60 protein-coding genes, 1 riboswitch and 1 other annotated feature (2 of these 62 cut by a window edge) are annotated in these 56,961 nt (G+C 54.6%); of the genes, 25 read left to right on the top strand and 35 right to left on the bottom strand.

The features are described from left to right. Together NFU03_RS10205 and NFU03_RS10200 are read right to left on the bottom strand one after the other, a co-directional pair. Positions 1-543, bottom strand: partial view of a pseudouridine synthase gene (locus tag NFU03_RS10205; protein ID WP_251638395.1) — the 5' portion only. 177 nt of this gene lie to the left of the window's left edge; the window shows 543 of its 720 coding nt (coding positions 1-543); it begins with the start codon at positions 541-543; its stop codon lies off the left edge, out of view. After that, positions 544-2,163: a putative polysaccharide biosynthesis protein gene (locus NFU03_RS10200; RefSeq protein WP_251638394.1), complete on the bottom strand. Its 1,620-nt coding sequence runs from the start codon at positions 2,161-2,163 to the stop codon at positions 544-546. Between the two features lie 118 nt (positions 2,164-2,281). On the opposite strand from NFU03_RS10200, the gene NFU03_RS10195 reads away from it, so the two are divergent. Then, positions 2,282-3,550, top strand: coding sequence for a BaiN/RdsA family NAD(P)/FAD-dependent oxidoreductase (locus tag NFU03_RS10195; RefSeq protein ID WP_251638393.1), 1,269 nt, complete (start codon positions 2,282-2,284; stop codon positions 3,548-3,550). Positions 3,551-3,656: 106 nt separating this feature from the next. Here the strand turns inward: NFU03_RS10195 and leuS are convergent, their stop codons facing one another. The 4 genes from leuS to NFU03_RS10175 form a co-directional block, all read right to left on the bottom strand. Further along, positions 3,657-6,074, bottom strand: a complete 2,418-nt coding sequence (gene leuS, locus NFU03_RS10190) for a leucine--tRNA ligase (RefSeq protein ID WP_251638392.1) — start codon at positions 6,072-6,074, stop codon at positions 3,657-3,659. 48 nt (positions 6,075-6,122) lie between these two features. Next, positions 6,123-6,336: a binding site (T-box leader), on the bottom strand. A gap of 59 nt (positions 6,337-6,395) precedes the next feature. After that, the gene (locus NFU03_RS10185) at positions 6,396-7,043 is read right to left on the bottom strand and encodes a 3-oxoacid CoA-transferase subunit B (RefSeq protein ID WP_251638391.1); all 648 of its coding nucleotides are present in this window, start codon (positions 7,041-7,043) and stop codon (positions 6,396-6,398) included. 18 nt (positions 7,044-7,061) lie between these two features. Continuing rightward, on the bottom strand, positions 7,062-7,748 hold the full coding sequence (locus NFU03_RS10180; RefSeq protein ID WP_251638390.1) for a CoA transferase subunit A: 687 nt from the start codon (positions 7,746-7,748) through the stop codon (positions 7,062-7,064). Between the two features lie 103 nt (positions 7,749-7,851). Continuing rightward, positions 7,852-9,036: an MDR family MFS transporter gene (locus NFU03_RS10175; protein ID WP_251638389.1), complete on the bottom strand. Its 1,185-nt coding sequence runs from the start codon at positions 9,034-9,036 to the stop codon at positions 7,852-7,854. A 144-nt stretch (positions 9,037-9,180) separates the two neighbouring features. On the opposite strand from NFU03_RS10175, the gene mnmL reads away from it, so the two are divergent. Then, positions 9,181-10,140, top strand: a complete 960-nt coding sequence (mnmL, locus tag NFU03_RS10170; protein ID WP_251638388.1) for a tRNA modification radical SAM protein MnmL/YtqA — start codon at positions 9,181-9,183, stop codon at positions 10,138-10,140. After that, on the top strand, positions 10,137-10,715 hold the full coding sequence (gene mnmM / locus NFU03_RS10165; RefSeq protein ID WP_251638386.1) for a tRNA 5-(aminomethyl)-2-thiouridylate-methyltransferase MnmM: 579 nt from the start codon (positions 10,137-10,139) through the stop codon (positions 10,713-10,715). The genes mnmL and mnmM overlap by 4 nt, the downstream gene beginning before the upstream one ends. A gap of 63 nt (positions 10,716-10,778) precedes the next feature. Here the strand turns inward: mnmM and NFU03_RS10160 are convergent, their stop codons facing one another. Next, entirely contained in the window at positions 10,779-11,495 is a 717-nt protein-coding gene (locus NFU03_RS10160) for an SDR family NAD(P)-dependent oxidoreductase (protein WP_251638384.1), read from the bottom strand. A 97-nt stretch (positions 11,496-11,592) separates the two neighbouring features. Then, positions 11,593-12,168: a 3D domain-containing protein gene (locus NFU03_RS10155; RefSeq protein WP_251638382.1), complete on the bottom strand. Its 576-nt coding sequence runs from the start codon at positions 12,166-12,168 to the stop codon at positions 11,593-11,595. A 196-nt stretch (positions 12,169-12,364) separates the two neighbouring features. Between NFU03_RS10155 and NFU03_RS10150 the strand changes: the two genes are divergently transcribed. The 3 genes from NFU03_RS10150 to NFU03_RS10140 all read left to right on the top strand — a co-directional run bounded on the left by NFU03_RS10150 (position 12,365) and on the right by NFU03_RS10140 (position 15,299). Continuing rightward, positions 12,365-13,024, top strand: a complete 660-nt coding sequence (locus tag NFU03_RS10150) for a GntR family transcriptional regulator (RefSeq protein ID WP_251638380.1) — start codon at positions 12,365-12,367, stop codon at positions 13,022-13,024. A gap of 163 nt (positions 13,025-13,187) precedes the next feature. Then, positions 13,188-13,517 carry an ArsR/SmtB family transcription factor gene (locus NFU03_RS10145; RefSeq protein ID WP_398290205.1) on the top strand — a complete coding sequence of 110 codons (330 nt, stop codon included), beginning with the start codon at positions 13,188-13,190 and terminating at the stop codon, positions 13,515-13,517. Between the two features lie 54 nt (positions 13,518-13,571). Beyond that, complete coding sequence (locus tag NFU03_RS10140) at positions 13,572-15,299, top strand: SulP family inorganic anion transporter (protein WP_251638377.1); 1,728 nt, start codon at positions 13,572-13,574, stop codon at positions 15,297-15,299. Positions 15,300-15,359: 60 nt separating this feature from the next. On the opposite strand, the gene brnQ is transcribed toward NFU03_RS10140, so the two are convergent. From brnQ to NFU03_RS10125, 3 genes are all read right to left on the bottom strand, one after another. Next, the gene (gene brnQ / locus NFU03_RS10135; RefSeq protein WP_251638376.1) at positions 15,360-16,745 is read right to left on the bottom strand and encodes a branched-chain amino acid transport system II carrier protein; all 1,386 of its coding nucleotides are present in this window, start codon (positions 16,743-16,745) and stop codon (positions 15,360-15,362) included. Positions 16,746-16,850: 105 nt separating this feature from the next. Next, positions 16,851-19,928 carry an AAA family ATPase gene (locus NFU03_RS10130; protein ID WP_251638375.1) on the bottom strand — a complete coding sequence of 1,026 codons (3,078 nt, stop codon included), beginning with the start codon at positions 19,926-19,928 and terminating at the stop codon, positions 16,851-16,853. Beyond that, the gene (locus tag NFU03_RS10125) at positions 19,925-21,085 is read right to left on the bottom strand and encodes an exonuclease SbcCD subunit D (RefSeq protein WP_251638374.1); all 1,161 of its coding nucleotides are present in this window, start codon (positions 21,083-21,085) and stop codon (positions 19,925-19,927) included. The genes NFU03_RS10130 and NFU03_RS10125 overlap by 4 nt, the downstream gene beginning before the upstream one ends. A gap of 350 nt (positions 21,086-21,435) precedes the next feature. Here NFU03_RS10125 and NFU03_RS10120 point away from each other — a divergent pair, with 350 nt between their 5' ends. The 5 genes from NFU03_RS10120 to NFU03_RS10100 all read left to right on the top strand — a co-directional run bounded on the left by NFU03_RS10120 (position 21,436) and on the right by NFU03_RS10100 (position 25,571). Further along, positions 21,436-22,179: a metal ABC transporter ATP-binding protein gene (locus tag NFU03_RS10120; protein WP_251638373.1), complete on the top strand. Its 744-nt coding sequence runs from the start codon at positions 21,436-21,438 to the stop codon at positions 22,177-22,179. Beyond that, positions 22,179-23,039, top strand: a complete 861-nt coding sequence (locus tag NFU03_RS10115) for a metal ABC transporter permease (RefSeq protein ID WP_251638372.1) — start codon at positions 22,179-22,181, stop codon at positions 23,037-23,039. The genes NFU03_RS10120 and NFU03_RS10115 overlap by 1 nt, the downstream gene beginning before the upstream one ends. 27 nt (positions 23,040-23,066) lie before the next feature. Then, on the top strand, positions 23,067-24,017 hold the full coding sequence (locus tag NFU03_RS10110; protein WP_251638370.1) for a metal ABC transporter solute-binding protein, Zn/Mn family: 951 nt from the start codon (positions 23,067-23,069) through the stop codon (positions 24,015-24,017). An 86-nt stretch (positions 24,018-24,103) separates the two neighbouring features. Then, complete coding sequence (locus tag NFU03_RS10105) at positions 24,104-24,745, top strand: DUF3298 and DUF4163 domain-containing protein (protein ID WP_251638368.1); 642 nt, start codon at positions 24,104-24,106, stop codon at positions 24,743-24,745. A 91-nt stretch (positions 24,746-24,836) separates the two neighbouring features. Beyond that, on the top strand, positions 24,837-25,571 hold the full coding sequence (locus NFU03_RS10100; RefSeq protein WP_251638532.1) for a metallophosphoesterase family protein: 735 nt from the start codon (positions 24,837-24,839) through the stop codon (positions 25,569-25,571). Positions 25,572-25,616: 45 nt separating this feature from the next. On the opposite strand, the gene NFU03_RS10095 is transcribed toward NFU03_RS10100, so the two are convergent. Then, positions 25,617-27,191, bottom strand: a complete 1,575-nt coding sequence (locus tag NFU03_RS10095; protein ID WP_251638366.1) for a BCCT family transporter — start codon at positions 27,189-27,191, stop codon at positions 25,617-25,619. A gap of 149 nt (positions 27,192-27,340) precedes the next feature. On the opposite strand from NFU03_RS10095, the gene NFU03_RS10090 reads away from it, so the two are divergent. Beyond that, positions 27,341-27,706: a hypothetical protein gene (locus tag NFU03_RS10090; RefSeq protein ID WP_251638364.1), complete on the top strand. Its 366-nt coding sequence runs from the start codon at positions 27,341-27,343 to the stop codon at positions 27,704-27,706. Here NFU03_RS10090 and NFU03_RS10085 read toward each other — a convergent pair. From NFU03_RS10085 to NFU03_RS10070, 4 genes are all read right to left on the bottom strand, one after another. Next, positions 27,703-28,308: a YitT family protein gene (locus NFU03_RS10085; protein ID WP_251638362.1), complete on the bottom strand. Its 606-nt coding sequence runs from the start codon at positions 28,306-28,308 to the stop codon at positions 27,703-27,705. The two genes, NFU03_RS10090 and NFU03_RS10085, sit on opposite strands and share 4 nt — an antisense overlap. A 142-nt stretch (positions 28,309-28,450) precedes the next feature. Continuing rightward, complete coding sequence (locus NFU03_RS10080) at positions 28,451-29,671, bottom strand: dicarboxylate/amino acid:cation symporter (RefSeq protein ID WP_251638530.1); 1,221 nt, start codon at positions 29,669-29,671, stop codon at positions 28,451-28,453. Between the two features lie 146 nt (positions 29,672-29,817). Next, a complete protein-coding gene (locus NFU03_RS10075) occupies positions 29,818-30,123 on the bottom strand; it encodes a DUF4870 domain-containing protein (RefSeq protein ID WP_251638359.1) in 306 nt (101 codons plus the stop codon). 65 nt (positions 30,124-30,188) lie between these two features. After that, positions 30,189-30,671 (bottom strand): PaaI family thioesterase, encoded by a 483-nt coding sequence (locus tag NFU03_RS10070; RefSeq protein ID WP_251638358.1) that lies wholly within the window; start codon positions 30,669-30,671, stop codon positions 30,189-30,191. A 156-nt stretch (positions 30,672-30,827) separates the two neighbouring features. On the opposite strand from NFU03_RS10070, the gene NFU03_RS10065 reads away from it, so the two are divergent. Both NFU03_RS10065 and pepF read left to right on the top strand, forming a co-directional pair. Beyond that, positions 30,828-31,277, top strand: a complete 450-nt coding sequence (locus tag NFU03_RS10065) for a hypothetical protein (protein ID WP_251638356.1) — start codon at positions 30,828-30,830, stop codon at positions 31,275-31,277. A 90-nt stretch (positions 31,278-31,367) separates the two neighbouring features. Next, the gene (pepF, locus tag NFU03_RS10060; protein ID WP_251638354.1) at positions 31,368-33,191 is read left to right on the top strand and encodes an oligoendopeptidase F; all 1,824 of its coding nucleotides are present in this window, start codon (positions 31,368-31,370) and stop codon (positions 33,189-33,191) included. Positions 33,192-34,267: 1,076 nt separating this feature from the next. Here the strand turns inward: pepF and NFU03_RS10055 are convergent. The 3 genes from NFU03_RS10055 to NFU03_RS10045 all read right to left on the bottom strand — a co-directional run bounded on the left by NFU03_RS10055 (position 34,268) and on the right by NFU03_RS10045 (position 35,892). After that, positions 34,268-34,708 (bottom strand): DUF2269 family protein, encoded by a 441-nt coding sequence (locus tag NFU03_RS10055; protein WP_251638353.1) that lies wholly within the window; start codon positions 34,706-34,708, stop codon positions 34,268-34,270. Positions 34,709-34,718: 10 nt separating this feature from the next. Continuing rightward, on the bottom strand, positions 34,719-35,048 hold the full coding sequence (locus tag NFU03_RS10050; RefSeq protein WP_251638352.1) for an ASCH domain-containing protein: 330 nt from the start codon (positions 35,046-35,048) through the stop codon (positions 34,719-34,721). A gap of 70 nt (positions 35,049-35,118) precedes the next feature. After that, on the bottom strand, positions 35,119-35,892 hold the full coding sequence (locus NFU03_RS10045; protein ID WP_251638351.1) for a FixH family protein: 774 nt from the start codon (positions 35,890-35,892) through the stop codon (positions 35,119-35,121). Between the two features lie 174 nt (positions 35,893-36,066). Between NFU03_RS10045 and NFU03_RS10040 the strand changes: the two genes are divergently transcribed. The 6 genes from NFU03_RS10040 to NFU03_RS10015 all read left to right on the top strand — a co-directional run bounded on the left by NFU03_RS10040 (position 36,067) and on the right by NFU03_RS10015 (position 39,952). Next, complete coding sequence (locus NFU03_RS10040) at positions 36,067-36,738, top strand: response regulator transcription factor (protein WP_251638350.1); 672 nt, start codon at positions 36,067-36,069, stop codon at positions 36,736-36,738. 10 nt (positions 36,739-36,748) lie between these two features. Then, positions 36,749-38,146 carry a sensor histidine kinase gene (locus tag NFU03_RS10035; RefSeq protein WP_251638349.1) on the top strand — a complete coding sequence of 466 codons (1,398 nt, stop codon included), beginning with the start codon at positions 36,749-36,751 and terminating at the stop codon, positions 38,144-38,146. Further along, positions 38,143-38,712 carry an SCO family protein gene (locus NFU03_RS10030; RefSeq protein WP_251638348.1) on the top strand — a complete coding sequence of 190 codons (570 nt, stop codon included), beginning with the start codon at positions 38,143-38,145 and terminating at the stop codon, positions 38,710-38,712. The genes NFU03_RS10035 and NFU03_RS10030 overlap by 4 nt, the downstream gene beginning before the upstream one ends. Before the next feature lie 28 nt (positions 38,713-38,740). Continuing rightward, positions 38,741-39,037, top strand: a complete 297-nt coding sequence (locus NFU03_RS10025) for a hypothetical protein (protein WP_251638347.1) — start codon at positions 38,741-38,743, stop codon at positions 39,035-39,037. Between the two features lie 121 nt (positions 39,038-39,158). Next, positions 39,159-39,482, top strand: coding sequence for a YflT domain-containing protein (locus NFU03_RS10020; protein ID WP_251638345.1), 324 nt, complete (start codon positions 39,159-39,161; stop codon positions 39,480-39,482). Between the two features lie 104 nt (positions 39,483-39,586). After that, positions 39,587-39,952 (top strand): hypothetical protein, encoded by a 366-nt coding sequence (locus NFU03_RS10015; RefSeq protein WP_251638343.1) that lies wholly within the window; start codon positions 39,587-39,589, stop codon positions 39,950-39,952. Between the two features lie 40 nt (positions 39,953-39,992). Here NFU03_RS10015 and rlmN read toward each other — a convergent pair whose 3' ends face one another. From rlmN to NFU03_RS09985, 6 genes are all read right to left on the bottom strand, one after another. After that, positions 39,993-41,057 (bottom strand): dual-specificity RNA methyltransferase RlmN, encoded by a 1,065-nt coding sequence (gene rlmN, locus NFU03_RS10010; protein WP_251638341.1) that lies wholly within the window; start codon positions 41,055-41,057, stop codon positions 39,993-39,995. 113 nt (positions 41,058-41,170) lie between these two features. Continuing rightward, complete coding sequence (locus NFU03_RS10005; RefSeq protein ID WP_251638339.1) at positions 41,171-41,365, bottom strand: hypothetical protein; 195 nt, start codon at positions 41,363-41,365, stop codon at positions 41,171-41,173. A 2-nt stretch (positions 41,366-41,367) separates the two neighbouring features. Then, on the bottom strand, positions 41,368-41,706 hold the full coding sequence (locus NFU03_RS10000) for a zinc ribbon domain-containing protein YjdM (protein WP_251638338.1): 339 nt from the start codon (positions 41,704-41,706) through the stop codon (positions 41,368-41,370). A gap of 355 nt (positions 41,707-42,061) precedes the next feature. Then, entirely contained in the window at positions 42,062-43,270 is a 1,209-nt protein-coding gene (locus NFU03_RS09995) for an argininosuccinate synthase (protein WP_251638337.1), read from the bottom strand. A gap of 149 nt (positions 43,271-43,419) precedes the next feature. Further along, positions 43,420-44,802, bottom strand: coding sequence for an NADP-specific glutamate dehydrogenase (gene gdhA / locus NFU03_RS09990; protein ID WP_251638336.1), 1,383 nt, complete (start codon positions 44,800-44,802; stop codon positions 43,420-43,422). 97 nt (positions 44,803-44,899) lie between these two features. Next, entirely contained in the window at positions 44,900-46,186 is a 1,287-nt protein-coding gene (locus NFU03_RS09985) for a glycoside hydrolase family 18 protein (protein ID WP_251638335.1), read from the bottom strand. A gap of 153 nt (positions 46,187-46,339) precedes the next feature. Here NFU03_RS09985 and NFU03_RS09980 point away from each other — a divergent pair, with 153 nt between their 5' ends. After that, complete coding sequence (locus NFU03_RS09980; protein WP_398290159.1) at positions 46,340-46,972, top strand: spore coat protein; 633 nt, start codon at positions 46,340-46,342, stop codon at positions 46,970-46,972. A gap of 35 nt (positions 46,973-47,007) precedes the next feature. Here the strand turns inward: NFU03_RS09980 and NFU03_RS09975 are convergent, their stop codons facing one another. The 6 genes from NFU03_RS09975 to NFU03_RS09950 form a co-directional block, all read right to left on the bottom strand. Then, positions 47,008-47,904 carry an RluA family pseudouridine synthase gene (locus NFU03_RS09975; protein ID WP_251638334.1) on the bottom strand — a complete coding sequence of 299 codons (897 nt, stop codon included), beginning with the start codon at positions 47,902-47,904 and terminating at the stop codon, positions 47,008-47,010. Between the two features lie 58 nt (positions 47,905-47,962). Beyond that, a complete protein-coding gene (locus NFU03_RS09970; protein WP_251638333.1) occupies positions 47,963-48,277 on the bottom strand; it encodes a DMT family transporter in 315 nt (104 codons plus the stop codon). Between the two features lies 1 nt (position 48,278). Further along, entirely contained in the window at positions 48,279-48,626 is a 348-nt protein-coding gene (locus tag NFU03_RS09965; protein WP_251638332.1) for a DMT family transporter, read from the bottom strand. A gap of 108 nt (positions 48,627-48,734) precedes the next feature. Beyond that, positions 48,735-49,313: a TetR/AcrR family transcriptional regulator gene (locus tag NFU03_RS09960; RefSeq protein WP_251638330.1), complete on the bottom strand. Its 579-nt coding sequence runs from the start codon at positions 49,311-49,313 to the stop codon at positions 48,735-48,737. Between the two features lie 99 nt (positions 49,314-49,412). Further along, on the bottom strand, positions 49,413-50,321 hold the full coding sequence (gene metA / locus NFU03_RS09955) for a homoserine O-acetyltransferase MetA (RefSeq protein ID WP_251638328.1): 909 nt from the start codon (positions 50,319-50,321) through the stop codon (positions 49,413-49,415). Positions 50,322-50,403: 82 nt separating this feature from the next. After that, positions 50,404-50,509, bottom strand: a riboswitch (SAM riboswitch). A gap of 72 nt (positions 50,510-50,581) precedes the next feature. Then, positions 50,582-51,442, bottom strand: coding sequence for a YitT family protein (locus NFU03_RS09950; protein WP_251638326.1), 861 nt, complete (start codon positions 51,440-51,442; stop codon positions 50,582-50,584). 206 nt (positions 51,443-51,648) lie between these two features. On the opposite strand from NFU03_RS09950, the gene NFU03_RS09945 reads away from it, so the two are divergent. Continuing rightward, positions 51,649-51,918 (top strand): AbrB/MazE/SpoVT family DNA-binding domain-containing protein, encoded by a 270-nt coding sequence (locus tag NFU03_RS09945; RefSeq protein WP_251638324.1) that lies wholly within the window; start codon positions 51,649-51,651, stop codon positions 51,916-51,918. A 55-nt stretch (positions 51,919-51,973) separates the two neighbouring features. Here NFU03_RS09945 and NFU03_RS09940 read toward each other — a convergent pair whose 3' ends face one another. Continuing rightward, complete coding sequence (locus NFU03_RS09940; RefSeq protein ID WP_251638321.1) at positions 51,974-52,291, bottom strand: thioredoxin family protein; 318 nt, start codon at positions 52,289-52,291, stop codon at positions 51,974-51,976. Positions 52,292-52,436: 145 nt separating this feature from the next. Further along, positions 52,437-52,955: a DUF3231 family protein gene (locus NFU03_RS09935; protein WP_251638318.1), complete on the bottom strand. Its 519-nt coding sequence runs from the start codon at positions 52,953-52,955 to the stop codon at positions 52,437-52,439. Between the two features lie 153 nt (positions 52,956-53,108). Between NFU03_RS09935 and thpR the strand changes: the two genes are divergently transcribed. Together thpR and NFU03_RS09925 are read left to right on the top strand one after the other, a co-directional pair. After that, entirely contained in the window at positions 53,109-53,657 is a 549-nt protein-coding gene (gene thpR / locus NFU03_RS09930) for an RNA 2',3'-cyclic phosphodiesterase (RefSeq protein ID WP_251638316.1), read from the top strand. A 67-nt stretch (positions 53,658-53,724) separates the two neighbouring features. Further along, positions 53,725-53,883: a hypothetical protein gene (locus tag NFU03_RS09925; RefSeq protein WP_251638314.1), complete on the top strand. Its 159-nt coding sequence runs from the start codon at positions 53,725-53,727 to the stop codon at positions 53,881-53,883. 69 nt (positions 53,884-53,952) lie between these two features. On the opposite strand, the gene NFU03_RS09920 is transcribed toward NFU03_RS09925, so the two are convergent. Both NFU03_RS09920 and NFU03_RS09915 read right to left on the bottom strand, forming a co-directional pair. After that, positions 53,953-54,630 carry an N-acetyltransferase gene (locus tag NFU03_RS09920; RefSeq protein WP_251638312.1) on the bottom strand — a complete coding sequence of 226 codons (678 nt, stop codon included), beginning with the start codon at positions 54,628-54,630 and terminating at the stop codon, positions 53,953-53,955. Beyond that, the gene (locus NFU03_RS09915) at positions 54,627-55,742 is read right to left on the bottom strand and encodes a mandelate racemase/muconate lactonizing enzyme family protein (protein WP_251638310.1); all 1,116 of its coding nucleotides are present in this window, start codon (positions 55,740-55,742) and stop codon (positions 54,627-54,629) included. The genes NFU03_RS09920 and NFU03_RS09915 overlap by 4 nt, the downstream gene beginning before the upstream one ends. A gap of 88 nt (positions 55,743-55,830) precedes the next feature. Between NFU03_RS09915 and NFU03_RS09910 the strand changes: the two genes are divergently transcribed. Continuing rightward, positions 55,831-56,961 carry the 5' portion of an HTH domain-containing protein gene (locus NFU03_RS09910; RefSeq protein WP_251638307.1) on the top strand. It continues 111 nt past the right edge of the window, so 1,131 of the gene's 1,242 nt are visible here — the first part of the coding sequence; the start codon lies at positions 55,831-55,833; its stop codon lies beyond the right edge, outside the window.

Genomic DNA, 56,961 nt, shown 5'->3' with positions numbered 1-56,961 from the left:
GATCGTGAGCTCGATTTCAGACTGATCCCCCGCTGCCAGTATGCGCAGGATACCGGGCTTCGTTTCGAACCCATCATCCAATATGACACCTTCAGCAAATGCCGACACATCCGATTCGGTCACTTCCTGATCGATGACTGCATAATACGTTTTCGGCACATCCTTTTTAGGAGACAGCAGCTCATGTGCGAGCTTGCCGTCGTTCGTCAGCACGAGCAGCCCTTCCGTATCTTTGTCAAGACGGCCGACCGGGAAGGGCTCGAACCGCTGTTCTTCCTCCGTCAGCAAGTCGATGACCGTACGTTCCCGGCTGTCTTCCGTCGCGGAAATGACGCCTTGCGGCTTGTTCATCATCAGATAGATGAATTCCTGATGGATGACCGGCTCGCCGAGCAGGGTTACCTCATCCGCAGCAGGGTCGATATGCGCGCCCGGATCTTTTTCCAACGTGCCGTTCACTTTGACAGTCCCTTTGCGGATGAGCTGTTTGACTTCTTTGCGGGTGCCGAACCCGTTGTTGCCGAGTAATTTGTCGAGTCTCATTTACGATCTTCCTATCTTCAATTTGTTGGTGATCCGCGTAATCCGGTCACCGAGCAGTTTCTGTGCAAGGCCGCTGCGGAGCGACAGGAAGCCGTAGACGACAGCTCCGACACCGCTGCAGATGAGGACGTAGAGAAGCGCCTGCAGTTTGCCCGCCGGTACGTGGATCGCATACAATCCATTACGGACAAGAAGGACAGCCGCCAGCATGACCGCATTGAACACGAGAATCAGGATAATGCGGCGCACGACGATCTGCGAATGGTAGTTCAGTTCTTTCCGGATGACGAGCAGGTTGACGCCGACTGCGACGGAATAACCGATGATCGTCGCGGCGATCGCCCCGTTCACTTCGAAAAGTTTGATGAGCGGGATGTTCAGGACGAGTTTGAACAGCAGTCCGAGCAGCGACGTGAAGACGATCCATTTGTGGCGGTCGATCCCCTGCATGATCGCAGCGGTCACCGTGTACATGCCGAACAGGATGGCAGCCGGTGCGTAGCTGCGTAGGACAGCCGCCCCGACACTGTTCCGGTCATACAGGAGCTGGTACGTATCCGCAGACAGCGCCATGAGTCCTACGACCATCGGTATCGTCACAAACAGCATGATCTGGTACGTCTGATCGAGCGACCGGGTGATCCCCCGCTGATCCCCTTTTGAATAATAGTTGGTGATGACCGGGATGATCGCCATCGAGAAGCCCGTAGCGACCATGACAGGGATCATGACAATCTTATGTGTCAGGAAATTGAGCATCGTCAAGTACGTATCGGTCACTTTTGCAAGCCCGATCGATGCCATCGTCCCGTTGAACGTGATCATATCGACAAACTGATAAAGCGGATTGATCACTCCGACGAGGACGAACGGCAGGATGTACGTGATGATTTCCTTGTAGATCGTTGAAACGGGCAGTTCTCCGGCGGGCGGGCTGTTCTCAAGAAGATGGTTCATCTCCGGTTTGTATTTGCGCCAGTACAGTGCAAGAACGCCGAGACTGGCGATCGCACCGACGAATGCTGCGAATACGGCGAACTTGACCGCTGTTTTCGGTGAGCCGCCGAAGATGTTGACGACGACGAACGAGCCGATGAGCACAACCGCAATCCGGACGATCTGTTCGATCAGCTGAGATACGGATGTCGGTTCGAATTTCTGGTACCCCTGCAGGAAGCCGCGGACGACACTCATGATCGGCACGGCCAGCAGTGCATAGCTTACCCAGCGGATGACAGATGCAATGTCTTCGATTGTGAAAACCTGCTCATCGTCTTTAATGACCATATGGGCAAGCGGTTCTGCCATGAAATACAGCGCGAGAAATGACAGGACACCAGTCAGCGCCATGATGCCCATGCTCGATTTCAGCAGTTTCCGGCCGGTCGCGTAATCGCCGAGCGCATTGTATTTGGAGACGAATTTCGAGATGGCGAGCGGTGCGCCGGATATCGCGATGGACAGCGCAATGTTGTACGGTATGTAGGCATATTGGTAGAGGGCGATGTTCTTGTCCCCGACGATGCTGTAGAACGGTATGACGTAGATCAGTCCGAGCGCTTTGGACAGGAACAGTCCGATCGTGAGGATGGCCGTGCCTTTCAGAAGATTGGATCCCATGTGTTTTTTCCTTCCATTCGTTAAGCTATTATACAGTGTACTCCAGAGGGGACGTTTTTCACAATGTTTTCTGCCCGTTGTGTTGTATACTGGAGAAAAAGTGAAAGTGTGATCAGATATGTATGATGTAATTATTATTGGCGGCGGACCGTCCGGACTGATGGCGTCCATCGCGGCAGCGGAATCGGGAAATCGTGTGCTTCTTCTCGACAAAGGGAAGAAACTCGGCAATAAGCTGGCCATTTCTGGCGGCGGCCGGTGCAACGTGACGAACCGGCTTGCCGTGGAAGAGATCGTCAAGCACATCCCCGGCAACGGACGATTCCTGTATGGCCCGTTCTCGGTCTTCAACAACGAAGACATCATCGCATTCTTCGAAGGACTCGGCGTGCCATTGAAAGAGGAAGACCACGGCCGGATGTTCCCCGTGTCCAACAAAGCGAAAGACGTCGTCAATGCGCTGCTCACTGAAATGGAGCGTCTCGGTGTCGACATCAGGACGGAAACGAAAGTGAAAAAGTTGCTGATGGATGAAACGTCGATTCTCGGCGTGCGCCTCATGGACGGCGAAGAGATCCGTTCGAAATCTGTCGTGGTCGCAGTCGGCGGGAAAGCCGTGCCCCATACAGGCAGCACCGGAGACGGCTATCCGTGGGCGGAACAGGCGGGCCATACCGTGACGGAACTGTATCCGACAGAAGTGCCGCTGCTGTCGAGTGAGCCGTTCATCCGCTCAAAGGAACTTCAGGGGCTTGCACTGCGCGATGCAGCAGTATCCGTGCTGAATGCGAAAGGCAAGACGCTCGTGACCCACCGGATGGACATGCTGTTCACTCATTTTGGATTGAGCGGTCCGGCGATTCTCCGCTGCAGCCAGTACGTCGTCAAGGAACGGATGAAAAACGGCAGTCAGCCCGTCACCGTCAAGATCGACGTGCTGCCGGAAGTCAATGAAGAGCAGGTGTTCCAGCAGCTGACGGCCGCTCTGAAAGACGATCCGAAGAAAGCGCTGAAAAACGCCCTGAAAGGTATTGCACCCGAGCGCTGGTTGCTATTCCTTTTCGAACAGCTGGAGATGGATTCGAACGAACCAGCGAACACATTCGCTGTGGAGAAAGTCCGCAAACTCGCGTCCCAGCTGAAAGCGTTCCAGATGACCGTCAATGGCACTCAGCCGATTGAAAAAGCGTTTGTTACAGGCGGCGGTGTTTCCGTCAAGGAAATCGAGCCGAAAACGATGGCGTCGCGCAAGAAGGAAGGCTTGTACTTCTGCGGAGAAATCCTCGACATTCACGGCTATACAGGCGGGTATAATATTACATCTGCCCTTGTAACCGGCCGACTCGCCGGCAAGAATGCAAGCCTTCATGCAACTGAGCAGCCTTGAAAATAGAAATTTGCTCGTCAGTCTCGTCTAGGAGACTGACGGGTTTTTTCGTTGAATCCAAAAGAAAGAACCGGCGGAATGCTCCACCAGTCCTTCAGATTTGCGATCAGTCGACCGCTACAATATTGACCAGACGCCCAGGAATTGCAATGACTTTCTTCAATTCCTTGCCATCCGTCCATTTGCGGACTTCTTCATTGGCCAATGCTTCTTTTTCAAGCTCTTCCTTCGTGATGTCTTTGGCGACCATGATCTTCGCACGCACTTTGCCGTTGATCTGCACAGCGATTTCCACTGTGTCATCGACAAGTTTGTCTTCATCGTATTCCGGCCACTGAACGTACGTGATCGAGCCGTTATGACCGAGTTTCGACCAAAGCTCTTCCGCGAAGTGCGGAGCGATCGGCGACAGCAGCAGGACGAATCCTTCTGCATACGCAGTCGGCACGCGATCCGCTTTGTAGCATTCATTGATGAAGACCATGAGCTGCGAAATCGCCGTGTTGTTGTGCATATGCTCGAAGTCATCCGTCACTTTCTTGACGGTCTGGTTGTACACTTTCTCAAGCGCACCGCCAGCTTCCCCGCCGATCTTACTGCCGAGCGTGCCGTCTTCGTTGACGAAAAGGCGCCAGATCCGGTCAAGGAACTTGCGGGCGCCGTCCAAGCCGTTCGTCGACCATTCTTTCGACGCATCAAGCGGCCCCATGAACATTTCGTAGACGCGCAGCGTATCAGCACCGTGCGAGTGTACAATGTCGTCCGGGTTGATGACGTTGCCGAGAGACTTCGACATTTTCACATTGCCTTCGCCGAGAATCATCCCTTGGTTGAACAGTTTCTGGAACGGTTCTTTTGTCTGAACAACACCGATATCATACAGCACTTTGTGCCAGAAACGTGCGTACAGCAAGTGGAGGACGGCGTGTTCCGCACCTCCGACGTAGATGTCGACCGGCAGCCAGCGTTCCGCAAGTTTCGGGTCGATGAGCGTCTCGCTGTTGTTCGGATCGATGTAGCGCAAGTAGTACCAGCAGCTGCCCGCCCATTGCGGCATCGTGTTCGTCTCCCGGCGCCCTTTCATGCCGGTTTCAGGATCCGTGACGTTGACCCACTCGTCGATGTTCGCAAGCGGTGATTCACCGGTGCCGCTCGGACGGATATTCGTCGTTTTCGGCAGTTCAAGCGGCAGTTCGGACTCGTCGACCGGTGTCATCGTGCCGTCTTCCCAGTGGATGATCGGAATCGGCTCGCCCCAGTAGCGCTGGCGGGAGAACAGCCAGTCACGGAGACGGTATGTCACTTTCTTCTCGCCCTTGCCGGCACTCTCTAGCCACTCGATCGATTTCGTGATCGCTTCGTCTTTTTCAAGGCCATCCAGGAAACCGGAATTCACATGTTTCCCGTCGCCCGTGTAGGCTTCTTCATCGACATTGCCGCCTGCCACCACTTCGCGGATCGGCAGATTGAATTCTTTAGCGAATTCATAATCCCGTTCGTCATGCGCCGGAACCGCCATGATGGCACCCGTGCCGTACGAAACGAGAACGTAATCCGCAATCCAGATCGGCATCTTTTCGCCGCTCGCCGGATTCACGGCGTAGGAACCGGTGAACACACCCGTCTTCTCTTTCGCGAGATCCGTCCGTTCCAGGTCGCTCTTCAGCTTCACTTTGTCCAGATACGCAGCGACTGCTTCTTGCTGATCAGCTGTCGTGATTTTTTCGACAAGCTTGTGCTCAGGCGCAAGCACTGCGTATGTCGCACCGAAGATCGTGTCTGGACGCGTCGTGAACACATCGAATGACTGATCGCTTCCGTCTAAGCTGAACGTCAATTGCGCCCCTTCAGAACGGCCGATCCAGTTACGCTGCATATCCTTCAGGCTGTCCGGCCAGTCGAGATCGTCGAGGTCCTCGAGCAGACGGTCCGCATATTCCGTGATGCGGAGCACCCATTGGCGCATCGGCCGGCGCTCCACTGGGTGTCCGCCGCGTTCCGATTTCCCGTCGATGACTTCCTCGTTCGCAAGGACCGTACCGAGCGCGGGACACCAGTTGACTGCGACTTCGTCGATGTATGCAAGTCCGCGTTTATACAATTGGATGAAGATCCACTGGGTCCACTTGTAATACTGGGGATCCGTCGTGTTGATCTCCCGGCTCCAGTCGTAGGAGAAGCCGAGCTCGTTCATCTGCCGCTTGAACGTCGCGATATTTTTCGCTGTGAACTCAGCCGGGTCGTTCCCGGTGTCAAGCGCATATTGCTCCGCCGGCAGACCGAACGCATCCCACCCCATCGGATGGAGTACATTATACCCTTGTTTTCGTTTGAACTGGCTCAGGATATCCGTCGCGATGTAGCCGAGCGGATGGCCGACGTGAAGTCCGGCACCTGACGGATACGGAAACATGTCAAGTGCATAGAATTTCGGTTTTGACGGATCATCCGTCATCTTGTATGTTTCGTTTTCGTTCCAATACTGCTGCCATTTCTTTTCGATTTCCTGATGGTTATAGCTCATAATCCAATTCCTCCCATTTAAAACTAAAAAACTCCCGTCCCCACTTATAATAGGGACGAGAGTGAAGACAGGTTCCCGCGGTACCACCCAAATTGACGGCATGTGCCGCCCAACTTGACTCCTTAACGCGGATTATACGGCACAATTCGTTCGGTTGTGCAGACTCGGAAGTGAGTTCAGCGGTTCTTCCTGCTGACTCGCACTGCCCGTCAGCTCTCTGAAAAGAAGATGTGCGCCTACTGTTCTCCGTCAGCGTCTTTCATATTGACACTCATTTTACTGGAATGAAGGCCGCTTGACAAGCTGTACTTGAGCAAGCGCTCACTCTCTCACATCGATCGTCAAGTCCGCATCCGTCGCATCCAGTATATCCTGCACAGTATACCCTTCGAACACTTCTTTCAATACAAGTCCTTGAGGCGTCACTTCAATGAGCCCGCGCTCGGTGATGATCTTATCGACCACCCCTTTGCCGGTGAGCGGCAGATCGCATGTTTTCTTGATCTTCGGCTCCCCTTTTTTCGAAACGTGGTCCATGATGACGATGATCTTCTTCGCGCCGTGCACAAGGTCCATTGCGCCGCCCATACCTTTGATCACTTTGCCGGGGATCATCCAGTTGGCGAGATCCCCTTTCTCGGAAACTTCCATACCGCCGAGTATCGCCACGTCGATGTGGCCGCCGCGGATCATCGCGAAAGATTCGGCACTGTTGAAATAAGCAGCGCCCGTGCTTGCGGTGACCGTCTCTTTACCAGCGTTGATCAGATCAGGGTCGACTTCGTCTTCAGTCGGATAAGGTCCGATGCCGAGCAGACCGTTTTCCGATTGGAGGACGACCGTCTTCTCCGGTGAAATGTAGTTCGCGACTAGTGTCGGCATGCCGATTCCGAGATTCACATAGTCGCCGTCCGCGATTTCCTTCTCTGCCCGCCGTGCGATCAGTTCACGTGAGTTTGCTGTTGCCATGCTGTACCGTCCCCTTCCTTATCGTGTCGTCAGCCGTTCGATCCGTTTTTCCTGTTCCGCCTGCAGCAGCCCCTGCACATAGATGCTCGGCGTATGGATGCAGGCAGGGTCGAGTTCTCCCGCTTCCACAATCTCCTCAGCTTCTCCGATCGTGACCTTTCCTGCTGCCGCCATCATCGGGTTGAAGTTCATGGCGGTCTTGTTGTAGATGAGATTGCCGAATGTATCCGCTTTCAGCGCGCGGACGAGTGAAAAGTCGGCCGTCAGCGATTCTTCGAGCACGTATTCCTTGCCGTTGAATTCACGGATCTCCTTGCCTTCCGCAATTTGCGTGCCGACGCCTGCCGGTGTGAAGAACGCAGGGATCCCCGCGCCGCCAGCCCGGATTTTCTCAGCCAGTGTCCCTTGCGGTGTCAATTCGACTTCCAGTTCCCCGGACAGTGCCTGGCGTTCGAATTCCTTATTTTCACCTACGTAGGATGCGATCATCTTCTTGATCTGCTTTTCTTTCAGCAGCAGGCCGAGGCCCCACTCGTCGATTCCGCAGTTGTTCGAAATGATTGTCAGATCTTTGACGCCTTTTTCCACGAGCGCGAGTATCAGCTGTTCCGGAATCCCGACGAGGCCGAAACCGCCGACCATGAGCGTCATGCCATCTTCGATCGGCGCCACGGCTTCCCGTGCGGATGAATAGATTGTTTTCATCGGACTAACCTCCAATATGTTGCCATAATGACGTTCTCTCTCAATCTTAATTTAATCAGACTGTTTCGTATTTTGCAATGAAACGAAAAGAAAACCGAAAAGCTTAATAGCTTTTCGGTTTGTAGTCCGTGCGTTTGAGCCGGATATCGTAGAACAGCGTCGGGAAGACGGACAGGCTCATGAGCCCCGTCAGCACCCACAGGGCAATCTGGACGCCGTAGATGTCGGCGAGGATGCCGCCCGCCATCGGTCCGATCATCTTGCCGATCGTTCCGGCCGAGTTGACGATCCCCTGGTAGAACCCTTCCTTCCCGCGCGGTGCCAGCTGGTCGGCGAGCGCCGGGAATGCCGGCCAGGCGATCATCTCCCCGAACGTCAGGATGACCATCGCAATGACGAATACGTTGAAGACATTGGCGAAACTGACGACGATGAAGGATATGAGCATGATGCCGAGACCTAAGAGGATCTGCAACTTCACTTGGTTTTCGATCCGCTTGATGAGCGGCTTGATGAGCGGCTGACCGAGGACGATGAGCAGTCCGTTGATCGTCCAGATCAGGCTATACTGTTTCAATGTGACACCGACGGATGTTGCATGTGTTGAGATTGTCGTCGACCACTGTGAATAGACGAGCTGTGTCAGGAGGTACCCGATCAGGACGACGAGCAGGGCGATGAACGGCACTTTTTTCTTAATGCCGGTATTTTCCTTCAGTATCGTCGTATGGACTTCCGGTGCGATGCTCATCTGCTTATAGAAGAAGAAGGCGATGAAGAAGAACAGGACGTAAAACGCCAGGTTGGCGGCGAAGATGTAGTTGATGTTGACTGCTGCCACGAATCCGGCAAGCGCCGGCCCGATCGCTACCCCGACGTTTTGCGAAAGATAGATCGAATTGAACGACCGCCGTCCGCCTTCAGGCCAGACCGTGCCGACCATCGCATAGAAACTCGGAAAAATGATACCGCCGCTGAAACCGAGCACCGTCAGAAAAACGACATACGGCCCCCATGAGTGGTTGATGACGAGGACAATCAGCGCGCCGACCGAGATGAGGATCCCCATCATCATCGACTTGTAACCGCCGATTTTGTCAAAGAAAAAACCGCCAAGTAAATTACCGACAACGCCTGCTCCCGCATTCGCCATCAGCACTAAACCCGCAACGGATAAGGACTTCCCTAAATAATCATGCATATAAATTGTATTTAACGGCCACAAAAATGAGTTGCCGATAACGTTCACGAACATTCCGATGATCAGTAGCCAGACTTTTTTAGGCAATGGTTCCTGCCTCCCCTCCAAGAAGTACAGTATATGATTCTATGCCTTTTTTCCCTAATTGACAAGGAGAAAACGATTATTTGGTGACAATCGGATTGTTCCTCCGATAAAGATGGTACACTGTCTTTTTAAGGAGTGGTTTCAATGGAAAACAACAACTATCCGTTCCCATCTGACGGGACACGCTATCATACTTGGTCACGCCATCTGAAAGACCGGTTCGGTTTCAAAGTATTCAAGGTCGCGCTTGACGCGGGCTTCGACTGTCCGAACCGTGACGGTACCGTCGCTTTCGGCGGCTGTACGTTCTGCAGTGCTGCCGGCTCGGGTGATTTCGCAGGCGACCGGGTCGACCCGATCGATGTGCAATTTGCCGAGATCAGGGACCGGATGCATAAGAAATGGAAAAGCGGCAAGTACATGGCGTACTTCCAGGCGTATACGAACACGCACGCACCGCTTGAGAAACTGAAGGAGAAATTTGAAGCGGCACTCGCCCAGGAAGGCGTCGTCGCCCTGTCGATCGCGACACGACCGGACTGTCTGCCGGATGACGTCGTCGAGTATCTGGCGGAGCTGAACGAACGGACATACTTATGGGTGGAACTCGGGCTGCAGACGGTCCATGAAAAAACGGCGAAGCTCGTCAACCGGGCACACGATTTCGCGCTCTATAAGGAAGGCGTCCAGAAGCTGCGCAATCATGGGATCCGTGTCTGCACGCATATCATCAACGGCCTGCCGGGCGAAGACCTCGATATGATGAAGGAAACCGCACGTGAAGTCGCAAAACTCGACGTCCAGGGCATTAAGATCCACCTGCTCCATCTTCTGAAAGGGACGCCGATGGTGAAGCAGTATGAAAAAGGGCTGCTTGAATTCCTGGATCAGGAAACGTACGTCAATCTCGTCGTAGACCAGCTCGAAATGCTGCCGCCTGACATGATCGTCCACCGCATCACTGGCGACGGACCGATCGATCTGCTCATCGGACCGATGTGGAGCGTGACGAAATGGGATGTGCTGAACGATATTTCACGCGAACTGGAACGGCGGGACAGCTGGCAGGGTAAAACATATGAGAAAGCGGCAGCCTTGCAGTGAAAACACCGAAGTTCCAGCTGCAGCGCATCCTTCCGTTTGCAAAACAAGTGCTGAGCAGCCTTCTTGAAGAAGGTGACACGGCAGTCGATGCGACGATGGGGAACGGTCACGATACGGAATTTCTCGCGAAGGCAGTCGGCAGGACCGGCCTAGTCTATGCGTTCGACATCCAGCAAGCTGCACTCGAGGCGACGCGGAACCGTCTCGGTCCCCTCGTCAGCCGGACCGAACTGATCCTCGGCAGCCATGCAAATATGGCGGAACGTGTGCCTGCGGGTGTCACGGCCGTCATGTTCAATCTCGGCTTCCTGCCTAGTGCGGAGGAAGCTTTCGTCATCACGACCGGGGAGACGACGATACCGGCGATCCGCGCAGCGCTTAGTTTGCTGAAGCCGGGCGGCATCATTTCAATCGCCGTCTATGACGGTCATCCCGGAGGGGCAGCCGAACGGGATGCGGTCCTCGGGTTTGTGCAGCAATTGGACGCAAAGGACTATCAAGTCATCCGCTACGGAACGATGAACAGCCTCAGTTCCCCGCCTTTTCTGCTCCTGATTGAAAAATCCTCCTGGTGAGCAGCAAGTTCAGGCTGCAAAAAAGAATCGGACCCGGCACTCAAGCCGGATCCGATCCTTTTTTCAATTCAGCCTGCTGATCACGTCCGCCTTCGTCAGATCCTCCCGGCCGATCCATGACAGGAGGCGCGATGCCGTTTCTTCCGGGCTGCTCAGCTGTCCGGTCTCCTTGTATTCGATGAACTTCCCGAGCGCCGGGAACCCGTCTTCCCCGCTCGACCGGATCGTCTCCTGCATCCCTGTGTCGATGATCCCAGGTGCTATCGATACGATGCCGACCGGTAATTCCTCACGCTGCTGTTCCAGTCGGACAACTTCCGAAAATCGGTCGAGCGCTGCTTTCGTCGCACAATAGACTCCCCAGCCTTCCAGTGCATTCCTGCCGGCGCCGGATGAAATATTGACGATCTGCTTCTTTACGTCCATTCCCGCAAGGCACTCGATGAATTGATTGGCCAGTTCCAGCGGTGCCGTCAAGTTGAGTTCGACTGCGAGCCGGGTTTCCTCAGCAGACAGCATCCCTGTCTTGCCGACGGGTTCCACGGTCCCTGCATTGTTGATAAGCGTGAACGTGCTTCCCTTGTCCTTGAATGGTGCGAGCAGCCGGGCAATCACTCCCTTCCGGCTGTCGCGGTCAGTCAGATCCAGCTCCTCGAACAATTCCCGGTTGTCCGGGTTGCTGCGTGCAATGCCGATCGCCGTCTTCCCCTGCTTCTCTAGTGCTTGCAGACAGGCAGCGCCGATCCCTTTCGATGCGCCGCTAATGATGTAGACTTCCATACAATCCCTCCCCATAATGATTACTAGTGTACCGTTTCGGGTAAAAAAAGACCAACCGCAATTTAAGTTCGCGGCTGGTCTTTTCGATTTGTACTGATCAGTCTAACACTTTTACACGTACACTTTTGCGTCCCCATTGGATCGCCTGGCCGTGTGAAGCCATGAATACGTCAATCCGGTTCCCTTTGATCGCTCCGCCGATATCTCCGGCAACGGCATAGCCGTATCCTTCAACGTGTACTTTCGAGCCGAGAGGAATCACATTCGGGTCAACCGCGATCACTTTAAGTGATGGGTTCTTCTTCAAGTTGAGGCCTGTTTTCGTAATACCCGAGCATCCTTTGCAAGACGCGGTGTAAGCCGATGCATTTGCAATGAATTCCTTCGTGACAGTTTCGTTATCCGAACGGGATGGCGTCTTCGCAGGTTTCTTCGCTGCCGCTGCAGTCGTTCCTCCGTTCACTAACTTCAAGTTCTGGTTCGGGTAGATGACGGACGATTTAAGTCCATTCCATTTCATAAGGTTGTTGACTGATACGTTGTAAGTGCGTGAGATCTTATATAGAGTATCTCCTTTTTTCACTTTGTACGCCGACGTCGCCGCCGAACTCTCATGTGAACCGCTGACCATTAGTGCCGTAGCTAAGATGAATGTAACAATTAGTTTCTTCAAAAGCTCCGCTCCCTTTTTTAAGTCTGGATATAGAATAACAGCCCAATATTACAAAGATGTTACACGTAACCTCCATTCCCGTTACAAAATAAAATGGAATATTACAGCGTTCAGAAAGATTCCGCAGAACTGGTTCAAACTGGCGAAAAAGTACGGTATACTAAGAAAAGAAAGTCAAATCAGGACGGTGAATGTTATGCCTATACCTCAAAACCATCAAAAACCCGCCAGACAGACTGCAAAAGAAAGCGCATTCAATCAGCTGCAGCAATGGATCATCGACGGAACCCTTAAGCCGGGTGAACGGCTGGCAGACAGTGAACTTGCACAGGCGCTCGGTGTCAGCCGGACGCCGATCCGCGAGTCGCTGCAGCTTCTCGAAGTCCAGGGGTTCGTCAAAATGTATCCGGGGAAAGCGACACAAGTTACGGAAGTGGAAAAGGATTCGATCAACGAGCTCCTTCCTCCCCTGGCCGCCCTGCAGGCACTTGCTGCCGAGCTCGCCGCTCCCCGGATTTCCAAAGAGTTGATCGGTGAGCTGAAACAGCTGAATGATGACTTTGCCGACGCTGTCAGAAAGAAAGACTATTTCACAGCGCTGAAGATCGACGAAGACTTCCACCAGCTCATCGTTGATGCGGCAGCCAACTCCTATATTTCGTCGATCACTGAATCGCTGCAGGCACATGTCCGCCGGCTGTTCTTCCATAACTCGATCATCCTGACCGAAAAGTCGATCGAAGAGCATGAAGAGATCATCTCCATGCTTAAGGAAGACCGTGCCGATCAGGCATCCGCCGCCATGCGCGGCAACTGGCTCCGGGCCATCCACGAATTCCAATCGCTTAAACAATGAACATACAGCCTTCCGGCATACGGAAGGCTGTTTTCTATTTAGCTTCCCGCTTTTATCCAGCAGTCTCTTGTTCCTCCGCAGCTTATCCGCTATACTATAGTTACATATATTCAACTATTTGAATATGTTGAAGTGAAGAGGAAGAAGGGATGATATGCAGACTATGCAGCAGTTCAAGGCGGATTTCTTTAAAGCGCTCGCCCATCCGCTGCGCATACGGATACTGGAACTTCTGGCGGATGGCGAAAAAAGCGTGACGGAGCTGCAGCAACTCGTCAATAGCGAAGGGTCAGCGGTATCCCAGCAGCTGAGCATTCTTCGTGCCAAAAATATCGTCATCGGCACAAAAAAGGGAAAGAGCGTCATCTATTCTTTGCGCGACCCTTCGATCTCCCGTCTGTTGGAAGCAGCACGTGATTTGTTCAACAACCATCTGATCGATACACTTTCCATGCTTGAAGAAATGGAAGAACAAGATTCCTTCAAATCGTGAGCATGGAGTACTGCCAAGCAACGTCAATGGAAATATAAAAAAAGAAGGGGTAGCATGCACCGTTTTCTGACTGGCAGATTTTCGAATTACAGCGCAGCGAAATTTCAAAAAGACCTGCTTTCCGGCATCATCGTCGGCGTCATCGCCATTCCCCTTGCCATAGCCTTTGCCATCGCTTCCGGTGTCAAGCCGGAATACGGTATTTACACTGCCTGTATCGCCGGGATCCTGATCTCCCTGTTCGGCGGGTCGAAATTCCAGATCGGCGGGCCGACAGGTGCGTTTGTGCCGATCCTTTTTGGCATCGTCCTTACGTACGGTTATACTGACCTGCTTCTCGCAGGGTTCCTCGCAGGCATCCTGCTGCTGGTGATGGGGATTTTGAAACTCGGCTCTTTCATCACCTTCATCCCACGGCCGGTGACAGTCGGTTTCACAGCCGGAATCGCTGTCATCATCTTCACAGGGCAGATCGAGAATTTCTTCGGTCTGACGGGCCTTGAGAAACATGAAGAATTCCTAAGCAATATGAAAGAGATTGCAGTCCACTTCCATACAGTGAACTTCTGGAGTGTCTTCACTGCCCTCATCTGCCTGACAATCCTGCTCCTGACACCGAAGCTGTTTCCGAAAGTTCCCGGCTCCCTCGTCGGTCTGGCGGCAGCGACGATGATCGCATCGATTTTCCTCGCAGGACAGGTCGAGACGATCGGATCGGCATTCGGGGCCATCCCGAGCGGCCTCCCCGAGTTCCATCTGCTCGACATTTCGTGGGAACGGGTGGAGCGGCTGCTCGTCCCGGCGTTCGTCATTGCCGCGCTCGGCGGGATCGAGTCGCTGCTGTCAGCAGTCGTGGCGGACGGCATGACAAATACGAAGCATGACAGCAACCGTGAACTGATCGGTCAGGGAATCGCCAATATGGTGACTCCGCTGTTCGGTGGGATCCCGGCTACGGGGGCCATCGCCCGGACAGCCACGAACATCAAATCGGGCGCCGTCTCACCGGTTTCAGGAATCGTGCACGGCGTGTTCGTCCTGCTGACCGTCGTCGTCCTTGCCCCTTACGCGTCGATGATCCCCCTGGCAAGCATGGCGCCGGTCCTCATGCTCGTCGCCTGGAATATGAGCGAACGGCGGCAGTTCGCCGCAATCCTGAAGATGCGGAACGGGGATTCCCTCGTGCTTGCAGCGACCTTTCTGCTCACAGTCTTCACGAGCATCACTACTGCGGTTCTGGTCGGACTGGTCCTTGCCGTTTTCCTGTTCGCCAAGCGGATGAGCGGGCTGCTTGTCGTCTCGAAAGTGCTGCCCGACCATACGAAGGACGGCCGGACGGTACAGCCTGACATCATCAGTACCACGCACGACTGTCCGCAGATCAGTATGTATACGATCGAAGGCCCGCTGTTCTTCGGGGCGGCCCACCTATTCGAGGAACGGATCATGGACTCCCTTCATCTGGAGTCGCGTGTGCTCATTCTGAGGATGGGGCAAGTGCCGTTCATCGATTCGACAGGCGAAGCGAATCTGCGCTCGATCGTGTCCCACTTCCAGAAACGCGGCGGCCTGATCCTCGTGTCCGGCATCCAGCCTGACGCCGAGCGGACACTCCGCACGTCCGGTCAGTACGAACAGATCGGCAGCGCACATTTCTTCGCTCATACCGGCGAAGCGATCACTTACGCTCTCCAGCACATCAGCCATCCCGCCTGCATCGGCTGCCGGCACTTCGCCTTCAAGGAATGCAGCGAACTGTCATCGGCCGGCCGTCTTCCGTAACGAAAACTGAACATAACAACAGCCTCCCTTCCTGACTCAGGAATGGGAGGCTGTTCTCTATCATCTGGTTGTATCCGTCTTCGCTTGTTTCATGGAAGCGGATGTGAGTCCGGCAGCTTTCGCGATCAGCGTGAAGACAGCGATCACGAGCAGTACAGGCAGCAGCCAGCCGAGTCCATCCTCATACAGCGGCAGGACATTACTATAGAAATCCGCGACAGGACCGACGAGTTTCTCCAAATACCCACCCGGCAGCGCGTCAGCCAGCGCAGAGAGTCCATCGACCGTGCTGATGAGCATCGCGGCTGCAGTGGCAGCCACATAGACGATCCGCGCATGGCCGAACAGCGGTGACAGGAATGTCAGCAGCATCAGCGTGATGGCGAGCGGATACAGGAACATGAGGACCGGTACAGAATAGGAGATGATATTCGTCAGGCCGATATTGGAAACGATGAAACAGAACCCGGTGAACACGACGACGATGGTCTTATAGGACACCTTCGGAATCAGCATATGGAAATATTCTCCGCAGGCGGTCATCAGTCCGATACTTGTCGTCAGGCACGCCAGCAGGATCACCACCGCCAGGAGGATCAGGCCTGCATCGCCGAAATAATGCACGGCAACTGCTGTCAGGACAGCCCCGCCGGTATCCATGACGCCAAGCTTCGCAACGCTGCTGGCTCCGAGATACGCAATTCCTACGTACAGGATGCCGAGGAAAGCGGCCGCGACGAAACCTGTCTTGAATGTCGCACCGACGATCCCCTTCTTCGATTCCACACCCATGGAACGGACGATTGTAATGACGATGATGCCGAACACGAGAGATGCGAGGGTGTCCATCGTATTATAGCCTTCAGTGAAGCCTGTACCGAAAGCTCCCGCCATATAGGAAGCGGCCGGTGATTGGAAACTGCCCATCGGCTTAATGAGTGCAGCCGCCAGCAGCCCGAGAAGCAGGACAATGATTGCAGGTGACAGGATTTTCCCGACGCGGTCTGCGATCTTCTGCGGGTTCAAGGAAAGCCAGACGGTGATCCCGAAAAAGACTGCCGTGAAAATCAGACGTGGCACGAACGGATCCGTACCTCCGAGGAACGGGACGACCCCGATGTCGAAGGCGACCGCCCCTGTACGGGGAGCGGCGAAAAACGGTCCGATCGTCAAGTAGAGTGCTGACGTGAACAGGACTGCATAGACCGGGTGGATGCGGCTGGCCAGTTCCTGCAGATTGGCACTTCCTGAAAAACCGATGGCAAGGATGCCGAGGAACGGCAGGCCGACGCCTGTGATCAGGAAGCCGATCACCGCCGGCCAGAAGTTGGTTCCGGCAGCCTGTCCGAGCTGTGCAGGGAAAATCAGGTTCCCCGCCCCGAAAAAGAGGGCGAATAACATTGTTCCAATGACGATAAGTGATGACAGCGGCAATTTCCGATCCATGATGAGGCCCCTCCTAAGATGACTGACTAAGATATACGATATATCAGTGAATTACATCATAAACCGCGGCCTGCAAAAAAACAAGCCGCGGTCTGAAATTATTTATCATTGTATAACGATTTCCGTGTAACTGTCCCCTTCTTTCGTCTTCTCGACACGCAGAATAGCCGGAAATGCCTCTTTCAATTCAGCTACATGGGAAATCACACCGATCATCCTGCCGTCACGCTGGAGGCCGATGAGTGTATCGACGGCTTTCTGCAGCGACTCCTCATCCAGGGAACCGAACCCTTCGTCGATGAACATCGTCTCGATGGAGATCGAGCCTTGGAAACTTTGGATGACGTCCGCCATGCCGAGCGCGAGACTCAGAGAAGCATTGAACTTTTCCCCGCCCGACAGCGTCTTGACGTCCCGGTTCTGCCCTGTGTATTCGTCATAGACGTCGATGCCAAGCCCACTCTGGCGGCCTCTGCTTTCCTGGCGGTCGCTCCGCTGAAGCTGGAACTGCCCATTCGACAGACCGGTCAGCCGGCCATTTGCCGCCTGCAGGATGCGTTCCAAGTATTCCGTCTGCAAATACCGTTCGAATGACAGCTTCCGCTCATTATTCCCGCGCACCAGATCATACAGTTCGGCGACCTTGCCGTGACGGTGGTCCAGCCCTCCCTGTTCTTCCAACAGTGCCAGCAGTCTGTCGGCACCTTCAGATGCGGTCCGTTCCAGACGATGCGCCTCCCGTGAGTTTTCATAAGCGTGTTCGTAACGCTGTTTATGGAGCCGGACCTGTTCCTCCAGCTGTTCCGTGTCTGCGCGCTGTTTCCCGGCCAGTCTGTCTTCCAGTTCGGCGATCGAACGGCCCGCTGTCCGGCAGGCTATTTCATAGTCCTGGATGGAAGCTGCGAGTTTCGCCCGCTCTTCTTCCGAACGTTTGCTTCCCATATAATCCGCTTCATCGGTGAAGACCGAGGTACTGAGCGATTCCGCGAATCTCTGCGCAGCCTGCTGTTTTCCGGCCAGCGCTTCTTCGGATGCCTGCTGCGTAAACTCGCGGGCGGCTTTTGACCTCAACAGTTTTTCGGCAGTCGACTGCCGTTCTGCCTGCGCCTTCTCCGAGGCCTGCATGAGCTTGCCTTTCAGTTTTTCCGCAATCCGGATCTCCTTCTTAAGCACATCGAGACTCCGAAAACAGCCCGGCACGTCCCGCACTGTCGCTTCCAGGACGGATTTAGCTTCTTTCAGTTCCGCCGTAAGGGCTGCTGTACGTTTTTCCGTTTCAGCCAAAGTCCCCTGCAGCGCTGTCAGTGCTTCCTGTTCCTGACCGAACTGCTCTTTCATCCGTTTCAGCCGGATGCGGGACTCTTTCATCTGATCCAGCCGGGCTGCAAGTACTGCGACCTGCTGTCCGGAAACAGCGGCCGTGCTGTCATCCGGTCCGCTGCCGAGCTGCTGTTCGAGATCCGCCATTTCCGAGCGGACGTGCTGCAGTCTGAGATCGGCCGACTGGAACTGTTCTGCAGCTTTTGCGGTCTCCTGCCGCAGACGTTCCAGCTGTTCCCGCGTCACATCGCCTTCCGCGTCAGCCGTACGGACAGCAGGATGATGGAGGCTTCCGCAGACCGGGCACGGCGCCCCGTCTTCAAGCGCAGCTGCGACGAGTGCTGCCTGATCGGACAGCCAGATCGATTCCGCATGCTGCAGGTGCTCTTTTTTGACATGCAGCTGTTCTTCGGCTGCCGTGCGTTCATCCGTCAGGGCTCCCTCTTTCTTTGCAAGTTTCAAGTATTGGGTGATGAGCCGGTTTTTTTCACGCGCTTCACCGAGCGTCTCGAGCAGTTCCTCGTATCCTTCCGCCGACTCTTCCAGTTCTTTCAGATGATCCTGCAGCGTGCTGATCTTTTCCGCAGCGGTCAGCAGCTGAGCCTGCAGCTGCTCCGTCTGCTCCTGGCCGTCTGCGGCTTGAGCGCTCAGCCGGCTGATCCGCTGTTCGCCCTCTTCGATTTCGGTCACGCGGGGGACGTACGATTGCAGTGTGAGAATGCGGTTCGCGGCTTCCTCCCTTTCCGGATTCTTCAGCTGCTCCTGCTGCCATCGTTCATCCGCTGCCGCAGCCTCTATTTTTGCAGCGGCCAGTTTCCGCTCCGCCTGCCGATATTCCTCCTGCCTCCTGTCCGCATCACGTGCGGTTTCAGCAGCCCGCTGTTCCAAGCTGTCCAGTAAGACAGCCTGCTCGGCTTTTTGCAGTTGGAGACGGCCCTTCTCCATGTCATCCTCTTTGGTAAGCAGCTGTCTTAGCGTTTCCTTCCGTGCTGTAAGATCGTCGAACTGGCGATTCAGCCCTGCCGCCTCGGCGAAGGCCTGCTGTGCTTTCCCGTGGGCTGCGTATTCGGTTTTATAGATGCTGTCGTATCGCTGAGCCTCTGATCCGTAATGGGCGGCCTCTTCCTTCAGCGATTCGGCGAGACGTCCGTAATGGATCGATTCCCCATTGAGTTCAGCAGACAAAGCCGATTCCCGCTCCGGGAGACTGCCGGCCAGCTGAGCTGTCAGCTGCTCCGCTGCAAAGCGTGCCGCACTCAGCTCGCTGAACAGAGCATCTTTCTTCCGTTTCAGGCTGTCCGTCAGTTCACGGTAATGTTCGGTCTTGAAGATTTTCCGGAGGATGGTCTCTTTGTTCTCCGTATCGGACGTCAGGAATTTGCGGAACTCCCCTTGCGGCAGCATGACGATCTGGCTGAACTGGGCCAGTGTGAACCCGATGAGCTCCTCGATCTTCCGGTTCACTTCCGTGACGATCTGCCGGTCCACCGCAGGTACTTCGCCTGCAGGAGTCACTTCGAAGAACTCGACCCGGCCGCCCGTTTCACTTTTGTTCCCCTTTTTCGTGTAGGGCACCTGCCGGAAAACCCGGAACAGCCGACCCTGTATCGCAAATTCCAGTTCCACGGCCGTCTGGAGATCGTTCCTTGCAAAGTCACTGCGGAGCGCGCGGATATCCGTCCGGTCTTCGCCGCTCGCCTGTCCGTAGAGTGCAAAGCAGATTGCGTCGAAGATGGTCGTCTTCCCGGCACCGGTCGCACCGGAAACGGCAAATAATCCATGGTCCTTCAGTTTGGCGAAGTCGATCGTCTCGGTTTCCCGATACGGACCGAACGCCGTCATCGTCAGTTCCGTCGGTCTCATCGGCTTCCCTCCTTTCCAATCAGCAGCTCCTGCAGCGCTTCATCCATGATCGATTCCGTCTCCTTGTCGGGTTCATTCCCTGTCATCTCTTCGTAAAATGCCCGGAACAGCGCCCGGTCATCGAGCTGCTCGAGATCGGGGACGCGGTTATCACCGCTGCCGGCAGGTCCCCTGCTGACAACCCGCTCGACATGCATGGCATTCGGGAACACGGACCGGACTTTTTCCATCGGAGACAGAACGGGCGTCTGATCGAGCAGCCTGACGAATACGTAATCGTCGCTTCGCTCCATCTTCAGCAGATCCTCCATCAATGCTTCGACCGTCCGGATATCACGTTTCTGCTGCAGCGGCCGTTTATCGACCGTGACAGACCCTTCCGCATCGAGCTCCACGACGAGGAATCCTTTCTTATGGCTCTCTTCCGAAATGGAGTATTTCATCGGGGATCCCGCATACCGGATCGTTTCGGTACCTATGGGATGGGCCTGATGCAAGTGGCCGAGAGCCGTGTAACTGAAGCGGCCGAACAATTCAGCCGCCACGTATTCCGTTCCGCCGATCGACAGCGGCCGCTCGGAGTCACTCGTATTTTCTTCAGGGTCGCCGTGCGGGGTCACGAAAGCATGGGCGACGGCGATGTGACGTGCTGATGCGTCCCAGAAGCCGATTTTGCGGATCACCGCTTCCATCGCCTGTTGATGGCTGGCAACCGCTTCGTCTTGCAGCGCGTTCCGGACAATCGAAGGATCGGCGAACGGGATCAGATGGAATACGACCGGCCCATGTTCATCCATCAATTCCACTTCGGTGCAGCTGCCGTCTCCGCCGAGTCTTCCAGCAATATGCAGACCTGTCGACTGCATGAGCCGGCTGCCGAACTGCAGCCTTGCCGGACTATCGTGGTTCCCTGATATCGCAAGTACCGGGGTACTGCAGTCTACGGTAAGTGTCCAGAGCACCTCATCGAGCAGGCTCACCGCGTCAGCCGGCGGCACGGAGCGGTCATACAGATCACCGGCGATGATGACGGCATCCGGCTTCTCGGTCCGTACCGCTGCGATAAACTGCTCGAGCACGAATCGCTGCTCATCGATCAGTGAAACGCCCTGCAGCACTTTTCCGAGATGCCAATCCGCTGTATGGAAAATCTTCATATGTATACGTCCTCTTTTCTTAGTCAGTCTCCTTCCAGTTTACAGGATTCCACCTTTCCCCTCCAATATGAATACACTGTCTCCGTTTTCCAGCTTGATAATCTTCGAAAAACTCTAGTTTTTCGCTTTACACGGACGCCGGAGTATCTTATACTAATAAAAAAGTTGCATGAAGGAAACTTAAAGTTGCACGAAGGAAAGTTTATAGCAGTCTGCTGGAACGATTTACGCGCAGCATGCATACAGTGAAAGAAAATCGAATACCCCGTTCTCCAGCTTTTCAGCGGATGACGTTCTGCGTAAAAAGTTGTACACGGGAAACTTAATTGACAAATCCAGGAGGGATTATAATGACCGAACCGATAACTGCAAACCATATTTCCGTGTCCTATTCCGGGAAGCAAGTCGTCACGGACGTGTCGTTTGCATTCAAGCCGGGAAGCCTCATCGGCATACTCGGTCCGAACGGCGCCGGCAAATCGACACTCATGAAAGCGATGCTCGGCCTCATCAGGAAAGACTGCGGCACCGTCCAGATCGGCAATGACCCGATAAGCCGCTTCCGCAAAACGATCGCCTACGTACCGCAGCGGTCCAATATCGACTGGAACTTCCCGATCATCGTGAAAGACACCGTCCTTCTCGGCACGTACCCGAAACTCGGGCTCTTCCGCCGTCCAAGCGGGAAGGATAAGGAGCTGGCACTCGACTGCCTGAAGCAGGTCGGCATGGAAGAGTTCGCCGACCGCCAAATCGGCGAGCTGTCGGGCGGCCAGCAGCAGCGCGTCTTCCTGGCGCGGGCACTCGCCCAGAAAGCCGACTACTTCTTTTTGGATGAACCGTTCGTCGGTATCGACGTCTCAAGCGAAGAAGTGATCATCAGCATCCTGCGGCAGCTGAAGCAGGAAGGCAAGACGGTCTTCGTCGTCCATCATGACCTGTCCAAAGTGAAAAGCTACTTCGATGATCTGATCCTCATGAACAAGGAACTGATCGACGCTGGGCCTGTCGAACAAGTCTTCCAGGAAAAGAACATGGCACGTGCCTACAATCGGCCGATGGCGATATTCGGTGACCCGGGGGTGCAGCTGTAATGGAATTCCTGAGTGACCTGATGAATTATGCGTTCCTCCAAAAAGCTTTCGTCACTTCCGTCATGGTCGGCATCATCTGCGGGGTGATCGGCAGCTTCATCGTCCTTAGAGGGATGGCGCTGATGGGTGACGCGATCTCACATGCGGTGCTTCCGGGCGTCGCCATCTCCTACATGCTGAGCATCAATTACTTCTACGGCGCGGTGCTGACCGGTGTCCTGACTGCATTCGGAATCGGGGCGATCAGCCAGAACAGCCGCATCAAGAGCGACTCCGCGATCGGCATCGTATTTTCGGCCTTCTTCGCACTCGGGATCATCCTGATCACGAAAGCGAAGAGCGCAACGGACCTGACACAGATCCTGTTCGGCAATGTGCTGTCCGTCCGTGATTCGGACATGTGGATCACCCTCGTCATCGGCGCGGTCGTCATCGGGACGGTGGTCCTGTTCTTCAAGGAACTGCTCATTTCGAGCTTCGATGAAACGATGGCTGCAGCTTATGGGCTCAACACGCGGTTCATCCACTATGCGATCATGTTCCTGCTGACGCTCGTCACTGTGGCGTCCCTGCAGACCGTCGGCGTCATCCTCGTCGTCTCCATGCTCATCACACCTGCGTCGGCTGCCTACTTGCTGACGAACCGGCTGTCGACGATGGTCGTGCTCGCTTCCTTCTTCGGTGCATTTTCAGCAGTCGCCGGCCTGTACTTCAGTTTCCTGTACAACATGCCGTCCGGCCCGGTCATTGCGCTTGCGACAACGTCGATCTTCATCCTGGCGTTCCTGTTCGCCCCGAAGCAGGGTCTGATCACCAAGCAGCTCTCAGCACGTAAAAAGTCCGGAGTACCGACCCATTAAACGAGATAAAAGGAGAGAATTATTCAAATGAAGAAATTGGCAAAATGGCTCGGCCTTCCCCTGCTGGCCGTGTTCCTGCTCGCAGCATGCGGCACCGGCAAAGAATCGCCGGATAACAGCGGCAGCGGGGATAAACTGAAAGTCGTCACATCGTTCACCATCATCGCAGACATGGTCCGCCAGATCGGCGGCGACTACGTCGAGGTGCATAACCTCGTTCCTTCCGGGACGGACCCGCACGAATACGAACCGCTCCCGAATGACATCAAAGCTGCAACCGATGCGGATGTCCTGTTCTACAACGGACTCAACCTGGAAGGCGGGGACAAAGGCTGGTTCAAGAAACTGACCGACTCCGTCCACCAGAAAGACGGAAACATCTTCAACCTGACGGAACACGTCAAGCCGATGTACTTGGCTGGTGAAGACGGGCGCGACGAAGAGATGAATCCGCATGCTTTCATCGACCCCGGTGTCGGCATCAAGATGGCCGAGGATATCACGGCTGTCCTGAAAGAGAAGCATCCGACGGACAGCGACAAGATTGCAGCAAAAGGTGAGGAGTATATCAACCGCCTGAAGGAGCTCGACAAGGAATACGAAGAACGCATCCAGGACATTCCTGAAGAGAACCGCACGCTCGTGACAAGTGAGCGCGCATTCCAGTACATGGCGTCCCATTACGGGCTGAAGGAAGCGTTCATCTGGGAGATTGACACCGAAGAAAACGGCTCCCCGAAACAGATAAAAGACCTCGTCGGGTTCATCAAAGACCACGACGTCCCTGTCCTGTTCGTCGAGTCGAACGTCGATACACGCCCGATGGAGACCGTATCGAAAGAGACCGGTGTCCCAATCGCCGAAAAACCGATCTATTCCGATGAAATCGGAGATCCCGGCGCTGCCATCGATACGTATATCAAATACTTGAACTACAATATCGATCTTATCCATGAGGAGCTCAGCAAACAGCGCTGACCAAAAAAAAGAGAGAGAGGACCCGCCGATATTTGCGGAGCCTCTCTCTTTTTGCGGACGTATCGGGCGGCGGACGGCGGCATAGGATGGAACATCGCAGAAAGGATGATGTCTTGAAGAACACGCCGGTCCTCGTGACGACCCGCACACTGCCGAACCCCTCCCCTTCCGTGTCCATTGTCTATCCGGAAGTCCATCTGCCCCACCTGCCCGTCGTCCAGCACAGCCTCAACACACAGATCCGGAACGCACTGAATAAGCTGCTGCTCGATCAGAACTACTATGATCCGAACCTGGTCGAACTGGTCGTCTATTTCGAGGTGAAGACGAATGAACGTAATATGCTCAGCCTGACGCTCATCGCCTACTCTTTCACAGGCGGTGCACACGGCATGACAGTGGTCGTCCCGCTCACCTTCGACACGCAGACCGGAAAAAAGTACACACTTTACGATTTGCTTGGCAGCAAGGAATTCGAAAAGCCGATTTCAGATCTGATCCGCAAAAAGATCGAACAGTGGAATGTCGAACTGCTGGACCCGCCGTTCACGGAAATCAGGCGGGACCAGGACTTCTATCTCGCTGATACTTCCATCGTATTCTTCTTCCAGCTGTATGAGATCACTCCGTATGTCTGGGGCTTCCCGTATTTCCCGATCGCCCTGAAGGACCTGGAACCGCTCATCCCGGAAACGAGCCCTCTGCAGCGTTTTCTCCCGTTCCTGTGACCGGCCGCAGCTGACGGCGCCGTCATGCATCGGTTGCAGTACCGCTTTCCATCCTGATATCCTTGCATAAGAGAAGGAGAGGATGAGGAAGATGAAACGGACACTCGTCGTAAGTGATATCCACGGAGAACTTGAAATGCTCGATGCGCTGCTCGAAAAAGCGGCGTATGATCCGGCGGAAGACCGGCTCTATCTGCTTGGCGACTATATCGACCGGGGACCCGACTCGAAAGCGGTCGTCGACCGGGTGATGGAACTGGTCAGGGGCGGTGCTGTCGCCCTCCAGGGGAACCACGAAGATATGATGATCCGGTCCCTCATCGACGGCAACGAAAAGACATGGCGCAATTGGACAGGACGGAACGGAGGCGAGGCCACGCTGAAAAGCTATGGTTTCGAGCCGGAGTCCTTCCTGTTCGCGGAAGACGAGGACTTCGTGAAGCCTTACCTGCACTCGGATATCCTCACCCGCCACCTGGACTTTATCCGCAGTCTCCCTTACTACTCAGAAGCGGACGGTTTCCTTTTCGTCCATGCCGGCGTCAAGCCGGGCATACCTCCTGAAGAGACGGACCCGTATGACCTCGTCTGGATACGCGACGTCTTTCATACGGGCTATGCGGGTGAGGAGACGGTCGTATTCGGACATACACCGACGATGGGGCTGCATGGGGACAAGGACAATCATCATATCTACTTCGGTGCGAACCGGATCATCGGCATCGACGGCGGAGCGGTTTTCGGCGGACAGCTCAACTGCCTGGTCCTGCCGGAAAAGGAGGAACTGTCCGTAACCGCGGCCAGCAAAAAGTGTCCCGGCGCCTGATTGGCCGGGACACTTTTCTTATGGACAGCAGCTGCAGCCGTCCCGTTATTTCACGTTTTTATCACGTTTCCGTTTCTGGTGTTTCTTGTATTCCGCCTCGATCTTTTCAAACCGCCTGATATCGCGAGGCCGGACGGTGATCGGCTCTTTCTTCAGCACTTTCACTAGGGCGAACAGCATGATGATCAGGAACAGGCAGAACGGCAGCGCAGAGACGAGCGAAGCGGACTGCAGCGCTTCAAGACCGCCGGCATACAGCAGCACGGCCGCAATGGCGGACATGAGGATCCCCCAGATCATCTTGACGGCCATCGGCGGCAGCAGGCTGCCCCGGGTCGTCATGCTCGCGAGGATATACGTCGCGGAGTCCGCGGAAGTGATGAGGAACGTGAATATGAGGATGATCGCAAGGACCGTCATCAGGCCTGTGAACGGCATATGCTGGAACGTCTCAAACAGCGCCGCAGTGACGTCCTGGTCCACCGCCTCCCCGATCTTCGTCCCGTTCTTCAGATCACTGTAGAGGGCTGTCCCGCCGAGCGTCGCAATCCACATGCACGCAAACACGGGCGGGATCACCATCACGCCGATGATGAACTCACGGATCGTGCGCCCTTTCGATACGCGCGCAACGAATGCGCCGACGAACGGCGACCACGCGATCGTCCACGCCCAGTAGAAGATTGTCCACTTCTGGACCCATGTGCCTTCACCATATGGCTGCAGGCGAAGACTGTACTGGATGAAATTCGTAATGTAATCCCCGATTGCAAGCGTGAATGTGTCGAGGATGAACACCTTCGGACCGACGATGAAGAAGAAGACGAGCATCGCGATGGCCAGTGCCAGATTGAAGTTGCCCAAATAGCGGATCCCTTTGTTGAGTCCGGTCGAAGCGGACAGCAGATACGCCGCGCAGACGACTGCGATGATCGCAAACTGGACGAAGAACGTGTTTTTGACGTCGAACGCATACTCAAGCCCTCCGCTCATCTGCAGGACACCGAGACCGATCGATGTCGCAATCCCCATCACTGTCGCGATGACAGCGAATGAGTCGATGCCGCCTTTCAGATACCGGTTCGACCCGACGATCGGCTCGAGCGCCGTCGAGATGAGCCCGTCCTTCTTCTTACGGAACTGCAAGAATGCGATGACCAGACCGACGAGTCCGAAAATAGCCCATTGGGAAATGCCCCAATGGAAGAACGAATAGCCCATCGCCAGGCGCGCCGCCTCTTCACTGCTCGGCTGCACACCTGAAACCGGGGCGCTTATGTAATGGCTCATCGGCTCCGCTACACCGTAAAAGACGAGTCCGACCCCGAAACCGGCCGAGAACAGCATACCGATCCATGTGAAGAAGGGATAATCCGGACGCTCTTCGTCTCCCCCGAGACGGATCGCGCCGTACTTACTGATTGCAAGACCGATCAGGAAAACGATGAGTGCAAAGACGACCAGCAGATAGAACCAGCCGAAACTTCTGGTCGTGAACGCGTACATACGGTCCGCAACAGCGCCGAACCTAACTGGCATCACGGCGCCGAGCACGACCAATACACCAATGACTGCAGCTGAAATACCAAAAACTGGATTCTTCCAAAACTTTTTCTCCAACAACAACGACTCCCATTTTTAAATAGATACTTCTTTTTTACCCTTAATTCCTGCTAAGTAACCTGCTTTCTGATTGTTCTTCGATTGTGAGGTTTCCATGACTAAGAACGTCCGCTTTCGTCAACAATTTGCTTGAAGGATGTGATTGGATGACCGAAGCGGATGAAATCGCCCTCTCTTTCTATGTTCCCCTGCTGCTGATACTGGCTGTGGTCGACATGACCGTCAGCGCCTACCGATCCGCCGACGGGAAACACCCGGGAGTATACGCCATCTTCAATCTGCTGCTGAACATGAGCTGGACATGCGCGCTGTTCCCCCTCCTCCTCGATCTGGATCTTCTGTCACGCAGTATGGAAGCGATCTACGAAGGGTCGCGACGCGAGGTCCATCCATTCAGTGAACGGGGACTGTTCTGGTTTTCCGCCCTGCTCATCACCTTGTTCACGATTGTGACTACGGTCGATGTCCACCAGGGATTCGACTCCGCAAAACATGCGGACCCTTCCGACTAAGCCCGATCCGCCCCTGCCGGACGCCTGCTCCGGCTGAAGGCGGAAGTTCCGGAGGTGATGAGGCTTATCGTTCCGCCTACACAGAGGACGGTTGCCGCGGACAGCAGCAGGGAAATACCGGGGATCAGTAAGCTTCCCATACTAACAATGATCAGGTCAAAAATCAAAATGACGAGGCCTGCGTTCACGTTCAGCTGCTTTGCGAGCAGCTGGGCCAGCAGATCTGTTCCGCCTATACTGATGCCCGACCGGAGCAGGACCCCCGTTCCGATACCGATGAGAATGCCGCCGCACAATGCAGCTGAAAGAGGGTCTGCCGGAAAGGCACCTGCCGTTTTCTGCAGAGGGGCAAGGAGATCGATGATGAGGGCGGAGGCAAGCATGCCGTGGATGCCGTTGTAGAAAAACGGCCGATGCCACAGCCAGGCCATCAGGAAGATCGGCAGGCTGATCGTCAGAAACGTCAGCCCGACTTTGAAGCCTGATGTATAGTGGACGATCAGGCTGATGCCGAGCGCTCCGCCTTCCATCAGTCCGGCCGGGACGAGAAATCCATTGAGTCCGCAGGCGATCAGGAAACTTCCGGCTGAGAGTACTGTCAAACGCCGTACCGATTGAATAGTGTCACCGCCTCTAGTTTAGTAATACAGCCAGTATATGGTTCAGGACGGCCGGACTTGCCCGAATGCGCCAAAGAAAACAGACGCCCCTTCCCTTTTCCAGGGAGGGGGCGTCTGTTCCGTATTACTGTACAGCTTCTGCCTGCGTGCCGGTCTCCCGTTCGGAGCCTGCCACGATCACTGCGGCGGACGCATCCCCGACGATGTTGACGGACGTCCTCATCATATCGAGCACCCGGTCGATCCCGGCGATCAGGGCGATCCCTTCAAGCGGCATATTGACGGAATTCAGCACCATCGCAAGCATGATCATCCCCGCCCCCGGTACACCGGCCGTGCCGATCGAAGCGAGCACCGTTGTCAGCACAACTGTCAGCAGCTGCAGGAATGTGAGTTCCAGATTGAAGAACTGTGCGATGAACACGACGGCCACTCCCTGGTAGATCGCGGTGCCGTCCATGTTGATCGTCGCACCGAGCGGCAGCACGAAGCTCGCAATCCGTTTCGGAACACCTAGATTTTCCGTCGTGTTCTTCATCGTCACCGGCAGTGTTCCTGCGCTGCTCGCCGTACTGTACGCAACGAGCGCCGCCGGGAAGATCCCTTTGAAGAACGTCACCGGACTCATTTTGCCCATCGTTTTCACAGCCAGCGAATAGACGACGAGCGCATGGACGACACAGGCGATGTAGACAGCAGCAATCACTTTCAGCAGCGGCAGCAGCACCGACAGGCCATATTGCCCGACGACAGGAGCCATGAGTCCGAGAATACCGATCGGCGCCACGCGCATGATGATGCCGGTGATTTTGTACATGATTTCAGCGAACCCTTCAAAAAACCGCAGGACGGGCGTCGCCTTCTCTCCGATCATCGTGATTGCAATCCCGAGGAACAGCGCAAAGAAGATGATCTGCAGAATGTTGCCGGTCGCCAGCGCTTCGAACGGATTCACCGGGACGATATTCAGCAGTGTGTCAACTGCGCTCTGCGGTTCGGCTGCGGCGGCTTCAGGCACTGCGGCATTCTCTGCCGGCAGGTCGACCCCTTTCCCCGGATTCAGCAGGAACGCAACTCCGAGCCCGATGATGATGGCGACAGCGGTGGTCGCCAAGTAGTAGACGATCGTCTTCACCCCGATGCGGCCGAGCTGTTTCGGGTCGGACATGCTGGCGACCCCGACGACCAGTGTCGACAGGATCAGCGGAGCGATGACGAACTTGATGAGCCGCAGAAACAAGTCCCCAAGCGGCTGGAGAAAGTCGATCTTACTGCCGAAAATACTTCCAAGAATAACGGCCAGAACAAATGCAGTAAAAATCTGTGTCACTAAGTTAAACCGGATCTTCAACCCATTCCCTCCCTTTCTCTCGTTCCTTCACCCTATTCTTCAGCATCCGCAGTCATGCGAGCGCTTTCAAACACTCTATCAAAAAACCTTCCAAGTCACAAATAGTGGCCGAGGAAGGTTTTGTACAGCCATGGATTCCGTCAGAACCAGCGTCCGACAATCGGATAATTGTACGGCTCGTCGTTGATCGCCTTGACGATCGCAATAATCGGTATGATCACCGTCATCAGGCCGAACCCGATGAGGAACGGGATGCCGATCAGGAGAAACGACATAATGATCGAAATCGTGATCAGGACACCCATGACAAGCTGGAACAGCAGCGCCTGTACGGACATCCGCTTCACCTGTAGATCGGACGATACGAGATAGACGACGAACGGCACGAGAAACGGTGCGAAGAACGCACTGGCATGTACGAGTATTTTCAATCCTTTGGCTTCCATAAGGTTCATCCTCTCTATAAGTCTTGCTGTCTGTAATACGGATGACCTGCCGGAAAAGTTTCAGCTTATTTTGCGCCGAACGAAGCGGGCATGACGACAGCAACCACTTCACCGGTTGCAACCGGCTCATCGCCTGCAAACACTTCCGTACTCACCTTGAACTTTTTCGGATGGATCTCTTCGACCTTGCCGACCGCTTTCAGGACAGTCCCCTGAGGCGTCGGTTTGACGAAGTTGACAGCGAGCGAAGCCGTCACGAACCGCGGCGGTACCTCTTCACTATCAGGTTCAAAACCGTTTTTCCGATGGAGTGCAAGCGAAGCGGACCCTGTCCCGTGACAGTCGATGAGCGAGGCGATCAACCCGCCGTAGACGAACCCGGGGATCGCCGTATGATCCGCTTCCGGCTCATAATACGTCACCGTGCTGTCCCCGTCCCATCCGGTCCTGAACTTATGACCCTGTTCGTTCAGCCGGCCGCAGCCGAAGCACCACGAAAAGTCATCCGGATACCGGTCCTGTATGGCGTTTTCTACGTATCGTTTCATGTGAATCCCCCTTTTGTCTGAGTTGTCTAATACTATACCATAGTTTCCCCTCTACTTTTCAGGCCGCCTGCTGCATAGGATAGGGAAAGGCGACACGGTCGTGTCACCTGTTCGGTGCGTATACTGCAAGTACCAACGCAACAAGGGGGAATTAATATGAAACTGCGGGCCCTGCTCCTGACCTGCCTGCTCATCGGCGGCGTGTATGCAATGATCCAGTCGATAGAGGAATTCCAAGTGAAAGGGTTCCATGAGATCCTGCCGGGTTCTGCGGCATCCGTGGACCAGCTCGTCTTCACAAGTCCAGCATCCGTCAGCTCCGCCCCTCCTGCATGGACGGTGACGGACAAGGAGGAGATCGGCCGTCTGATGACCTTCCTGCAAACAGTTGAAGTGAGGAAAGTCGATACCCAGCAGGCGCTGCATGATCTCGACTTCAACCAGTTCACCATTACTCTCGAGGACAGCGGGCGGAGCCGGATCACCATCCTCGCTGATGATCATCTGATCGTCACGGAGGAAGGCGAACAGTTCACCGTTGTGGACGAAACACTCGATGTCAACTGGCTCCTCCGCTTCATGATTTCGAATCAGCTCCCCCGGTAGCGGGCGGAGTCTCGAAATCTTTTTACATTTCAATCATCTTGATTTATACTACTAATTAGTTCAGATTTCGAAATAAAGGAGAGAGTCCAATTGGTGAAACAACTGCCCCCGCGCTCGGAAGTACCCGTCCAGGAAACATGGAACTTGAAAGATCTGTTCGAAACGGAACAGAAGTATGAGGAAGCTCTGAAGAAATTCCAGAGTGATGTCACCGCTTTCGAAGAGAAATTCGAAGGCCGGATCCAGACTTCCGAAGATGTCATCGATGTCTTGAAAGGATACGAAGGGATCTACCTTCAGCTCATCCCGATCGGCACGTACTCGAATTTGGCGGTCAGCGTCGACCAGACCGACGATGACACCCAGCTCCGCGACAGCCGCTTCGGCGCCGCTGCCGCAAAAGCAGGCAGTCAGCTGTCATTCGTGACGAGTGAACTGCTCGCTCTTCCGGAGGACGTCCTGCAGTCCGCAATGGAACAGTCCGATGAATACCGTCATTATTTGAAAGAGCTGCTGCGCGAGAAAGAGTACCGTCTCCACCCGGAAGCGGAGAAAGTGCTCGCTGCCTACTCCGCGGCGTTCGACGCGCCGTATGGACTGTACAATACGACGAAGATGGTCGATATGCAGTTCGAGGACTTCACCGTCGACGGCGAAGTGTATCCTCTCAGCTATGTCACGTTCGAGGGCGGCTGGGAATCGGAGCCAGATACCCGCAAACGCCGGGCTGCATTCGAGGCGTTCTCGAAGAAGCTGCGCGACTATCAGCACACCACAGCGAAAACGTACGACGCCCATCTGCAGATCGAAAAGATCACATCCGATTTGCGCGGCTACGAAAGCATCACGGATTACCTGCTGTTCAACCAGGAAGTCGACCGTTCGATGTACAACCGGCAGATCGACCTCATCATGGAAGAACTCGCGCCGCACATGCGCAAGTACGCCAAACTGCTGCAGAAAGAGTACGGCCTCGACAAGATGACGTTCGCCGACTTGAAGATTCCGCTCGACCCGACATACGAGCCGACGATCACTGTGGAAGAGTCGAAGAAATACATCCATGACTCCCTTGCCATCATGGGAGAAGACTATCTGGACATGGTGGAACGTTCGTACGATGAGCGCTGGACGGACTTCGCCCAGAACAAAGGGAAATCGACAGGCGCGTTCTGTTCGAGCCCTTACGGCACCCACCCGTACATCCTCATCTCCTGGACAGGCAGCATGGAAGACGTCTTCGTGCTTGCCCACGAACTCGGACATGCGGGGCACTTCTACAATGCCCATAAGCATCAGAACGTCTTCAATTCCCGCCCGTCGACGTACTTCATCGAAGCACCGTCTACGATGAATGAAATGCTCATGGCGAACCACCTGCTGTCGAACTCGGAAGACTTGAAATTCAAGCGCTGGGTTATCGCGTCCATCATTTCACGGACGTATTACCATAACTTCGTGACACACTTGCTCGAAGCGGCCTACCAGCGCAAAGTGTACGAAATCATCGATGAAGGCGGCAGTGTGAATGCCTCGACGCTGAACAAGCTGAAACGCAGTGTGCTGGAAGAGTTCTGGGGAGACACGGTGGACATCAGCGAAGGGGCGGAGTTGACGTGGATGCGCCAGCCGCACTATTATATGGGCCTCTATCCGTACACGTACAGCGCCGGGCTGACGATTTCCACTGAAATGGCGAAGCGTGTACTGGACGAAGGACAGCCGGCGGTCGATGACTGGCTGAAAGTGCTCCAGGCAGGCGGAACGAAAACTCCGGCGGAACTTTCAAAAATGGCCGGTGTCGACATTACGACCGAACAGCCGCTGAAAAACACGATCGCCTATATCGGCAGCCTGATCGATCAGCTTGTCGAACTGACAGAAGAGATCAACGCAGAGACCGCGAAATCATAAAAAAACAGTGCCCGTCCTCCATTTGAGAGGACGGGCACTCAGAGTGTAGACAAAAGGGTTGGACTTCGTGATGATTTCCAACCCCTTTTGTGTTTTCAGCTTATAAATCAGCAAGGGAGAAACCGGCCGTTGATCTCCGTTCCGGGCGGACGCTTTCCGGGGGGCTTGCCCTCAGCCTCCTCGTCGCTTTGCTTCTGCGGGGTCTTCGCGCTGCGCTGATCCCCCAGGAGTCGCCGCCCTGAACTCCAATCAACTAGGTGTCCCCCAGGACTCTTTGTTCGTATACGCGCTATCTTGGACAGGTAGACTTCATATCCAGATGGAAAATTTATTAAGACCCCTCAGGACGTCCGTCGCATTCCATGCTTCTCTGTCGCATCGACAAAGATACATTCAACCGTCTCTTTTCGTTTTAATAGATTTAATTGATCTCATAGTGGTGTCTCAAGTCTTCTGGAATGACCAGTTAATCCTGCCAAAATGCTGCTGGATTATCATATACTTGTTTTCACTTTACATACTTTGATCATTTATCGGGCACACGACACAGATAGATGGAGAAGAAGCATATTGACGATACTATTCCTTCGTTGTCGTACGATAGGTAAGGACGTGCAGTACCTATTACTGAATCGTCAAGATCTCTAGCTGTTCCAGTTTATTGACTTGGTTTTCACCATTATACTTATCACCTCATTGAATAGTAAGAGACACCAGTTGATTGGAGCGGAGAGCGGCGACTCCTGGGGGATCAGCACGAGCTGAAGACCCTGGACGGAGCGGGAGCCGTTACGAAGAACGGCTTCTGCGAGCAAAAGCGAAGCGTTGTGAGCAAAGGGCTGCCTAAATTTCTGCCCAGTTCACAGAAATACGGCAAAGCGAACGAAAGAATGTTCGCTTGGCTGAAGCCGTGCCCCCCGGAAAGCTTCCGCTCGCAGCGGAAGTCAACAGTTTCAACGTTAATTCCCTTGTAAAAGAAAAAAACTGTAGACAAACTCCACTTCTTTGGAGTTTGTCTACAGTCTGAAACAGTGCCCGTCCTCCATTAAAAGGGACGGGCACTGTTTTTTTCCGGCTCACCAGAATGCCGGTTTTGCCACCATCAGGTACAGCATGACCAAGAGCAGCAGTATGTAGCGCCATGAAGTTTTCGAGAGAGTCGCAATCAGAGCTTCCCGGTTTTCAGGTTCATCCGGGAACCGCTTGAGCACTTTCGAGAAACCGCTCGCCAAAAAGACGATCGACAGCATCATGACACCGACGGTCACGATCACCCAGGACGTATACCATGGCCACGGCCCGATGAGCAGCAGCAGGATGCCTGTGACGACCAGCACATGACCGGAGTGCATGACGAACCGGATTGTCCATTTGAACAGCGAAATCAGCAGGGCATCTTCCGTCCCCGCCGCCGACCTCATCCGTCTGATGATCGGAAAGAGGACGAAGAGCGGACCTACAGAAACGACTGCCGACAGGACATGAAGGTAGACGATGACCGCATAGAAGACACCCATGACGGGGCCGTCAATTCTTTACGGGACTGAATTCGTGCACCCATACTTGCATCTTCGGCATCCATTTCATGCCTTCGTGCATGGAGAGGATGGAGTCTTTGTACGCATCCAGGTTTTCAAAACCTTCCTGGCGTGCATGCTCTTCCGTCACTTCACCAAGCGTCTGCTGGTACAGGTTCTTCACTTCGAAGTCCTGACCATCGAGCGTCATGATCTCACCCGGATACGCATAGACGCCATTCCGGCGGGTTGCTGTCTTCTTGCCTTCCAGCACTTTCTGAACATCTTCCGGTACGGTTACGAGGCGTTCGACTGAACATGTTTTTTCAGGATAATCCATAAGTCATTCCTCCATTTCAAGTACTATTCCTATTATATCGGGTTTCCTTGGAAATTTCGAATGACCCGCCTTATTTTTCAGCGATGGTCACTTTATGCGTTTCGTGTTCGTGCAGCCCTTCATCGTTCTCTACGTGGACCGTGACGCTCGCGGTGCCGGCATCTCCGAATGTCGCATCCCCAACATATTCACCCGCATTATCCTCTTCCAGCTTCACCCATTGGGCTTCGTCTTTCTTGTCATTCAAGACGATCTCCAGCCGAACACGGGCATGCTCGAGCGGCTTGTTGTCCTGCTGCAGATGGATCATCATTTCAGCAGGCTCCCCTGCTTTCACGTTTTCCGGCTCCATGAAATGCATCACGAACCCTTCGGCTGCATGCTCGTCATGACCGCCGTGATGGCCTTCTTCCGCCTGTTCCCCGACAGCGCCCTCACCGATCATGATCTCTTTCATCGGCATCGTGTGCATATCGCGCGCAGTCACGTGGACCTGGACATGGTACTGTCCGTCATGATCGAATTTCGTTTCGGCTTCGTAGATCCCTTTTTGCGTCATTTCGGATTCCACTTTCCAGCTGTCTTCCTTTTTACCGTCTTCCCAGATTTCATATACCACTTCGTTCGCGTCATCGACTTTCTCTTCCCCCTGTGTCACGACCGCTTTCAACGGGATGTTTTCATCTGCCGCCCCAGTTTCGGGCACACTCAAGTCGACACTGATCGGAATGACAGCTGTCTCTTCCGTGGAAGCACCCTTGCTGGCGTCCTCATCATTCTGTCCGCATCCTGTCATCAGCAGAGCGATGAGTACCGTGCCTGCCGCCAAATTCCTCTTTTTCATTGTTCTGTCTCCCCTTTTCGCTTAACGGGCTGTCCGCTTTGACGTATGATACTTCTATGGGTGTCATTGTACTAATCATTTTCGAAGTATGTATGAAGTCTGGAAACTTCATGCAATGTTCACGATTGCCTGAGAAAATAATCCTACAACGAACGAAGAAATGAGGAACCTCTTATGAACACATACACAATCATGGTGATCGATGACGAAGCCGAAATGAGGAAGATGATCCGGGCGTTCCTCGAGCAGGACGGCTACCAGGTGATCGAGGCGACAGATGGCGTGCATGCCCTGTCACTGCTTCATGAAGTGAAGGTCGATCTGTGCCTCGCTGACGTCATGATGCCGTACATGGACGGATTCCTTTTCGCACAGGAAGTGAAACGCACGATCGACCTGCCGATCATCTTCCTGTCCGCGAAGGGCGAGGAATGGGACAAGATACGTGGTCTGAAACACGGCGATGACTATATCGTCAAACCGTTCCTGCCCGGCGAACTGCTGGCACGGGTAGCATCTGTACTCCGGAGATCGTACCACCGGAAAGACCTGCACAGCGCGCTCTCGTTCGGACCGCTTGAGATCGACAAGGAAGCGCACCGGGCAGCGCTGAACGGCAAGCCGCTGTCACTTACGCTGAAGGAGTTCGGCATCCTGTACGTCCTTGCCAAACATTCGGGACGTGTCTATTCACGGGACGAACTGCTGCAGATCGTCTGGGGTGACGAGCACGAAAGCAGCGTGCGGACAGTCGACACACATATCAAGACGCTGCGGCTGAAGCTCGGCGAAGAAGGGAAACGGATCGAGACGGTGTGGGGAATCGGTTACAAGTTCGAGGTATGAGCGGGTGAAGATGACACTGAGCAAAAAAGTCCTCTCCCTGTTCTTTCTCAGCCTGTCCTTCACCATCCTGTTTTCGTTTTTCTTCATCCATTTCCTCTACTCGAAGCTGTACTTGGAAAGTATCGAGGAATCGATCATCTATCAGGGTAAACGGACGGCAGCGCATTATCATTACGGGGAACTGAGCAACGACATCATCGAGAAGATCCAATGGTACAATGTTGTCTCGGAATACGAAATTGTCGTCGTCGATCAGCTCGATGATCTTCCCTCCTACTTCCCGTACCAGGTGAATTATGAGAACCTCGTCGATGCAGAGGACCGCAAGCTGCTGGACAAAGGCTCGTATGTCGTGAAAAAGGGGTACGTCAAAGAATTCCACCGCGAAATCGTCGGCGCCATCTTCCCGATCCGCGGCAAGGATTCACTGATCGGGTTCATCTACATCTATGTCCCGCTTGCAGCGATCCAGGACGTCTTCCGGGAGAGCATCCCCCTGCTCGCTGCGGCGGGCACCGGGTTTTTCCTCATCCTCTTCCTGCTGATCAACCGTATCTGGAATTCGCTGTTCAGCCCGCTCCGCAAGCTGGAACGGCTTGCTGCGAACGTCTCGCACGGTGATTATTCGGGCCGCATCGAGACGGAACGGAACGACGAGATCGGCCAGCTTGCAGACGCGTTCAACGTAATGAGCTCGTCGCTCGAAGCACAGGAAGAACGGAAGCGCGAATTCACGAGTAATCTGGCACATGAGATGCGGACACCGCTGACGTATATAAGCGGCTACACGCACGCCTTGAAGCAGAAAGCGGACAGCGGCACGGAAACGGCGAGCTACTTGGATACGATCGAGAAAGAGGCTGCCCGTCTCAGCAAGCTGATCAGTGACCTCACCGAACTGAACCATCTGCAGGAAGGGTTGTTCACAATCGATGAACAGCCGATTGCTGTCGCCCAGCTGCTGGTCGATACGGTCGATCTGTTCCGCATCCGTCTAGCGGATCGGTCCCTCCGGCTGACGCTGGACAGCGAGGAGGACATCATCATCTCAGGCGACCCCGACCGGATCCAGCAAGTGTTCTACAATACGATCGACAACGCCGTGAAGTATGCGGCAACTGGCGGCAGTATCCTGATTTCCTTGTCGGAACGCGGGAAATACGTGCGCTATGTCATCCGTAATGAGGGTCTGACGATTTCAAGAGACGATCTTCCGCGTGTCGGGGAACGGTTCTTCCGGACGGACAAAGCGAGGACACGGACGACGGGCGGAACGGGGCTCGGCCTGTCCATCGTCAAAGAGATCGTGCGGCTGCACGACGGCGTGTTTTCGATGGACAGCGACCCGGAGACCGGTACGTCGGTCACGATCGATATCCCTTTGCTGAATGAGGAGGCAGGATCATGAAAGCATTGAAACGGATTGCGGGATTCGTGCTCGTACTGCTGCTGACCGCCGCTTGCTCCGCACCGCCGGGAATCGACCGGCCGCTGTCCTCGTTCACATTCCTGGACCAGCACGGCGAAGCGTTCGGGACAAGCCAGCTGGACAACACCGTCTGGATTGCGGATTTCATCTTCACGGAATGTGAATCCGTCTGTCCGCCGATGACGTCCGAGATGGCCGCTCTCCAGACGGAATTCAAGGAGCACGGGCTCGACGTCCAATTCGTGTCGTTCACGGTCGATCCGGAAGTCGATTCGCCGGCTAAGCTTGCCGACTATGCCCGGAGCTACACCGATGATCAGTCCAATTGGCACTTTCTGACAGGTTACGCCCCACAGGAAATATCGGAATTCGCACTCGAGAACTTCCAGACGATCATCCAAAAGCCGGAAACTTCCGACCAAGTGATCCACGGCACCAATTTCTACCTCATCGCCCCGGGCAGCCGCCTGGTGAGTGAGTTCAATTATGTGGATGAAGACTACGTCCATGATCTGCTGAAAACGGTCAAACAGTACGCCCGTTGACTGGACAGTACAGGAAAGGAGGGATTGTTTGGCTGCTAAACCGCTTGCGGCGATGACATACACGCTGCCTGAAAAGAAAGTCGGCTGGATCGAACAGACAATAACCGTCACCATCGGCACACTGGCATTGTTCGAACACGAAATCGTGAGCCTTCATCATGCCTTCCCGATCGGCACCGTGTTCGATTGCTCCTACAAACCGTTCTCCGACGGATCATGCCTGTTTTATCTCCATACGGATCAGGGAGTCAGGACTTATCATGTCAATTGCGACCCGGCCGCTTTCCTCACCGCCTACCGCACGCTGCGCGGTGACGTCCTGTAAGGTATGATGAAAACACCGTTCCTCCCGTCTTTTGATGAAAAATTGTTTAAGTTGTCCTGCCGGCAGGTATATATGCAGTAGAACAGAGATGACTTACAAAAATCACTTGGAGGGATTTACAATGGTTGAAAAATTTTTCGTTGAAAACGCAGTACAGGCAAAGGAAAAAGTGGACGAACTGACGGCGAAAGGATATTCTACAGACGATATCTATATCTTCGCGCATGATAAACGCCGTGGCGAAAACATAAACGACGCACTGGATACGGAAGAAGCCGGCATGAAGGAACAGGGCTTCCTCAATTCCATGAAGAACATGTTCAGCTCACGCGGAGATGAACTGCGCAGCAAAATGCACGGCGCTGGTCTTTCCGAGGAGGACGCTGCCACTGCAGAGAGCGAACTCGATAAAGGCAAGCTCGTCGTCATCGCCAACAAGAAATAAGGAAACAGCCAAGCACAGCCCGTTATACTGGGGGCTGTGCTTTTTTTGTGATGCACCTTTCCCGCTTTTTCGGTATGATGGTGAATGGAAAGCAGGTGCATCAGTTGAATGCTCACATACGTAAAGTCGGATTATTCACCGGGCTGACGACCCTCGTCCTCTTCATCGTCGGGGTCCGGACGATCAGCGGGCATGAGTTGGATTGGAAGAATTACTTGGCCTTCTCCGTCTTCAGCCTGACGGTCGGCCTCATTGCCGTGCTGCTGCTGTTCTACAAGCTGAAGATCGCATTCTGGTTCTTCATGGCCGGCATGGTGATCGGCTTCGAAGAGTTTTTCCGCAGTATCTTCATGTATGAAGGTGAACTCGGCCAGTCCCTCGCCGTCCTGTCGCTGTACATCATTTCGTCCTTCAGTCTCGGCATCGGGCTGATCATCCAATTCATCGTCATCCTGGCGAAAAAAAAATAAAAGCAGGCGGGAACTTCCCCGCCTGCTTTTTGTATATGGATTAAACTGCTTTTTCTTTTTTGATCTGCTTACTCCGCAGCTGGCCGCATGCCGCGTCGATGTCGGTCCCCTGTTCGAGACGGACGCCGCAGTTGATGCCCCGTTTTTTCAGCGTTTCGTAAAACTTCTTGATGTTTTCCGGCTCACTCCGCGTATATTGGTCATGCTCATCGACCGGATTGTACGGGATAAGATTGACGTACGACAAGTGGCGTTTGTTGTGCAGCAGTTTCGCCAGCTGCTCGGCTTCCGCGACATGGTCGTTGACGTCGTTCAGCAGGATGTATTCGAATGTGATCCGGCGGTTCGTCGTTTCCAAGTAGTAATCGATCGCATCCATCAGTTTTTCGATCGGGTACGCCCGGTTGATCTTCATGATGCGTGTGCGGAGCTCGTTATTCGGCGCGTGCAGGGAGACCGCCAGATTGATCTGGATATTCTCTTCTGCGAATTCACGGATTTTCGGCGTCAGGCCGCTCGTCGATACAGTAATGTGGCGCGCACCGATCATGAGACCCTTCTGATCGTTGACGACACGGAGGAAGTTCATCAGGTTGCTGTAGTTATCGAACGGTTCGCCGATGCCCATGACGACAATGTGGCTGACCCGTTCATCGGTGCCTTTCGCGTCCAGGTGATGCTGGACATTCATGATCTGCTCGACGATTTCGCCGGCATCCAGGTCCCGGTTCTTCTTCAGCAGCCCGCTCGCACAGAAACTGCAGCCGATGTTACAGCCGACCTGCGTTGTGACACAGACGGAGTGGCCGTACGGGAATGTCATAAGGACGGTTTCGATCAGGTTGCCGTCCTGCATCTTGAAGAGGAACTTGATGGTCCCGTCCGCTGATTCCTGTTTGACCGCCTGTTCGAGCGTCTGGATAGCGAAATTCGATTCCAGCAGTTCGATGCATTCGCTGTTGACGTTTTTCATGTCCGCAAACTGCGTGACCCGTTTCTTATATAACCAGTCCCACACTTGTGCAGCGCGGAATTTCTTCTGGCCGTTTTCAATTAAAAAGGCTGACAGCTGTTCAAACGTCAGGCCATATATGGATTTTTTCATTACATATCCTCATTTCAAAAAATGATGTCATCCGTTTATTGTACAGGATAAGCGTGCGGGTTTCAACAGGAGCGCATGAAAAAAGGCGCTCTCCTGGGAGAGACGCCTGAGGGTTACGGTTTTTGCCGCGGTTCCGTATTTTTGTCGATGTTGAGTTTCATGACGAACGCCACGAGGTTCAGTGCCGCGATGACCGTCAGCAGAATCGCGATGCCGGTATGTCCGTCTGCATACCGGTTCCAGGCGAAGATGCCGAGCAGGACCGCGAAGAAGATATCCGCCGATTTCGAGTTGAACAGTTTCCCCATCGTCAGTTCTTCTTCACAAATTCGGATTTCAGCTGCATCGCTCCGAAGCCCGGTATTTTGCAGTCGATGTTATGGTCTCCGTCAACGAGCCGGATCCCTTTCACTTTCGTGCCGATCTTCAGCGGCATGGAGCTGCCCTTCACTTTCAGGTCTTTGACGATGGTGACGGTATCGCCATCCTGCAGCGGATTGCCGTTTGCATCCTTCACTTCGAGCGTCTCCTGCTCCGAAACTTCATCGGTCGCCGTCCACTCATACCCGCACTCCGGACATACGAGCTGCAGGCCGTCCTCATACGTATACGGCGAACTGCACTGCGGACAATTCGGTAATTCTGCCATCTGACTTCCCCCATTCTGTAGTTGTCTCTACTATACCAAACTTCGCGCGGAGGGGGAGCGGTGTTTTTTGCTGGTGATGAATTTGGCTGGGCTCGGCGGGGGTTGGTTATGAGCGCTTTGGGGAGTTTATGAGCGCTTTTTGATATTTATGAGCGTTTTCCTGAGTTTATGAGCGTTTCCTGAGTTTTATGAGCGTTTTCTGGAATTTATGAGCGTTTCCTGCGATTTATGAGCGCTTTCCTGAGTTTATGAGCGTTTCCCCAGTTTTATGAGCGTTCCACGCCATTTATCAGCGTACCCATCTCTTAACAAACAGCCAAAACAAAAGCCCGCCGGCGACCGGCGGGCTTCCGCATCATTTACTTGTAATAAGCTGCTTGTTCACGGCGGCGTGGACTTCGGTCGGCAGGCCCCACAGCTGGATGAATCCGACAGCGGCGGCCTGGTTAAATTCGTCGTCCTTCGTATACGTCGCGAGCTTTTCATCGTACAGGGAGTTCTCCGACTTGCGCCCTTCGATGATGGCGTGCCCTTTGAACAGTTTGACGCGCACTGTGCCGTTCACGACTTGCTGCGTCTCTTTCACGAAGGCTTCGAGCGCACTGCGGAGCGGGGAGAACCATAAGCCGTTATAGATCAGCTCGCTCAGTTTCTGCGAGACGAGCGGTTTGAAGTGGGCTGTTTCCTTGACGAGTGTGATGTCTTCCAGTTCCTTATGGGCTTGGATGAGTGTCATGGCGCCGGGGCATTCGTACACTTCGCGGGACTTGATGCCGACGAGGCGGTTTTCCACGTGGTCTATGCGGCCGACTCCGTGCTTGCCGGCGAGCGCGTTCAGTTTCAGGATCAGCTCATGCAGCGGATACAAGATGCCGTCGAGGCTGACCGGCACGCCTTTGGCGAATTCGATTTCAATAATATCCGCTTCATCGGGCGCATCCTCGAGCGAAGACGTAAGGCCGTATGCATCTTCCGGCGGGGCAGCCCACGGATCTTCCAGGATGCCGCATTCATTGCTGCGGCCCCACAAGTTCTGGTCGATGGAATACGGGCTGTCGAGGACGATCGGCACGGGGATGTTGTGCTTCTTTGCATAGTCGATCTCTTCTTCGCGTGACCAGCTCCACTCCCGGACCGGTGCGATCACCTCGAGCGTCGGGTCGAGTGCTTTGATGCCCACTTCGAAACGGACTTGGTCATTCCCTTTCCCGGTACAGCCGTGTGCGACTGCCACCGCCTGTTCCTTATGCGCCACTTCTACGAGTTTCTTCGCAATGAGCGGACGTGACAGGGCGGAGATGAGCGGGTATTTCTCTTCATACATCGTGCGTGCCTGCAGTGCGAGCAGGGCATATTCTTCCGCGAATTCCTGTTTGGCGTCGATGACATAGCTTTCGACCGCTCCCACTTGGAGTGCCTTCTGCTGGATGAACGCCAGATCCTTCCCTTCACCGACATCGAGACAGCATGCAACAACTGCATACCCCTGTTCTGTCAGCCACTGCACCGCAACCGACGTATCGAGCCCTCCTGAGTATGCCAATACGACTTTCTGTTTTGTCATGATCCTGTCCCCTTCCGGCTTTATGTATCTTTATACACACTAATGTATATTTATAATAACACGATTCATTCGGATTGCAAGTCTTATTTCCATGTTTTTATGCAAATAAAAAACGCATACCTTTTTCAGGTATGCGCTGCTGGTCTTCTTCAGCTCAGTCCATGGGCTGCCATCGCATCCGCCACTTTCAGGAAACCTGCGATGTTGGCGCCCATGACCAGGTTGCCCGGTTTGCCGAAACGCTCTGCGGCGTCCAGGCAGCTTGTATAGATGGAACGCATGACGTCGTGGAGGCGTTCATCCACTTCCTCTGCCGTCCAGCGGAGACGCATGCTGTTCTGGGACATTTCCATAGCGGAAACGGCCACTCCGCCGGCATTCGCCGCTTTGGCCGGAGCGAACAGGACACCATGATCCTGGAAACGGGTGATCGCTTCGTTCGTACATGGCATGTTGGCGCCCTCCCCGATCGCTTTGACGCCCTGGCGGATGAGCAGGGCAGCGTCATCCTCGGACAGCTCGTTCTGTGTCGCACAAGGCAGGGCGATGTCACACGGGACGGACCAGATACCTGAACAGCCTTCGATATACGTGGCTTCCGGATGGGTCTTCACGTAATCCTGGATCCGCCGGTTCTCCACTTCCTTCAGCTCCTTGACACAATCCAGGTCGATGCCGGCAGGGTCGATGATATATCCGGACGAATCACTGCACGCGATGACACGGGCACCGAGCTGCTGGGCTTTTTCCATCGCGTACGTCGACACATTGCCGGAACCTGAGACGATGACCGTCTTTCCTGCGAATGTCAGACCGTATTCCTTCAGCATCTCCTCCGTGAAATAGACCGTGCCGTAGCCCGTCGCCTCCTTGCGGCCGAGACTGCCGCCGTGCCCGGGGTCTTTGCCGGTGAGCACACCGGCCGCATACCCGCCTTTCAGCCGTTTGTACTGGCCGAACAAATAGCCGATCTCCCGTTTCCCGACACCGATATCGCCGGCGGGGACGTCGATGTCCGGTCCGATATGGCGGCTCAGTTCCGTCATGAAGCTCTGGCAGAAGCGCATGATCTCACGGTCCGATTTACCTTTCGGATCGAAATCGGCACCTCCTTTCCCCGCGCCGATCGGCTGTCCGGTGAGTGCATTCTTGAAGATCTGTTCAAATGCCAGGAACTTCATGATGCTGCTGTTGACGGACGGATGGAACCGGAGGCCGCCTTTGTACGGGCCGAGTTCACTGCTGAACTGCACACGGAATCCCCGGTTGACGTGCACCCGTCCGGTGTCATCCTCCCACGCGACGCGGAACGTGACAATGCGTTCCGGCTCGGTGAGACGTTCCAGTATGCCGCTCGCGATATAGTGAGGATGTTTTGCGAATACAGGACGGAGAGAATCGAAGATTTCCCGTGCTGCCTGGAGGAATTCCGTTTCGTTCGGATTCCGTTTTTTCACTTGTTCGTAAACTTGGTGCACATAATTATTGGACCGCTGCTGAAGGTCGACTTGTTCTGCGTTCAACTGTGTCATACACATCCCCCTTGCGTACCCGATTTTTCTTGTCGTGTATGACCAGTATGCGGTATTGGCATAATTTTTGAAAATGTATTTTAATTCAATCAGCTGTCTATCCCTTTTTGACGATCGTGAAATTGCTCTCGAGAAGAGCCCAGTTCTGCGGGAAGGCAAGGCCGAGCTTCCAATACATCATGCCGCGCAGCCGGTACTTTTTCAGCAGATCGAATTTCGCCTGGATGCTGCGTGCGTCTTCGAACCAGACTTCATGAAGCACTCCACCCGCATCATAGTAACTGAAATGCGGTGCCTCTGCCGTCCGGTCGTAGAAGATCTCCGCTTTCTCACGGACAGCGAGTTCCGTTGCCTGTTTCGGACTCAGCGCTTTCGCGGGAGGGCCGCCTGCCGGAGGGAAAGGTGCCTGCCAGTCATAACCGTACAAGTTCTGGCCGAGGAAGATTTTGGACCTCGGAATCTGCTGCACGGCATACTTGACGACCGCCTCCACTTGCGGCAGCGGACTCACTGCCTGCGGATCACTGAATGTGTATCCCCATTCGTACGTCATCAGTGACACGAAGTCGACGATCTCCCCATGTGCCTTATAATCGTGTGCACCGTAGATGCCTGTAGTGACATCACTCGTCTTCGGGGCGAGTGCTGTGGAGATCGTCAGTCCTGCGGCGTGGAAGCGGTCGCGCGCGCGTCTGAGGAATGCATTGTATAGCGCCCGGTCTTCCGGGAACAATATTTCGAAATCGAAGTGGATGTCGCGGTAGCCGACTTGCTGCGCCGTGCGGACGATTTCGTCGAACAGCAGGTCCTGGACGCCCCGGCTGAGGAAGATGTCGCGGGCCAGCTGCGCGCTGAACGCAAAATTCTCCAAGTTGCTGACGACCATCGCGTTTAGCGCTTTTGCGTCTGTCGCCAGCTGCGTCAGATTCGCAATGGAGGGAGCATCGAGCGTGCCGTCCCGTTTCGCCTGATAACTGAACATCGCCAAGTAGGTCAGGTCATCGACGCGCCGTTCCGTTTCGGCTTTCATCTCCTCGCTGACAGGTGTCCTCGGCTCCACATAGAGCAACGTCTCGATAGAACTTTTCGGTGCAGCCGGAATGTACAGCCGCTGTCCTGCGGCAAGCGGGGCGGAGAGGGAAAGCCCATTCCGGTTCGCAAGCTGTGTGATTGTCATCCCTTCCCGCTGCGCGATCGTATACAGCGTATCCCCCGGCTGGACGATGTACGTATTCCCCGCGGACGGAATGACGATGGCCTGACCGATCGCCAGCGCCTCCGGATCTTGAAGTTCGTTGACTTTGGCGATTTCCTGCCAGGATACCCCGTATCGCTGACCGATTGCATAGAGGCTCTCCCCCTGCCTGATTACGTGGATTTGCACGCACACCAACACCTTTCCCGTTAAAACGATTGTTGCAGTAGTGTATGAACGGAAAAGGCCCCCTATTCCTCACGCATCTGTATCGCATAGAACCGTCCGGCGCGCGCATACTACAGTTGCCCGGCGACCACATTCCATGAAGGAGGAAATTAGTTGACAACAAACCCGAACGGACCGACCCATCAGAACATGCATACAGGACCAGTCCCACAGGAGATGAACCACGGCGGCCACGAACTGTTCGATGTGCATGAGGTGCTTTCCACCGCAATCGGCGCACTGAACCAGTCCATGCTGCTCCGGCCGCACGTCAAGGATCCGGAGCTGCTCGACATTCTGGACAGGCAGTACCGGTTCATGCTGGATGAGTACAATATAACCGTCGAAAGTTTCAAGACCGGCCAGGATCCGTCGCATCCGACGCAGTCATACAAAATGCAGACAGGCAACGACTTCGTCTACGGCATGAAACCCGGACAGCCGAAAAAACCGATGAGCAGTGCAGCAGAGCTCAACGACGAAATCATCTCCGGCTTCCTGCTCAGCTCGGCGAAGGCAAGTGCAGCCGCTAAAGCGATGGCGGCTTGTGAAGTGTGCAACCCGGTACTGCGCCGCGTAATCGCCGACTCGGTCCCGAACTGCATCGAGATGGCGTACGAATTATCGATTTACCAGAACAAACATCATTATTACCAAGTGCCGCAGCTCGCTTCACAGGATATGACCGAGCTGCTGAATGCGTTTGCGCCGGCACAAGGGCAGCCGGGCATGCCTCCCCTCCAATAATGGAAAAACCGCAGACGCCGTATAGGCGTCTGCGGTTATTTGGATTTCCTCGAAAAAGATGACGGCGGATCGGAGATAAACGTATGCAGTTCCTTTGTGATCGGATGGATGATCGACAATCTGGCCGCGTGGAGACCGAGCCGTTTCAGCGGATTCGTCGCCGCTCCGTACTTTTTGTCTCCGGCTACCGGATGGCCGATCTCTTCCATGTGGACACGGATCTGGTTCTTCCTGCCCGTCGCCAGTTTCAGCTCGAGAAGTGAATACTGGGCATTGCCCTGCAGCCGCTTGAAGCGGGTGATCGCCTTCTGCCCCCCGTTGTCGGTCGGGTTGGAATACACTTTGAATGTCCGCGTCTCTTTCAGCCACGAAATGATCTCTCCGGATTCCTGCCGCACTTTCCCTTCGACGAGTGCTGTATAGCCCCGTTCGATGACCACTGTCTCCCAGCTGTCCTGCAGCTGCCGTTTGATGTTTTCGCTTTTTGCGAACAGCATGACACCGGACGTTTCCCGGTCGAGCCGGTGGACGATGAACACCCGGTTCCCGCGGTTCTCTTTCCGGACATATGCGGACAGTTCGCTGAAAGCGGTCAGTTCCTTCTTATCCTTCGCCGCCATCGACAGCACGCCAGCTTCTTTGTCAATGACGATGATCGCTTCGTCCTCATAGAGGATCGACAGTCCGAGGAGCTCGCTGTCCTGTTTTGCAGCCTCATTCGTCAGGATTTCAACCGTATCCCCGCTGCGAAGCGGATGATCGTGTCTCGTGATGACTCTGCCGTTGACAGCCACCTGGCCCCTGGACAGTATCCCTTTTACGGCGTTGCGGCTTTTCTTGCTAGTAGCGAGCAGGAAGGGCAGCAGCAGCTGCTCGGCTCCCACTTTGTATTCGATCGTTTTCGGTGTTCGTTTGCTCGGTTGGTTTCGCATGATCATGTCTCCTTATCCCTCCATTATGCGGAACGCGGAGTGAAATATCAACTGCTGATCAGGAGAGCGCCTTCAGCCCGACGACGCCGATTATGATCAGCATAAGACTCGCAATACGGGACAGGCTCCTCGATTCCCCGAAGAAGATCATGTTGAGCAGGACAGCGCCTGCAGTGCCGATGCCGATCCAGACGGCGTAGGCGGTGCTGACCTGTAAATACTTGAACGAGGTATATAAGAACAGGAACGACAAGCCGAAGCCGCCGAGGTAGGCAAGCCCCGACAGCAGGGATTTCCTCTTACTGTACTTGTTCAAGCCGGCAACCCCAGCCAGTTCGGATCCGGCTGCAAGTGCTACATATAGCCATCCCATGTCATTCCCCTCCTTGTGCAGCGGCCGCTTCATCACGGCCGTCCGCCAGTTTCAAGCCGATCACTCCGGCCACCAGTACAGCGATGAAGAAGATCTTGCCTCCGCTGAGCGTCTGGCCGAAAAAGAATACATCCATAAGTGCTGTCCCGATCGTACCGACTGCTGCGAAGATTGCATACACCGTCCCTGTCGGCAGCGCGGCACAGGCTTTCGTCAAAAAGTGGAAGTCCACTAAGATGAAAGCGATGATCGGTATCCAATGCCACCAGTGAGTCGCTGTATTGAAGCCGAAAATCCAGACAAGTTCAAAAAAGCTCGTAGCGGCTACGTAAAGCCAGGCTTTCTGCATGACTTGAAAAACTCCTTTCTTTCCGGATGAATGACTGACTGTCATTCATCCTACAGTAAAACAAATTGACCGGTTCCGTGCAATATCTGCTCTCGGCAGGCCGCCTGGTCAGGACGGCACTCCGAGTCCCATCAGAAGGAATTTCAGCGTTTCCTCTTTCTGCTTCGCCGCCCGGCTGTCCTGGCCGATTTCATCGTAAAGGTAGATCTGCTCTGCCGCAGATTCCGTCAGGCCGATGATCAGCTTGGCGAGCGCATCAGGAGGACTGTCATTCCGGATAAGACCATCTTTCTGAGCATGGGCGATCTGTCCGCTGATCCATTCGTAGATCGGCGCATAGACGGTTTCCCACTCTTTCAGATGCTCGGTGGAGGCAAGTCCTGAATAGATCATAGCCTGGATTTCATGGTACTCCCGGTTCACTTCGAAGATCGCGTCGACGAATTGGCGGAGACGGTCCTGGAACGCAGACTTCGGCTTGACAGTATCGATCACCGTCTGCAGTGTCGTCTTCACCATCACTTCGGCAATTGCAGGCATCAGGGAAAGTTTGGAGGGGAAATACAGATAGAACGTCCCCTGTGCAATGCCGGCATGTTTGACAATATCGGAGATTGTCGTCTTTTCGACCCCTTTTTCGGTGAATATCCGGATGGCCGACTGGACAATCGCCTCTTTTTTGCTCACGTTCAGCTCCCCTTTCCAACTGACTGACTGTCATTCATCATACACCGGATGGCTGCATTTTGCAATGCATGCAGCCGGGCCTCCGTGAATTCCCTCGGATCAGCGCCAGTCATACGGCGTCTGCTGGTAGACGTAATAGTTCAGCCAGTTGGAGAACAGCAGGTGTGTATGGGAGCGCCATGTGTTCGGCGGATCGAGTGAGGGATCGTCCTCAGGGTAGTAATGCAGCGGGATGGCTATATCGAACCCTTTAGCAATATCCCGGTCGTATTCTTCCTTCAGCGTTTCGGCGTCATATTCCAGGTGGCCGGTGATCATGACATTCTTACCGTCATCCGACACGATGATGAACGGCCCCGCCTCGTCGGAACGCGCGAGGATCGCCAGCGCTTCGTGCTCCTCCACGTCGCGTTCGGATATGCCGGTATGCCGGGAGTGAGGTGCCGGGAAGAGATCATTGAAGCCTCTTGCCAGATTGACGGTCGGATCGGTCACGGTATGATCGAAAATGCCGAAGCACTTTTCTGCAAGATCATGCTTTTCGATGCCGTAATAGTGATACAGCGCAGCCTGCGCTCCCCAGCAGATGTGCATGGACGAGGTGACATTTACGGCGGCCCAGTCGAGGATCGCCTGTATCTCCTGCCAATAGCCGACTTCCTCGAACGGCATCTGTTCGACAGGCGCGCCTGTCACGATCATCCCGTCGAACTTTTCGTGTTCCACTTCGCTGAACGTCTTGTAGAACGTATCGAGATGGGTCTTACTGACGTTCTTCGATATGTACGATGCCGTCCGTAAGAATGTGATATCGACCTGCAGCGGTGTATTGCCGAGAAGCCGGAGGAGCTGCAGTTCTGTTGTTTCCTTCCGTGGCATGAGGTTGACGATCAGGATGCGCAGCGGCCGGATGTCCTGCGTCTCGGCTCGGCCCGCGTCCATCACAAAGATTTTTTCCTGTTTCAGCAATTCACCTGCTGGCAGTGCTTCTGGGATTGTAATCGGCATTGTCAGTTCACTCCTAAGGTAAGACGCCCGTCAAAAAAACCCCCGCCATTCTCTGGAGAGAAAGCGGGAGCTGCGGCCGTCCTTCTTATCTCTCAAGACAATGTCTTGTGGAAGTAGCACCTTCCTGGAGGATCCAGGGGTTGCTGAAGCGTCATCGGGCCAGTTCCCTCAGCTTCTCTTGATAAGCGTATTCGATTACTGACCAGTATACCATTTCTGAATGGTTTGTATAGTCAAAGAGCTTGCTTATTTCCGGATGCTCAGTCGTCGAACTGAGCCCTCGAAAAACCGCGGCCCAGTATTTCCGAGGCATTCAGGAAGATGACGAACGACGAAGGTTCCTCTTCCTGTACGATCTTCTTGAAGTAGATCGCTTCCGACTGTTCCGCCACGCACAGGATGATCATCTTATCCGCATTGGAATATCCGCCGATCGACCTTACCTTCGTCAGACCGCGGTTCAGTCCGTTGTGGATGAGATCCTGCACTTTCTCCTCGTTCTCCGTGATGATGAGGATCAGTTTCGTCGGCGATGTCTGGAGCTGGACGAAGTCGATCACTTTGCTCGTCACGTAAATGGCCATGAGCGCGTACAAAGCGAGCTCCAGGTCGAAGACGAATGCTGAGACGACAACGACGACTCCGTCGACGATCAGCTGGGCGAAACCGCTTGAGAAGTTCGTATATTTTTTGAGGATCTGAGCGATCAGAGCGGTACCGCCCGTGGAACCGTTGCCGCGGTAGACGATGCCGAGTCCGATCCCGAGCATGATGCCGCCGTAGATGGAACTGAGCAGCGGGTTATGGATCGGTGTTTCGATGCCCGTTGTCAGGAAGATGAAAAACGGGACAGCGATCGTGCCGACGATCGTCCGCCAGCTGAAGTCCTTGCCGACAAGGACCAATCCGAGGATGAGCAGCGGCAGATTGATCAGCCATTGGACATACGCCGGATTGAACCCGTACAAATCATAGACGATCGTACTGATGCCGGATACCCCGCCTGCCGCAATTCGGGCAGGGAGCAGGAATATTGTGAACGCGAGTCCGACGAATGCAGAGCCTGCGATAATTTGTATGTAATCAAACAGCGGTGATTTCTTGAATTCGGTGAATGTCATCGTACCCCTCCGTTCCTGTCAACTGTCCTATTTTATCAAACTTACAGGCAGCTGTGACGCTTGACTTGTGTAGAGATAGAAGTTCATTCATTCGAAATAGTCAGATTTACCGGCCTTTCGACAAATCATCACCAATATTTTGCATTCCGGAAGAGGCATCTGTATGATTATAGAAGAATTTCGGTACCTTTGAAGGAGGATCACTTATGAGGAATTTAGGCATAATCAGGAAAGTGGACAGTTTAGGGAGAATCGTCCTTCCGAAGGAACTGAGGGAGACGCTGCGTATCTCAACTGGACAGCCGCTGGAGTTTTTCACTGAAGATGACCAGCTGATCATGCGCAGTTACAAGATCCGGGAAGCGTGCGCAGTAACAGGGGAAATCACCGCGGAAAACTTCAAGCTCTCAAGCGGGATCTACGTCAGCCCGCGTGGTGCCGAAATTCTGCTCCGCGAAATTCAAGACTCTTTCTAATGGATGACGGCGGCTGCCGGGCATACAGACATGCCCGGCTGCCGCCGAATGGATATCACTCTCCGGGATGGTCGAGGAATGCTGTGATTTCTTCCCGTGTCTTCCGGTCCTTGCTGACAAACCGGCCGGCCTCTTTCCCGTTGCTGTAGACGAGAAAGCTCGGAATGCCGAAGATGTCGTGCGCTGCACAGATGTCGATGAACTGGTCCCGGTCGACGTAGACGAACTCATACTCCGGATAATCCGCTTCGATGCCCGGCAGCCAAGGTTCGATGACCCGGCAGTCCGGACACCAGTCAGCGGAAAATAGAAATACGGTCCGCTCCCCTTGTTTCAAATTCTCGAATTGCTCTTCAGACAATAATTTCTGCATATGCCTCTCCTCCTCTTCCGGCTCAAGTATAGCATCCGCACTTCCCCGCGTGCAGACAGATGCTCCGGTCTGCTGCTGGAACTGCAAAAAAGCGGAGAATTCCGAGATCCGGATTCTCCGCTTTCCATGTTCCATTTGCCAGCGGTCAGCTTTCTTTGTCGTTGTGATCGTTCTTCAGGAGCGGCGGCGGGATGATCCAGCCTTTTTCCTTGTTCAGCTTCAGCAGCTTTGCTCCGTACATCACTTTTTCCTGGTGGAACTTCGCAAACAGGGCGGCGATGTCTTCGCGCAGGCACTGGCCCATCACCTGGCTGCAGGAGACGAGTCCCTGTCCGACGTTGATGGAGACGGCTGCGCTGATTTCGGGATCCATCAGGCGGGCGCCCGGCGGTATGTCTTCCGGATTGCAGACGGGACGATCCGGCAATGTAGGCGGCGGCATGATGCCGTTCTCCTTCAGGATCTCCTCCAGCTTCGTGTTCTGTTCTTTCATCATGTCGATGGCTTCCTGGATGAGCCTCTTCAGGTCCTCATCGCCCGCGTGGTTCATGAAGGCCTGGTAGCCGCTGATGAGGCCTTTGTTGGCGCCGACATAGGACCAGCATCCGATCACTTCTCCGTAATGCATCGGCTCGTCTTTTGGATTTCCGCTTAAAATACCCATTGGTCTCTCCTCATTTCTGTTAGTATCACGTTCGCCAGTAGTATCTGCGGGCGCACTGATTCCATACATGACATAACAGGGAATTGTGCAGGCTCGATGCATAATCTGCCGGTTATACGCTACACTGAACTGAAAAAGGAGAGTGAGTTATCCGTGACCCATTACTTCGCAGCAATCCCTGTGCCGTTCCAGGTCGTCCGCAGCCAGCTTGAAGACCTGTTCGCCCGGTATGATTTCCAGGGTCATTACAAAGCGATCCCCCATCATGACGACCTTCACATCACCCTGCATTTTTTCGGCGCCCTGACCGCAGAGGAACTGAAAGCCGTCAAACAGGCGCTGCGGGAAACGGCAGCAGGCTTTGCCCCGATGACACTCGGGATCGGCGGCCTGTCCTATTTCGGTAACCCGGCCGGTCCGCGTGTTGTCTACCTGTCGGTGGATGAAAACAGGTCGCTGTCCGAACTGTATACGAAGTCCGGCGAGGCGCTGGCCGACGTTTTGAAGAAACCGTTGCGGCAGCCGTATGTACCGCACGTGACCATCGCGAAGAAAACGATCGACGGACGGCCGCTGAAGATTGCAAAAGAACAGTTCCCGGCACTCCATGTCAGCGCCGGCAGCGTCACCCTGTTCAGGATCGAACCGTCCAGTTCACCGAAGTACATCCCGGAAGACGTGTTCCCTTTCGGCAATGGATGAGCTGAATCGATTCCTGCCTGGCGCACATACTACGCGCGAAGGAAGCAGCAGAAAGGAAGCGATTCACATGGGACGTGACGAACATACGACAGGCGGGAAAAATTCAAGCTCCCTGCCGCAGACGCCGAAGAAACAGAAGTTATCCGCCTCGCAGATGAGAGAGGAAATGGCGCGTGAAATCGCACAGCTCACTTCCTCTTCAGACATGAAAGCGAAAAGGAAGTAACCGAACGAAAACGGGCCAGCCGGGATGTAAGTTCCCGGATGGCCCGTTCTTTTTTTCTTTTCAGCTGACTTATTTCCGGTAACGGACCATCCAGTCGCCATCCTTCTGGCAGATGGACACCCCGGTCCACCCTTCCTTCAGCAGACGAATTTGCATCCCGTTGTCCCCCATGCCGACATCCTGCCATTCATCCCCTTCAACTGCCGGATCCTCTGTCAGGTCCTTCATCATCACGTAACGGGTCAGCGTACCGTATTTAACGGTGAGTGCCTTTATGTGCATGCCGAGTTCCAGTTTGTCTTTGATGCTTGCGATATTGAATGGGGATACCGTCGTGCAGATGTACTGATACCGGTCCGTGTCCACGGTCTCCATCACGATGTGCCCGAGCTGGCGCTGGAAGCCGTTCCCCTGGTACTCTGGATGGACGTTCGTGATTTCCGAGTAGAGTACGTTCGGCCATTGTTCCCGCGGGATTCCGGTGTCCGCCCCGAGATGCTCCGGGTCATCGCCGGGATCGAGGAGCGCACGGAATGCGATGAGCCGGCCGCCGTCCCGGACAGCTGCGATCGTTCCGTTCCCATTGAGAATATACAGGTATTCCTCATCGGTCAGCGGCTGCAGGAAACTTTTCTCGGTCAAGGCGCCGATCACCGTTTCCTGGAGCTGCCGGATTTCCGGAAGGTCTTCAGGTGCGAGTGTTTCGACAGGCAGACGGGTGCCGTTTTTTAAGAGGACGTCTTTCATAGCGAACCCACTCCTGAACGGTATTCCGTCAACTCCGCCAAGACTTGTGCGTCGATGCTGATACCGAGCCCCGGCTTTTCGTTCAGACGGATGAACGGCACGTCATATTGCAGGTCCCCGATGTCTTTGCTGAATTTCAGCGGGCCTGTCAATTCCACGCTCGTAATCGTCTTTTGTGAGAAGGCGACATGGAAACCAGCCGCAGAGCCGATCGACGATTCCACCATGGAGCCGACCTGGCAGTCGATTCCCGCCATTTCGGCCATGTGGGCAAGCTTCATGGCGGGATACATGCCGCCGCACTTCATCAGTTTGATGTTCACTTTGTCCGCAGCACGCTTTGCAATGATTTCCCGCATTTGCGTCGTGCCCCGCAAGCTCTCATCTGCCATGAGCGGCGTGGCGCTTTTCGACTTCACTTCAACGAGCCCGTCGATGTCGTCGGCCAGCACCGGCTGTTCGAGCCAGTCGAGCTGACAGGCTTCCAGGTTTTTCATCGCCTGCAGCGTTGCGGCGCTGTTCTTCCATCCTTGGTTGACGTCGACCCGGATTGCGATGTCATCCCCGACCCGTCCGCGCACTGCCTGGATGCGCTTGACGTCATCTGCAGGTACCGTGCCGACTTTCATCTTGAACGACCGGTACCCTGCTTCCATCATTTGCGCCGCTTCGTCAGCCATCGCCTGCGGCTCGCCGATGCTCAGTACATGGGTGATCGGGAAGCTGTCGTGATACCGTCCGCCGAGCAGCTGATACGCGGGGATGCCGAGTGATTTGCCGACGGCATCCATGCAGGCGATGTCGATGGCCGCCTTCGCGGCAGGCACTCCGTAGATCGCCTTATCCATGACGGTGTGGAGCCGTTCGAACTCGGCCGGGTCCAGTCCGATGACCGCCGGTGCGAGCGTATGCTCAATCACGGCGAACGTCCCTTCGCGGCTTTCACCTGTCACATGTTCATCCGCAACGGCTTCCCCGTAGCCGACGACCCCCGTATCCGTCGTCATCTTGACGATGACGGAAGGCATATCCGGATAGGTCGCATAGCTGATGACGAACGGCTCATGGAGCGGCAGCCGGATCGCAAAGATCTCAATGTGTTGAATTTTCATAAAACTTTCCCCTTTCCTCTTGGCAAACGCTTTCATCCATTGTATCATTGTCGTTAAATAGTCGCTAATTAAAAAGGGGAAAACTTTCATGAGAACTAAAATCGCCGTTTTCGGTTCCGTTTCTTTTTGCGAAAAATCTGCGGAGTACGTCCTTGACCGTAAGGAGATCGCACTGGATCTGTATTCATATGACCGGCCGGATGGTGCACCCGCCCTTCTGAAGAACCTGCGCCCGTGTGATGCGATCCTGTTTTCCGGCTCATTGCCCTACATGGCTTCCAAAGAGATGCTCGCGGGGATCCCAGTACCCGCTGTCTATCTGAAGCAGGATGAAACCGAGATTGCCGCCACTCTCCTGTCGATCGCTCTGCGCGGACCACTCCGGCTGTCCGACCTTTCCATCGACGTCAGGAATCCGGCAGTCCTGCATAACGTCCTGACGGCAAGCGCTACCTCCGGAGAGGAGCCCGCCGTCTTTCCGCTGGAAGAAGACTACAGTCTCCAGGAGGTCATCGATTTCCATATAGGGGCCCGGCAGTCCGGCGAAGCAAAGCTCGCTGTGACGAGTGTCCATGCCGCCTATGACCGGCTTCAAGCACTCGGCATTCCGGCGGTCCAGATGATCAGCGTCAAAAGTTCGTTCCTGAAAACGCTCGATGTCCTTTGTCAGGAAGCGCTCTACCACAGAAGCGAAACATCGAAAGCCGCCGTCGGGATCCTGCAGACACCGGATGGCCGGCCGGCTTCCCAGGAACTGATCCGCCGTCTTTCAAGTCTGCTCCATGCCCACTCCGTCGACAGCGGGAATGCGGTCCGTTTCTACACGACGCACGGAGCGATCCGCACGGCGGCCTCCCTTCCGGAATTCGCCGAGGCGGCGGCCGCTGCCGAGGGACAGCTGGCATTCGGCTGCGGGCATACGGTGGCTGCTGCGGAAGAACACGCAGTCAGCGCACTGCGGTATATGCGAGCGGATCATCCCGGAGGCCTTTACATGCTTGACGAGGAGAAGAATTTGCAGAACGTGCTGCATCTGACGCGGGAGGCGGTCGGCCTTCGTGTCATCGAGCCGGTCCTTGCCGAAATCGCGGAAACGACTGCACTCAGTCCCGCTGTCGTGACGAAGCTCGCCCAGTTCGGACAGAACCGTCAGACGATGCAGTTCACCGCCAACGATCTGGCGGAGTTCCTCGGTGTCTCCCGCAGGACCGCCGAGCGC

Source organism: Sporosarcina sp. NCCP-2716, from assembly GCF_023707985.1.
Lineage (GTDB): Bacteria > Bacillota > Bacilli > Bacillales_A > Planococcaceae > Sporosarcina.
Note: the sequence above shows the minus strand (reverse complement) of the source record. Positions and strands in the feature narration are given on the sequence as shown.

Coding starts and splice junctions, on each gene's coding strand:
- NFU03_RS10180 (WP_251638390.1), bottom strand. CDS start 7,748: ATGAAAACAATCTATTCATCCGCACGGGAAGCCGTGGCGCCGATCGAA.
- rlmN (WP_251638341.1), bottom strand. CDS start 41,057: ATGAAAAAATCCATATATGGCCTGACGTTTGAACAGCTGTCAGCCTTT.
- NFU03_RS10120 (WP_251638373.1), top strand. CDS start 21,436: ATGACCGAACCGATAACTGCAAACCATATTTCCGTGTCCTATTCCGGG.
- NFU03_RS10020 (WP_251638345.1), top strand. CDS start 39,159: ATGGTTGAAAAATTTTTCGTTGAAAACGCAGTACAGGCAAAGGAAAAA.
- NFU03_RS09920 (WP_251638312.1), bottom strand. CDS start 54,630: ATGAAAGACGTCCTCTTAAAAAACGGCACCCGTCTGCCTGTCGAAACA.
- leuS (WP_251638392.1), bottom strand. CDS start 6,074: ATGAGCTATAACCATCAGGAAATCGAAAAGAAATGGCAGCAGTATTGG.
- NFU03_RS10150 (WP_251638380.1), top strand. CDS start 12,365: ATGCCTATACCTCAAAACCATCAAAAACCCGCCAGACAGACTGCAAAA.
- NFU03_RS10105 (WP_251638368.1), top strand. CDS start 24,104: ATGGAACATCGCAGAAAGGATGATGTCTTGAAGAACACGCCGGTCCTC.
- NFU03_RS10130 (WP_251638375.1), bottom strand. CDS start 19,928: ATGAGACCGACGGAACTGACGATGACGGCGTTCGGTCCGTATCGGGAA.
- NFU03_RS10040 (WP_251638350.1), top strand. CDS start 36,067: ATGAACACATACACAATCATGGTGATCGATGACGAAGCCGAAATGAGG.
- NFU03_RS09965 (WP_251638332.1), bottom strand. CDS start 48,626: ATGCAGAAAGCCTGGCTTTACGTAGCCGCTACGAGCTTTTTTGAACTT.
- NFU03_RS09950 (WP_251638326.1), bottom strand. CDS start 51,442: ATGACATTCACCGAATTCAAGAAATCACCGCTGTTTGATTACATACAA.
- NFU03_RS10115 (WP_251638372.1), top strand. CDS start 22,179: ATGGAATTCCTGAGTGACCTGATGAATTATGCGTTCCTCCAAAAAGCT.
- NFU03_RS10045 (WP_251638351.1), bottom strand. CDS start 35,892: ATGAAAAAGAGGAATTTGGCGGCAGGCACGGTACTCATCGCTCTGCTG.
- NFU03_RS10110 (WP_251638370.1), top strand. CDS start 23,067: ATGAAGAAATTGGCAAAATGGCTCGGCCTTCCCCTGCTGGCCGTGTTC.
- gdhA (WP_251638336.1), bottom strand. CDS start 44,802: ATGACACAGTTGAACGCAGAACAAGTCGACCTTCAGCAGCGGTCCAAT.
- brnQ (WP_251638376.1), bottom strand. CDS start 16,745: ATGGATCGGAAATTGCCGCTGTCATCACTTATCGTCATTGGAACAATG.
- NFU03_RS10050 (WP_251638352.1), bottom strand. CDS start 35,048: ATGGATTATCCTGAAAAAACATGTTCAGTCGAACGCCTCGTAACCGTA.
- NFU03_RS09970 (WP_251638333.1), bottom strand. CDS start 48,277: ATGGGATGGCTATATGTAGCACTTGCAGCCGGATCCGAACTGGCTGGG.
- NFU03_RS09915 (WP_251638310.1), bottom strand. CDS start 55,742: ATGAAAATTCAACACATTGAGATCTTTGCGATCCGGCTGCCGCTCCAT.
- NFU03_RS10000 (WP_251638338.1), bottom strand. CDS start 41,706: ATGGCAGAATTACCGAATTGTCCGCAGTGCAGTTCGCCGTATACGTAT.
- NFU03_RS10195 (WP_251638393.1), top strand. CDS start 2,282: ATGTATGATGTAATTATTATTGGCGGCGGACCGTCCGGACTGATGGCG.
- NFU03_RS09995 (WP_251638337.1), bottom strand. CDS start 43,270: ATGACAAAACAGAAAGTCGTATTGGCATACTCAGGAGGGCTCGATACG.
- NFU03_RS10075 (WP_251638359.1), bottom strand. CDS start 30,123: ATGGAAGCCAAAGGATTGAAAATACTCGTACATGCCAGTGCGTTCTTC.
- NFU03_RS09940 (WP_251638321.1), bottom strand. CDS start 52,291: ATGCAGAAATTATTGTCTGAAGAGCAATTCGAGAATTTGAAACAAGGG.
- NFU03_RS10100 (WP_251638532.1), top strand. CDS start 24,837: ATGAAACGGACACTCGTCGTAAGTGATATCCACGGAGAACTTGAAATG.
- NFU03_RS10005 (WP_251638339.1), bottom strand. CDS start 41,365: ATGGGGAAACTGTTCAACTCGAAATCGGCGGATATCTTCTTCGCGGTC.
- NFU03_RS09975 (WP_251638334.1), bottom strand. CDS start 47,904: ATGCGAAACCAACCGAGCAAACGAACACCGAAAACGATCGAATACAAA.
- NFU03_RS10200 (WP_251638394.1), bottom strand. CDS start 2,163: ATGGGATCCAATCTTCTGAAAGGCACGGCCATCCTCACGATCGGACTG.
- NFU03_RS10055 (WP_251638353.1), bottom strand. CDS start 34,708: ATGGGTGTCTTCTATGCGGTCATCGTCTACCTTCATGTCCTGTCGGCA.
- NFU03_RS10035 (WP_251638349.1), top strand. CDS start 36,749: ATGACACTGAGCAAAAAAGTCCTCTCCCTGTTCTTTCTCAGCCTGTCC.
- NFU03_RS10185 (WP_251638391.1), bottom strand. CDS start 7,043: ATGGCAACAGCAAACTCACGTGAACTGATCGCACGGCGGGCAGAGAAG.
- NFU03_RS10145 (WP_398290205.1), top strand. CDS start 13,188: ATGCAGCAGTTCAAGGCGGATTTCTTTAAAGCGCTCGCCCATCCGCTG.
- NFU03_RS10140 (WP_251638377.1), top strand. CDS start 13,572: ATGCACCGTTTTCTGACTGGCAGATTTTCGAATTACAGCGCAGCGAAA.
- NFU03_RS09925 (WP_251638314.1), top strand. CDS start 53,725: ATGGGACGTGACGAACATACGACAGGCGGGAAAAATTCAAGCTCCCTG.
- NFU03_RS10160 (WP_251638384.1), bottom strand. CDS start 11,495: ATGGAAGTCTACATCATTAGCGGCGCATCGAAAGGGATCGGCGCTGCC.
- NFU03_RS09945 (WP_251638324.1), top strand. CDS start 51,649: ATGAGGAATTTAGGCATAATCAGGAAAGTGGACAGTTTAGGGAGAATC.
- NFU03_RS10125 (WP_251638374.1), bottom strand. CDS start 21,085: ATGAAGATTTTCCATACAGCGGATTGGCATCTCGGAAAAGTGCTGCAG.
- mnmL (WP_251638388.1), top strand. CDS start 9,181: ATGGAAAACAACAACTATCCGTTCCCATCTGACGGGACACGCTATCAT.
- NFU03_RS10065 (WP_251638356.1), top strand. CDS start 30,828: ATGAAACTGCGGGCCCTGCTCCTGACCTGCCTGCTCATCGGCGGCGTG.
- NFU03_RS10070 (WP_251638358.1), bottom strand. CDS start 30,671: ATGAAACGATACGTAGAAAACGCCATACAGGACCGGTATCCGGATGAC.
- metA (WP_251638328.1), bottom strand. CDS start 50,321: ATGCCGATTACAATCCCAGAAGCACTGCCAGCAGGTGAATTGCTGAAA.
- NFU03_RS09935 (WP_251638318.1), bottom strand. CDS start 52,955: ATGGGTATTTTAAGCGGAAATCCAAAAGACGAGCCGATGCATTACGGA.
- NFU03_RS10090 (WP_251638364.1), top strand. CDS start 27,341: ATGACCGAAGCGGATGAAATCGCCCTCTCTTTCTATGTTCCCCTGCTG.
- NFU03_RS10030 (WP_251638348.1), top strand. CDS start 38,143: ATGAAAGCATTGAAACGGATTGCGGGATTCGTGCTCGTACTGCTGCTG.